This window comes from Flavobacterium succinicans LMG 10402 (assembly GCF_000611675.1).
Classification (GTDB): domain Bacteria; phylum Bacteroidota; class Bacteroidia; order Flavobacteriales; family Flavobacteriaceae; genus Flavobacterium; species Flavobacterium succinicans.
This window is the reverse complement of record NZ_JATV01000002.1, coordinates 115,343-173,013: the sequence shown is the minus strand read 5'-3', so window position 1 is coordinate 173,013 and position 57,671 is coordinate 115,343. Positions and strand designations below refer to the sequence as shown.

At 35.4% G+C, this 57,671-nt stretch carries 58 protein-coding genes, 1 tRNA gene and 1 pseudogene (2 of these 60 running past the window's edge); 23 read left to right on the top strand and 37 right to left on the bottom strand.

Going from position 1 to position 57,671, the window contains the following annotated elements; translation table 11 throughout:
* The 13 genes from AO58_RS0102310 to moaA all read left to right on the top strand — a co-directional run.
* Positions 1 to 1,566: the 3' portion of a molybdopterin oxidoreductase family protein gene (locus AO58_RS0102310; RefSeq protein WP_024980156.1), read on the top strand. It extends 651 nt beyond the left edge of the window; the window shows 1,566 of its 2,217 coding nt (coding positions 652–2,217); its start codon lies beyond the left edge, outside the window; its stop codon occupies positions 1,564 to 1,566.
* A 16-nt stretch (positions 1,567 to 1,582) separates the two neighbouring features.
* Entirely contained in the window at positions 1,583 to 2,152 is a 570-nt protein-coding gene (locus AO58_RS0102305; RefSeq protein WP_024980155.1) for a 4Fe-4S dicluster domain-containing protein, read from the top strand.
* 99 nt (positions 2,153 to 2,251) lie between these two features.
* Complete coding sequence (locus AO58_RS0102300) at positions 2,252 to 2,767, top strand: QcrA and Rieske domain-containing protein (protein WP_024980154.1); 516 nt, start codon at positions 2,252 to 2,254, stop codon at positions 2,765 to 2,767.
* Between the two features lie 15 nt (positions 2,768 to 2,782).
* Positions 2,783 to 3,031 (top strand): DUF6755 family protein, encoded by a 249-nt coding sequence (locus tag AO58_RS0102295; protein WP_024980153.1) that lies wholly within the window; start codon positions 2,783 to 2,785, stop codon positions 3,029 to 3,031.
* 77 nt (positions 3,032 to 3,108) lie between these two features.
* A complete protein-coding gene (locus tag AO58_RS0102290; protein ID WP_024980152.1) occupies positions 3,109 to 4,278 on the top strand; it encodes a molybdopterin molybdotransferase MoeA in 1,170 nt (389 codons plus the stop codon).
* Between the two features lie 114 nt (positions 4,279 to 4,392).
* Complete coding sequence (locus AO58_RS0102285) at positions 4,393 to 4,716, top strand: winged helix-turn-helix domain-containing protein (protein WP_024980151.1); 324 nt, start codon at positions 4,393 to 4,395, stop codon at positions 4,714 to 4,716.
* 1 nt (position 4,717) lies between these two features.
* A complete protein-coding gene (locus AO58_RS0102280) occupies positions 4,718 to 5,467 on the top strand; it encodes a sulfite exporter TauE/SafE family protein (RefSeq protein WP_035717243.1) in 750 nt (249 codons plus the stop codon).
* A gap of 87 nt (positions 5,468 to 5,554) precedes the next feature.
* Entirely contained in the window at positions 5,555 to 6,124 is a 570-nt protein-coding gene (mobA, locus tag AO58_RS0102275) for a molybdenum cofactor guanylyltransferase (protein ID WP_024980149.1), read from the top strand.
* Complete coding sequence (locus AO58_RS0102270; RefSeq protein ID WP_024980148.1) at positions 6,121 to 6,363, top strand: MoaD/ThiS family protein; 243 nt, start codon at positions 6,121 to 6,123, stop codon at positions 6,361 to 6,363. The genes mobA and AO58_RS0102270 overlap by 4 nt, the downstream gene beginning before the upstream one ends.
* A 282-nt stretch (positions 6,364 to 6,645) precedes the next feature.
* Positions 6,646 to 7,725: a HesA/MoeB/ThiF family protein gene (locus AO58_RS0102265; protein ID WP_024980147.1), complete on the top strand. Its 1,080-nt coding sequence runs from the start codon at positions 6,646 to 6,648 to the stop codon at positions 7,723 to 7,725.
* 214 nt (positions 7,726 to 7,939) lie between these two features.
* The gene (locus tag AO58_RS0102260; protein WP_024980146.1) at positions 7,940 to 8,434 is read left to right on the top strand and encodes a molybdenum cofactor biosynthesis protein MoaE; all 495 of its coding nucleotides are present in this window, start codon (positions 7,940 to 7,942) and stop codon (positions 8,432 to 8,434) included.
* 125 nt (positions 8,435 to 8,559) lie between these two features.
* Entirely contained in the window at positions 8,560 to 9,474 is a 915-nt protein-coding gene (moaCB, locus tag AO58_RS0102255) for a bifunctional molybdenum cofactor biosynthesis protein MoaC/MoaB (RefSeq protein WP_024980145.1), read from the top strand.
* Positions 9,464 to 10,471, top strand: coding sequence for a GTP 3',8-cyclase MoaA (moaA, locus tag AO58_RS0102250; RefSeq protein WP_024980144.1), 1,008 nt, complete (start codon positions 9,464 to 9,466; stop codon positions 10,469 to 10,471). The genes moaCB and moaA overlap by 11 nt, the downstream gene beginning before the upstream one ends.
* Positions 10,472 to 10,729: 258 nt before the next feature.
* On the opposite strand, the gene AO58_RS0102245 is transcribed toward moaA, so the two are convergent.
* The 8 genes from AO58_RS0102245 to AO58_RS0102215 form a co-directional block, all read right to left on the bottom strand.
* Complete coding sequence (locus AO58_RS0102245; protein WP_024980143.1) at positions 10,730 to 13,609, bottom strand: type I restriction endonuclease subunit R; 2,880 nt, start codon at positions 13,607 to 13,609, stop codon at positions 10,730 to 10,732.
* Entirely contained in the window at positions 13,606 to 14,301 is a 696-nt protein-coding gene (locus tag AO58_RS0102240; RefSeq protein ID WP_024980142.1) for a transposase, read from the bottom strand. The genes AO58_RS0102245 and AO58_RS0102240 overlap by 4 nt, the downstream gene beginning before the upstream one ends.
* Before the next feature lie 443 nt (positions 14,302 to 14,744).
* Complete coding sequence (locus tag AO58_RS0102235; protein WP_024980141.1) at positions 14,745 to 15,944, bottom strand: restriction endonuclease subunit S; 1,200 nt, start codon at positions 15,942 to 15,944, stop codon at positions 14,745 to 14,747.
* 138 nt (positions 15,945 to 16,082) lie between these two features.
* Positions 16,083 to 17,681, bottom strand: coding sequence for a type I restriction-modification system subunit M (locus tag AO58_RS0102230; protein ID WP_024980140.1), 1,599 nt, complete (start codon positions 17,679 to 17,681; stop codon positions 16,083 to 16,085).
* Between the two features lie 516 nt (positions 17,682 to 18,197).
* On the bottom strand, positions 18,198 to 18,401 hold the full coding sequence (locus AO58_RS17715) for a hypothetical protein (RefSeq protein ID WP_074917582.1): 204 nt from the start codon (positions 18,399 to 18,401) through the stop codon (positions 18,198 to 18,200).
* 92 nt (positions 18,402 to 18,493) lie between these two features.
* Positions 18,494 to 19,450, bottom strand: coding sequence for a HipA domain-containing protein (locus AO58_RS0102225; RefSeq protein WP_024980139.1), 957 nt, complete (start codon positions 19,448 to 19,450; stop codon positions 18,494 to 18,496).
* Complete coding sequence (locus AO58_RS0102220; RefSeq protein WP_024980138.1) at positions 19,443 to 19,775, bottom strand: HipA N-terminal domain-containing protein; 333 nt, start codon at positions 19,773 to 19,775, stop codon at positions 19,443 to 19,445. The genes AO58_RS0102225 and AO58_RS0102220 overlap by 8 nt, the downstream gene beginning before the upstream one ends.
* Entirely contained in the window at positions 19,772 to 19,999 is a 228-nt protein-coding gene (locus AO58_RS0102215) for a type II toxin-antitoxin system Y4mF family antitoxin (RefSeq protein ID WP_024980137.1), read from the bottom strand. The genes AO58_RS0102220 and AO58_RS0102215 overlap by 4 nt, the downstream gene beginning before the upstream one ends.
* 941 nt (positions 20,000 to 20,940) lie before the next feature.
* Between AO58_RS0102215 and AO58_RS0102205 the strand changes: the two genes are divergently transcribed.
* The 4 genes from AO58_RS0102205 (at position 20,941) to AO58_RS18130 (ending at position 22,704) form a co-directional block, all read left to right on the top strand.
* A complete protein-coding gene (locus AO58_RS0102205; protein WP_024980136.1) occupies positions 20,941 to 21,696 on the top strand; it encodes a hypothetical protein in 756 nt (251 codons plus the stop codon).
* A 1-nt stretch (position 21,697) separates the two neighbouring features.
* The gene (locus tag AO58_RS0102200) at positions 21,698 to 22,093 is read left to right on the top strand and encodes a DUF5675 family protein (RefSeq protein ID WP_024980135.1); all 396 of its coding nucleotides are present in this window, start codon (positions 21,698 to 21,700) and stop codon (positions 22,091 to 22,093) included.
* Between the two features lie 166 nt (positions 22,094 to 22,259).
* A complete protein-coding gene (locus AO58_RS0102195; RefSeq protein WP_024980134.1) occupies positions 22,260 to 22,538 on the top strand; it encodes a hypothetical protein in 279 nt (92 codons plus the stop codon).
* Positions 22,528 to 22,704, top strand: coding sequence for a hypothetical protein (locus AO58_RS18130; RefSeq protein WP_169733395.1), 177 nt, complete (start codon positions 22,528 to 22,530; stop codon positions 22,702 to 22,704). The genes AO58_RS0102195 and AO58_RS18130 overlap by 11 nt, the downstream gene beginning before the upstream one ends.
* Positions 22,705 to 22,781: 77 nt before the next feature.
* Here the strand turns inward: AO58_RS18130 and AO58_RS0102180 are convergent, their stop codons facing one another.
* The 6 genes and pseudogenes from AO58_RS0102180 to AO58_RS17910 form a co-directional block, all read right to left on the bottom strand.
* On the bottom strand, positions 22,782 to 24,017 hold the full coding sequence (locus AO58_RS0102180; RefSeq protein ID WP_024980133.1) for a hypothetical protein: 1,236 nt from the start codon (positions 24,015 to 24,017) through the stop codon (positions 22,782 to 22,784).
* A 35-nt stretch (positions 24,018 to 24,052) separates the two neighbouring features.
* On the bottom strand, positions 24,053 to 24,682 hold the full coding sequence (locus AO58_RS0102175; protein ID WP_024980132.1) for a hypothetical protein: 630 nt from the start codon (positions 24,680 to 24,682) through the stop codon (positions 24,053 to 24,055).
* Between the two features lie 167 nt (positions 24,683 to 24,849).
* Positions 24,850 to 25,148 (bottom strand): annotated as a pseudogene (locus AO58_RS18405) (DUF6943 family protein).
* Entirely contained in the window at positions 25,108 to 25,272 is a 165-nt protein-coding gene (locus AO58_RS18400) for a DUF6943 family protein (protein ID WP_370696017.1), read from the bottom strand. The pseudogene AO58_RS18405 and the gene AO58_RS18400 overlap by 41 nt, the downstream one beginning before the upstream one ends.
* A 52-nt stretch (positions 25,273 to 25,324) precedes the next feature.
* Entirely contained in the window at positions 25,325 to 25,540 is a 216-nt protein-coding gene (locus AO58_RS0102150) for a hypothetical protein (RefSeq protein ID WP_024980131.1), read from the bottom strand.
* Between the two features lie 193 nt (positions 25,541 to 25,733).
* On the bottom strand, positions 25,734 to 26,051 hold the full coding sequence (locus AO58_RS17910; RefSeq protein ID WP_139225538.1) for a hypothetical protein: 318 nt from the start codon (positions 26,049 to 26,051) through the stop codon (positions 25,734 to 25,736).
* Between the two features lie 1,258 nt (positions 26,052 to 27,309).
* On the opposite strand from AO58_RS17910, the gene AO58_RS17905 reads away from it, so the two are divergent.
* A complete protein-coding gene (locus tag AO58_RS17905) occupies positions 27,310 to 27,462 on the top strand; it encodes a hypothetical protein (protein WP_155959404.1) in 153 nt (50 codons plus the stop codon).
* An 87-nt stretch (positions 27,463 to 27,549) separates the two neighbouring features.
* Here AO58_RS17905 and AO58_RS0102125 read toward each other — a convergent pair whose 3' ends face one another.
* From AO58_RS0102125 to AO58_RS0102095, 6 genes are all read right to left on the bottom strand, one after another.
* Entirely contained in the window at positions 27,550 to 28,185 is a 636-nt protein-coding gene (locus tag AO58_RS0102125) for an SOS response-associated peptidase (RefSeq protein WP_024980127.1), read from the bottom strand.
* A 618-nt stretch (positions 28,186 to 28,803) separates the two neighbouring features.
* A complete protein-coding gene (locus tag AO58_RS16845; RefSeq protein WP_024980126.1) occupies positions 28,804 to 30,771 on the bottom strand; it encodes a DEAD/DEAH box helicase in 1,968 nt (655 codons plus the stop codon).
* Between the two features lie 215 nt (positions 30,772 to 30,986).
* The gene (locus AO58_RS17510) at positions 30,987 to 31,598 is read right to left on the bottom strand and encodes a hypothetical protein (RefSeq protein ID WP_024980125.1); all 612 of its coding nucleotides are present in this window, start codon (positions 31,596 to 31,598) and stop codon (positions 30,987 to 30,989) included.
* A 151-nt stretch (positions 31,599 to 31,749) separates the two neighbouring features.
* Complete coding sequence (locus tag AO58_RS0102110; protein ID WP_024980124.1) at positions 31,750 to 33,012, bottom strand: Y-family DNA polymerase; 1,263 nt, start codon at positions 33,010 to 33,012, stop codon at positions 31,750 to 31,752.
* Positions 33,013 to 33,161: 149 nt separating this feature from the next.
* Positions 33,162 to 33,611, bottom strand: a complete 450-nt coding sequence (locus AO58_RS0102105; RefSeq protein WP_024980123.1) for a LexA family protein — start codon at positions 33,609 to 33,611, stop codon at positions 33,162 to 33,164.
* A 687-nt stretch (positions 33,612 to 34,298) separates the two neighbouring features.
* Positions 34,299 to 35,261, bottom strand: coding sequence for an endonuclease/exonuclease/phosphatase family protein (locus tag AO58_RS0102095; RefSeq protein WP_024980122.1), 963 nt, complete (start codon positions 35,259 to 35,261; stop codon positions 34,299 to 34,301).
* 254 nt (positions 35,262 to 35,515) lie between these two features.
* On the opposite strand from AO58_RS0102095, the gene AO58_RS0102090 reads away from it, so the two are divergent.
* From AO58_RS0102090 to AO58_RS16835, 4 genes are all read left to right on the top strand, one after another.
* Positions 35,516 to 35,857, top strand: coding sequence for a helix-turn-helix domain-containing protein (locus tag AO58_RS0102090; protein WP_024980121.1), 342 nt, complete (start codon positions 35,516 to 35,518; stop codon positions 35,855 to 35,857).
* Complete coding sequence (locus AO58_RS0102085) at positions 35,844 to 36,587, top strand: ImmA/IrrE family metallo-endopeptidase (protein WP_024980120.1); 744 nt, start codon at positions 35,844 to 35,846, stop codon at positions 36,585 to 36,587. Before AO58_RS0102090 ends, AO58_RS0102085 begins: the two co-directional genes overlap by 14 nt.
* Complete coding sequence (locus AO58_RS0102080) at positions 36,571 to 37,122, top strand: PIN domain-containing protein (RefSeq protein ID WP_074917597.1); 552 nt, start codon at positions 36,571 to 36,573, stop codon at positions 37,120 to 37,122. Before AO58_RS0102085 ends, AO58_RS0102080 begins: the two co-directional genes overlap by 17 nt.
* 123 nt (positions 37,123 to 37,245) lie before the next feature.
* A complete protein-coding gene (locus AO58_RS16835) occupies positions 37,246 to 37,443 on the top strand; it encodes a hypothetical protein (RefSeq protein WP_035717239.1) in 198 nt (65 codons plus the stop codon).
* 241 nt (positions 37,444 to 37,684) lie between these two features.
* On the opposite strand, the gene AO58_RS0102070 is transcribed toward AO58_RS16835, so the two are convergent.
* The 10 genes from AO58_RS0102070 to AO58_RS0102025 form a co-directional block, all read right to left on the bottom strand.
* Positions 37,685 to 38,107 carry a hypothetical protein gene (locus AO58_RS0102070; RefSeq protein ID WP_139225539.1) on the bottom strand — a complete coding sequence of 141 codons (423 nt, stop codon included), beginning with the start codon at positions 38,105 to 38,107 and terminating at the stop codon, positions 37,685 to 37,687.
* Positions 38,108 to 38,235: 128 nt separating this feature from the next.
* The gene (locus AO58_RS0102065; protein WP_024980117.1) at positions 38,236 to 38,712 is read right to left on the bottom strand and encodes a hypothetical protein; all 477 of its coding nucleotides are present in this window, start codon (positions 38,710 to 38,712) and stop codon (positions 38,236 to 38,238) included.
* Entirely contained in the window at positions 38,712 to 39,725 is a 1,014-nt protein-coding gene (locus AO58_RS0102060; protein ID WP_024980116.1) for a hypothetical protein, read from the bottom strand. Before AO58_RS0102060 ends, AO58_RS0102065 begins: the two co-directional genes overlap by 1 nt.
* A gap of 2 nt (positions 39,726 to 39,727) precedes the next feature.
* On the bottom strand, positions 39,728 to 41,461 hold the full coding sequence (locus AO58_RS0102055) for a restriction system-associated AAA family ATPase (RefSeq protein ID WP_024980115.1): 1,734 nt from the start codon (positions 41,459 to 41,461) through the stop codon (positions 39,728 to 39,730).
* Positions 41,461 to 42,843, bottom strand: a complete 1,383-nt coding sequence (locus AO58_RS0102050) for a restriction endonuclease subunit S (protein WP_024980114.1) — start codon at positions 42,841 to 42,843, stop codon at positions 41,461 to 41,463. Before AO58_RS0102050 ends, AO58_RS0102055 begins: the two co-directional genes overlap by 1 nt.
* On the bottom strand, positions 42,843 to 44,393 hold the full coding sequence (locus tag AO58_RS0102045) for a type I restriction-modification system subunit M (protein ID WP_024980113.1): 1,551 nt from the start codon (positions 44,391 to 44,393) through the stop codon (positions 42,843 to 42,845). The genes AO58_RS0102050 and AO58_RS0102045 overlap by 1 nt, the downstream gene beginning before the upstream one ends.
* A 32-nt stretch (positions 44,394 to 44,425) precedes the next feature.
* Entirely contained in the window at positions 44,426 to 47,215 is a 2,790-nt protein-coding gene (locus AO58_RS0102040) for a type I restriction endonuclease subunit R (RefSeq protein WP_024980112.1), read from the bottom strand.
* Between the two features lie 415 nt (positions 47,216 to 47,630).
* On the bottom strand, positions 47,631 to 48,287 hold the full coding sequence (locus AO58_RS0102035; protein ID WP_024980111.1) for an ATP-binding protein: 657 nt from the start codon (positions 48,285 to 48,287) through the stop codon (positions 47,631 to 47,633).
* Positions 48,274 to 49,155 (bottom strand): hypothetical protein, encoded by an 882-nt coding sequence (locus AO58_RS0102030; RefSeq protein WP_024980110.1) that lies wholly within the window; start codon positions 49,153 to 49,155, stop codon positions 48,274 to 48,276. Before AO58_RS0102030 ends, AO58_RS0102035 begins: the two co-directional genes overlap by 14 nt.
* A gap of 109 nt (positions 49,156 to 49,264) precedes the next feature.
* Positions 49,265 to 49,534 (bottom strand): helix-turn-helix domain-containing protein, encoded by a 270-nt coding sequence (locus tag AO58_RS0102025; protein ID WP_024980109.1) that lies wholly within the window; start codon positions 49,532 to 49,534, stop codon positions 49,265 to 49,267.
* 398 nt (positions 49,535 to 49,932) lie between these two features.
* Between AO58_RS0102025 and AO58_RS17900 the strand changes: the two genes are divergently transcribed.
* Positions 49,933 to 50,103 carry a hypothetical protein gene (locus AO58_RS17900; protein ID WP_155959403.1) on the top strand — a complete coding sequence of 57 codons (171 nt, stop codon included), beginning with the start codon at positions 49,933 to 49,935 and terminating at the stop codon, positions 50,101 to 50,103.
* Here AO58_RS17900 and AO58_RS0102015 read toward each other — a convergent pair.
* From AO58_RS0102015 to AO58_RS0101985, 7 genes are all read right to left on the bottom strand, one after another.
* Positions 50,083 to 51,576: a hypothetical protein gene (locus AO58_RS0102015; protein WP_024980108.1), complete on the bottom strand. Its 1,494-nt coding sequence runs from the start codon at positions 51,574 to 51,576 to the stop codon at positions 50,083 to 50,085. The genes AO58_RS17900 and AO58_RS0102015 overlap by 21 nt on opposite strands.
* Positions 51,577 to 51,721: 145 nt before the next feature.
* On the bottom strand, positions 51,722 to 52,969 hold the full coding sequence (locus AO58_RS0102010) for a site-specific integrase (RefSeq protein WP_024980107.1): 1,248 nt from the start codon (positions 52,967 to 52,969) through the stop codon (positions 51,722 to 51,724).
* 285 nt (positions 52,970 to 53,254) lie between these two features.
* Positions 53,255 to 53,339 (bottom strand) — tRNA-Ser (locus AO58_RS0102005).
* A 166-nt stretch (positions 53,340 to 53,505) separates the two neighbouring features.
* Positions 53,506 to 54,639 (bottom strand): 3,4-dihydroxy-2-butanone-4-phosphate synthase, encoded by a 1,134-nt coding sequence (gene ribB / locus AO58_RS0102000; RefSeq protein ID WP_024980106.1) that lies wholly within the window; start codon positions 54,637 to 54,639, stop codon positions 53,506 to 53,508.
* An 8-nt stretch (positions 54,640 to 54,647) separates the two neighbouring features.
* Positions 54,648 to 56,096, bottom strand: coding sequence for an LptF/LptG family permease (locus tag AO58_RS0101995; RefSeq protein ID WP_024980105.1), 1,449 nt, complete (start codon positions 56,094 to 56,096; stop codon positions 54,648 to 54,650).
* 6 nt (positions 56,097 to 56,102) lie between these two features.
* Positions 56,103 to 56,804 (bottom strand): outer membrane lipoprotein periplasmic chaperone LolA1, encoded by a 702-nt coding sequence (lolA1, locus tag AO58_RS0101990; protein WP_024980104.1) that lies wholly within the window; start codon positions 56,802 to 56,804, stop codon positions 56,103 to 56,105.
* 4 nt (positions 56,805 to 56,808) lie between these two features.
* Positions 56,809 to 57,671: the end of a DNA translocase FtsK gene (locus AO58_RS0101985; RefSeq protein WP_024980103.1), read on the bottom strand. The gene runs 1,588 nt beyond the window's last position; 863 of the gene's 2,451 nt are visible here — the last part of the coding sequence; the start codon falls outside the window, past its right edge — the gene reads right to left on this strand; it ends in the stop codon at positions 56,809 to 56,811.

Genomic DNA, 57,671 nt, shown 5'->3' with positions numbered 1-57,671 from the left:
AAAGCACGTGACCGTGGTGCTAAGATTATTGTTGTCGATCCAAGGATGATTCCTTTAGCAAGAACAGCCGATATTCATTTGGATGTTCGTCCAGGAACGGATTCAGCTTTGTATGGTGCTATGTTGAAATATTTAGTAGATCATGATCTTTTGGATCACGATTTTATTGATAATTACACTTCTGGATTTCAAGAAACCATTGATGCGGTTAAAGATTATACTCTAGAATGGGCAGAGGAAGTGACCGGAATTGATCGAAATAAAATAAAGGCTGCAGCGGAATTATGGGGCAAAGCAAAAACTAGTTTTTTATTACACGCACGAGGAATTGAACACCATTCTAAAGGAGTAGATAATGTTGTAGGCTGTATTAATTTAGTATTGGCAACAGGTAGAATCGGGAAACCTTATTGTGGTTACGGAACGATAACAGGGCAAGGGAATGGTCAGGGAGGAAGAGAACACGGTCATAAATGTGATCAATTACCTGGAAATCGCGACATTGAAAACCCTGAACACCGTAAGTATATTTCTGAAGTATGGGGAATCAATGAAAAAGACTTACCCGGAAAAGGTTTGTCTGCTTATGAAATTATCGAAGCCATTCACCGTGGAGAAATTAAGGGATTGATTTCGATTTGTTTCAACCCTCTAGTGTCATTACCAAACAGCAATTACGTACGTGAAGCACTAGAGAAATTAGAATACTACGTTTGTATTGACTTTTTCTTGAATGAAACGGCTCGTCATGCCGATATGATTTTAGCGGGTTCCTTACAAGAAGAAGAGGAAGGCACTACTACTTCGGCAGAAGGTCGCGTCATCCGTATTCGTCAAGCAGTAACGCCTCCAGGTGATGCTAGAACGGATACTTCTATTTTATTAGAGTTGGCGGATCGCTTGGGAGCTAAGGATAAATTTACTTATGAAAATAGTGAGGCAATTTTTAACGAATTACGAGTAGCGTCTAAAGGAGGAACAGCCGATTATAACGGAATTACCTATAAAAGAATAGAAGATAATATGGGTATTTTTTGGCCATGTCCCACCGAGGATCATCCTGGAACTCCAAGACTTTGGGAAGATAAAAAATTTAAAACTCCAGACGGTAAAGCGCATTTTAATCCTGCACCATATAAATTACCGGGCGAAGTAGTTGATGCAGATTATCCAGTGGTTTTGACTACAGGTCGAGTGGTTTCTCAGTATTTAAGTGGAACACAAACTCGACGTATAGGGAAATTAGTAGATCAATTTCCAGAACCGCTGCTAGAAATTCATCCCAAATTGGCTGAGCAATATGGTATTCAACAACGAGAATTAGTAAAAGTGTCTACTCGAAGGGGTGAAGGAATTTTTCCTGCGAATATAGTTGAAACCATCAGAGAAGATACTGTTTTTATCCCTTATCATTGGTCAGGAAAAAAATCAGCGAATCAGTTAACACCAGGAACTTTAGATCCCGTTTCTAAAATACCTGAATTTAAAGTTTGCGCTTGTCATTTGGAACCCCTAAAAGAAATAGCTGGACCTTCTAGAGAATCAACTGCATTTGCTAGTGTTTAATCTATAAAAAAGAAATATGAATTACACCAGTTTCAATACAAACGAGGAATTTTTTGTAGATATGCAAAGATGCATTGGTTGCAAAGCTTGTGAAATGGCTTGTGCCGAATGCGAGACTAATGGACAGGACTCTATGATTCATGTCAATTATGTAGATAGAGCGTCGACAATCCAAACCACAGTTCAGGTTTGTATGCATTGCGATGATCCAGTATGTGCCAATGTTTGCCCAGCCGATGCCATCTCAAAAGACGAGTTCGGTATCGTGCATACCGCCAATACTGAACGTTGTATAGGTTGTTCCAATTGTGTGATGGCTTGTCCGTTTGGCGTGCCCAAAAAAGAGGAATCCTACGATTTGATGATGAAGTGTACCATGTGTTATGACCGAACAAGCATTGGTAAAAAACCCATGTGTGCAACTGTTTGTCCTAGTGGTGCTTTGTTTTATGGAACCCGAGCCGAAATAGAAGAAATGCGTCCCAATAGTAGTCCAATCAATACTTTTATTTTTGGAAAAGAAGTGGTCAATACCAAAGTTAATATTATGATGCCTAAAGGAAGTACGGAATTAATCATTTATTAAAAATTCCCAACTCCAAAGGGGTAACTTCACAGCACATTAAACACCAATAACCGACAACTCACAACTCATAACTAATAACCGAAAACAGATAACTGTCTTATGTCAAAAGAAGATAATTTAAATAAAAATTGGAAAAAAGATTTTCCTATTCTCAAGCAGCAAGCGAGTAATGTTAGCCGACGAGATTTCGCTAAGTTTCTTACGCTAGTTTCTGGCGGATTAATGGTAGGAAGTGGACTAGTAGCCGCAAAAGCTTACATACTTCCAAAAGAGGAAGTAGAAGGCGAGCATTTTGTGTGTAAAAAAGACGAAATTCCTGTAGGTGGCACTCGTGCATTTGTCATTGAAGGCAGTACTATTCCCTACATTTTGATACATTTAGAATCAGGTGAATTCAAAGCTTATGAACAAAAGTGTACTCATTTGTCTTGCTCTGTTTTTTATAAACCGGGTACAAATGTAATTTATTGCCCTTGTCATAACGGCTCCTTTGATGCCAATACAGGAGAAGTGTTAGCAGGGCCTCCACCAAGAGCATTACCAAACTTAGAAGTTTTTTTAAAAGGAAACGATCTCTATGTAAAAGCAGGGCAACAGGAAGCTAAAGTAGTTTAAACTAACAAAAATATTATGAGCACTTTTAGAACCAGTCAGAATCAAGCCAATCCTAACAAACTTAATAATATCCTTTCTACGTTGATATTCATTTTGATATTGAATGTCACCATACAAATTTGGTTGTTGTATGCCGCTTTGAACAATGCATTAGAAAACAATCGAGAGATATTAATTCCTGCTTTTATAGCATCTTTAATTCTTTTTTTAATCGGTTTTGGATGGTTGTACTATTTGCCTTCAGGGAATAAACAACAACAATAAAGACGATTTATGTTACATTCTGACACAGTAAAATCAATTCGGAATTGTATTTTTGAAAGCATCAAAAACTGATTTTTATGATTACCGTTTCAGAAGCCTTCTCAATTTTACAAAGTAATATACCAACTCCTCAAGAAGAAAATTGTTCTTTGCTTGAAGCTAGAAAAAAGATACTTTCACAATCCATCCTTTCACCAATCAATATGCCTCCTTTTCGACAATCGGCTATGGATGGTTATGTGGTTTGCTTACATGAAAGTTTGAGCTATCAAATTATTGGTGAAATCAAAGCGGGTGATGCCGAATCTTTTGTATTGCAACCAGGTCAAGCTGTAAAAATATTCACTGGCGCTCCTGTACCTGATTCGGGACAAGCCATGATTCCGATTGAGAAAGTTTTAGTTGAGCAATCAGTTTTAACCTTGCAAACCATTCCAAAACTCCATGATAACATTCGACCTATAGGAGAGCAAATTAAAAAGGAAGATCTAGCTCTTGAAAAAGGTACGTTACTAGATGCTGCAGCTATAGGTTTTTTGGCTGCTTTGGGGGTAACTAGTGTGCCGGTGTATAAAAAACAAAGTGTAGGTATAGTGGTAACAGGCAACGAATTGCTTGCTCCTGGTTTGCCTTTGACTTACGGGAAAGTGTATGAAAGTAATGGTGTAATGTTGGAAGTCGCCTTATTAGATGCTTTTTATCAAAATGTGACGCTGTATTCAGTAAAAGACGATTTTGAAAGTACTAAAAATACCCTTCAAGAAGCTATAGCTCATCATGAAGTGGTGCTGGTTTCTGGTGGGATTTCGGTAGGGGATTATGATTTTGTAGCGCAAGCACTTCAGGAATTACAAGTAAAAACCTTGTTTCATACAGTGAATCAAAAACCTGGGAAACCTCTTTTTGCAGGAAAAGTAAATGAAAAGATGATTTTTGCATTGCCTGGAAATCCTGCGGCTTGTTTGACCTGTTTTTATGTGTATGTGTTGCCAACATTGCAAATGATTTCTGGTGCATCTGCTCGGTTTGATGCTACAAAACGAATAGGTATCAAAGATAATTTAACGGTAAATGCTACTCGTTCTCAATTTTTAAAAGCTTTTGTTACTGACGAAGGGGTGAAGATTTTATCGCATCAAGCCTCGTCAATGTTGAATTCTTTTTCGCTTGCCAATGCGTTGGTTTATGTACCCGAAGGCAATTATGAATTACAAAAAGGAGATATGGTACAGGTCTATTTGCTCTAGTCTGAATTTCAGTATTTCACATCAGCATTTGATAGATAAGAATACTTTATGATGTTAAGTAGGGTGGAATACAATACATTTCGTTATATTTGATAAAAGATAACGAAACGACAATTGAAAATTAAAAGTAAAATTTGGATTGAATCCGAGGATGGAATTTTGATAAGCGAAGGTCGCGTAAAGCTGCTAAAGCTTATAGACGAGACAGGCTCGTTGAACAAAGCCGCAAAAGCCATGAATTTGTCGTATCAAAAAGCGTGGAAGTTGGTGGACGAATCTAACCGATCAGCACCTAGCCCTTTGATAACAACTCAAGTTGGAGGAAAAAGTGGAGGAGGCTCGGTTTTGACTCCTTACGGTAAATCTTTAATCGCTTCATTTGAAGCCATCAATCGCTCTTGTTGGACATTTTTAGACGAACAATTAAAACAATTATAGTATGACGGTTGCTTTGCTTTTTGATTCACCACTCTTGTTACTACTTTTGCCCATTGTGGCTTTTTTGTACGCTAGTGTGGGGCATGGTGGAGCAAGTGGCTATTTGGCTTTGATGAGTCTTTTTGCCTTGCCCATGACGTTTATGAAACCAACCGCTTTGGTGTTGAATATTTTAGTTTCGGCGGTATCTTTTTATTTTTATTATAAAGAAAAAAAAATGAATTGGTTGTTGTTTTATCCTTTTGCAATTACCTCGATTCCGTTTTCTTTTTTAGGTGGTTTTTTGACGATTAATGCGTTTTATTATAAAATCATGTTAGCCACTGTTTTGGTTTTTGCAGTGCTAAGATTACTGGGATTTTTTGGAAAAGAAATAACGGAATTACGAGCGGTAAATCTTCCTTTGGCCTTGGGTATTGGTGCTGTAATTGGTTTTTTGTCGGGGTTATTAGGAATCGGAGGGGGAATTGTATTGAGTCCCGTACTCTTGCTTTTGGGCTGGGCGAATATGAAACAAACTGCCGCGGTTTCGGCATTATTTATTTTGGTGAATTCAATTTCTGGATTAATTGGTTTTGTTTCCAAAGGGGGTATTGTACCAGAAGCCTCATTACCATTGATAGGAATTGTTTTTGTAGGAGGATTATTGGGAGCCTTTTTTGGTAGTAAAAAAATGAATACCCATCAGTTGCGTTACGTTTTAGCTTTGGTATTAGGTATTGCTATTTTAAAATTGTATACAACCGCATAAGAAGATAATAGACGAAAGATAAAAGACTTAAAAAAGAAATCGATTTAATACGTCATTGAATATTTTTCAATTAATTAGAATAGAGCTATGGAAAACGTTATAACTGCTTATATTTTGGCTGGAGGGAAAAGTCAGCGCATGGGTACAGACAAAGGTTTTTTGGAATGGAAAGGACAATCTTTTATGGCCAATATTATCGCTGCGGTAACGCCTGTAGTGGGGGGGAATATCGTAATTGTCTCTTCGGATGAACGATATGATGCTTTGGGTGTAACCCGTATTTCGGATATTGTTTCCAACAAAGGACCCTTGGGAGGAATCTATAGCGCTTTGAAACATACCGCTACCAAACGGAATCTGATTTTGAGTGTCGATGTTCCAATGATTTCCTCCGAATTGCTACAGTGGTTGGTCGATGCTCACTCAAATGCATATCAAATGACGCAAGTACAAGTCGATGAAAAATCCTGTCCTTTGGTGGCAGTGTATGATCGGTCGGTACGGATTCTTTTGCCAGAATTTTTATCAGCAAACCAATTAAAAGTAAGGAAATTTGTCGAAGAGCTTAGCCATCAAACCCTAAGTGTTCCTGAACAATGGAGTGCCCAATTACAAAATATCAATACACCTGAAGAGTATAAAAATTTAAATCAATGAGAGTTACGCTAAAATATTTTGGTTTGCTGGCAGAAATCACCCATTGCCCTGAAGAATCATTAGAATTGAAGGCCGATGTGACTACACTTTTGGGATTGAAAAGTGCAATCGAAAATCGTTTTCCCGCTTTTCAAAAAACAGTTTATAGCATTGCTTTGAATCGATCCTTATGCAATGACGAAGTTGCTTTAAAAGAAGCTGACGTTATCGCTTTTTTACCTCCATTTGCTGGAGGATGATAAAGAACTTTTTTTGCTATTCACAAATTATTAAAAAAATGAAACATTTAAGTCAATTAAGTTTTTAAATAGTAGCAATTTCATTTATAAAATGAGTGGTAAAAGTTCATAGGAGCGGATTGAAAATAGTATTTAAAGCAAAATGCATCAGATTGTTTTTATTATTGAATCGAATTCAAGGATTTACTTTTATGGACTTCATTTTTTCTTTAAAACCTAGTCAATCAAAAGGATGCTTACATGACTTAAATGTTTAAACAGAATTAATTACAATACTTTAAAATGCAAAACAACACTCGCTATTCCCGACAAATCATCCTTTCTGAAGTGGGTGACCACGGCCAGCAAAAACTACAAAACGCTCGTGTTTTGGTGATTGGTGCTGGTGGATTGGGTTGTCCCGTTTTGCAGAACTTAGTAATAGCTGGTGTCGGACATATCGGAATTGCAGATGGCGATGTGGTCGACGAATCCAACTTGCATCGGCAACCATTGTATACGATTTCGGAGGTTGGGAAGCCCAAAGTCATGGTGGCAAAACAAGCCTTAACAGCGCTCAATCCTGAAGTGGAAATTGAAGTTTTTCCTGAATTTTTCGAGCCTAATAATGCAGGAACTATTGTAGCAAAGTACCAAATCATAGTCGATTGTACTGATACCATTAGCGTTCGGTATTTGATTAACGATGTGGCGGTGGCCAAAAGAATTCCAGTCGTGTACGCTTCTATTCACAAATTTCAAGGGCAAGTTTCGGTGTTTAACTATCAAAATGGACCTTCTTATCGCTGTTTGTTTCCTGAAAATGAAGAGGGAATAACCATTCCGAGTTGTGCGATGTCGGGTGTTCTGGGAGTGGTTCCACAAGTCTTAGGAAGCTTTCAAGCTACGGAAGTGCTGAAAATTATTTTAGGAATCGGAGATGTCTTGTCAGGGAAAGTCTTGCTGTATGATGCTTTGAATGGTCAAACCCAAATCATAAATTTCGCCAAAAATCAAAAAGCGATTGAAAAGGGAGTAGTTAACGGAAATAAGATATTGAATAGTAAGAAACCGCACAATGTTCTGAGCCCAGCCATTTTTTTAGAAAAATGCAATCATCCTGAAGTAGTTGTAATTGACGTTCGGGAATTGGATGAAAGTCCTGAACATAAAGGAACGAATATTCTTCTGGTTCCTTTGAGTGAATTAGCGGATTACAGTGAAAAATTGAATAAAAATCAGGAAATAATACTGTTTTGCCAAACAGGTCAGCGGAGTCTTGCAGCGATGCAGTACCTGCAAAAATCAGGATTTACTAGTGTTTCCCATTTGGAAAAAGGCATCGCATCTTTGAAAAACCAAAATAAAAGTATAACCACATAGAATCATAGTGTATGTATAAAGAGTTAAAGACCTAATAGGAATAGCACTATTTCACACATAGATAAGCTATGTGAATAGTGAAACGTCTATTTTTTCTTAATTAAAACAACTACAAATTCTATGATTCTATGTGGTAAATACCTTTACCAATCCAACATAATTAAAATAATAGTTGGTAAAACTATGTGTCAATTGTTACCAAAAAAATAATAATATGAGCAAAAAAGAAAATACAGTTCCTAATGCTGCTCCCTCCCTTTCGGGGAGGGCTGGGGTGGGGCACAAAAGCTCCTTTATCCAAGGACAAATCACCGCCGAGTTCATAGGGAATTCCATAGCCAAGCACCAAAGCAAAACCAGCATTGGAGCTCATAACATATTTCTCGGACAAGTGCGTGCCGACGAAATTAACGGAAAAAAAGTAACAGCCATCGAGTATTTGGCTTATGAAGAAATGGCAGAAGCTTCATTCCATAGCATACGCGAATCGGCTTTTGAAAAATACGATTTAACCTGTATGCATATTTACCATAGTTTAGGGAAGGTGAATGCGGGAGAAATTTGCCTTTTTGTCTTTGTTTCCGCTCCGAGACGCAAAGTAGTTTTCGAAGCCTTGGAATATTTGGTGGAAGAAATCAAAGAAAAAGTCCCCGTTTTCGGAAAAGAAATTTTTGAAGACGAAACCTATGTTTGGAAAGAGAATAAGTGATAGGTTTTTAGTAATTAGCTGTCAGTCCTTAGCTTTTAGATAAAGACTTAAATAACTAACATTAAATTTTAAACCTTAAACCTTAAACTTTTAAACCCTAAACTATTAACCCACAAACCCTAAAAATGGTAGACATCACCCATAAAATAATCACCCAACGTACTGCAACGGCTCAAGCGATAGTAAAAGTTGGGACACCTGCCACGATGCAAGCGATTGTCAACAAAACCGTACCCAAAGGAGACGTTCTAGAAGTAGCCCGAACTGCTGGTTTGTTCGCGGTAAAAAACACCTCCAATGCCATTCCGGATTGTCATCCTATACCGATTGAATACACCGGAATTGAATACGAATTATTAGAGGATTCTATACTAATAAAGGTGACCGTAAAAGCCATTTACCGAACCGGCGTTGAGGTTGAAGCCATGCACGGTGCTTCTATTGTGGCCTTGACCATGTATGATATGCTCAAACCTATCGACAAACAAGTCGAAATTTCGACCATCAAACTCCTACACAAAAAAGGCGGTAAATCCGATTTTGGCGCCAAAGAGAGACGGGATTTGTCTGTAGCGGTCATCGTGTGTTCCGATAGTGTGTCGGCTGGCAAAAAAGAAGATCGTGCGGGTAAAGTCATCACCGAGAAAATAACGAATTTAGGGTTGAAGATATCTCATTATGCCATTATTCCAGATGAAATCAAAAACATTCAAACCACTATCAACCAACTCTGTGAAGACCAAAAAGAGTTAATTGTTCTAACCGGCGGCACAGGTTTGTCCAATCGAGACGTTACACCAGAGGCGATTATTCCATTATTAGATCGCCGAATTCCTGGTATCGAAGAAGCGATACGTTCCTACGGACAACAGCGCACGCCTTATGCTATGTTATCTAGAAGTGTGGTGGGTTTCAAAGGTAATACGTTAATTATGGCTTTGCCAGGATCTACGGCAGGAGCTAGCGAATCTATCGATGCTGTTTTTCCATCGGTTTTGCATTTGTTCCAACTTTTAAATGGCTTTAATCATGGTCAATAATTCCTTTTTGTTGCAGGATACGCACCAGCGTAATCATTCTTATTTGCGTATTTCGATTACCGAAAAATGCAATTTGAGATGTACCTATTGCATGCCTGCCGAAGGAATTGCATTAACGCCAAGACCTCATTTAATGACCGAAGACGAGATTGTTGCCATTGCGCAAACCTTTGTGGATTTGGGCGTGACCAAAATTCGACTTACGGGCGGTGAACCTTTAGTGCGTAAGGAAGCTCACAGTATTATCGAGCGATTGGGACAATTGGGGGTTCAGCTTACTCTGACGACCAACGGATTGTTGGTTCACGATTTTATTCCCACGTTTAAAAAAGCAGGAATAAATGCGCTGAATGTAAGCATTGACAGCTTGCAAAAAGAAAAATACAAAGCCATAACGCGTAGGGATTCTTTGGATCTGTTATGGAAAAACATAGAATTGTTGTTGCAAAATGATTTTCAAGTTAAGTTAAATGTGGTGGTAATCAAAGGCTTTAATGACAATGAAATTTTAGATTTTATTGCATTGACCAAAGCACAAAATCTTCAAATCCGTTTTATCGAGTTCATGCCTTTTGATGGCAATCAATGGAACAAAGAAAAATTGGTTTCCTATGCCGAAATCATCGAACAAGTACATTCGGTCTATTCGGAAACCCAATTGCTCCGAATGCAAGACCAGCCCAACGATACCGCTAAAAATTATAAAATCGAAGGGTTTAAAGGTAGTTTCTCCATCATTAGTTCTGTTACCAATCCGTTTTGCAGTACCTGCAACCGCATTCGCCTCACCGCAGATGGGAAATTAAAAAACTGCTTATTTTCCAATTCAGAAACGGCTTTGTTGCCCAGTTTGAGAGCAGGAGAAGCCATAGCCCCCCTCATTTATAAAAATATCCAATCCAAACACGCCATGCGCGGCGGTATGGATGACGATGCCAAGTTCCAGAATCCCGATTTTTTCTCTCAGAATAGAAGCATGATTAAGATTGGGGGATGATAGAGTTAAAACTTGGAATATCGTAACTATTTAGTTTTTTGGGACATTAATTGCCTCCAACTTTAGTTGGAGGGGTGAAATTTTAAATATTTAAAGGCTTTAGCCAAAATCAGCTGCTTTTATTTGGCTAAAGCCAACACAATCCATCCCAATAACTCCAGCTAAAGCTGGAGCCAATTGAAAGCACGACAACCTGAATAGTTACAAAAGTTTTAACATCTTGATTTTTAATATGGATATTGCTTTTATAATTTTTTTCTAAGCCATCATTCCCTTCACAAAGATCTCTACAAATTCCTTCATTTTGGCAATGATGCGGTCGCCGATAGTTCTGGCTTGTAGGATGCTGGGTCGGTTGTCAAGGCATTGGAATACTTCATCTTTTATGGGTTCTCTACCGCTGTAGATGTAGGCATCTATTAGGGCTTTGAATTGGGCTTTGTCCAGGTGTTCTTCTTCGCACAATTTGCCTAACGCCAAAACTTTTTGGTCTAGCCAGTATTTTTCAAATTCGTCTTCGATGTTGTCGCCGTCTTTGATGTTGGGGAGGTTTTCGTCAATGAATTTCTGAATCAACTCGCGTTTGCTTCGCAACTGAATATCGCCTCCCAATAAATCAATGATAGCTTTCTTTTGTGCAGCTGCTGCCGATGGTGTTTTTTCTCCTTTCAATTGCGCTAACAATTTCAGGATATAGGCCACATTAATTTGATCACGATGAATTAATTCCAATTCAAAATCAATATCATCCAAAATAGATGTTTTTTGCTTTTGCGTATCTTGTTTTACTTTTTCGTAAATGTCTAGGTATTTGCTTTTGTAATCTTCAAATTCTTGTTCCTCAATTGGTAAATCTTCCCAATCAAAATCTGCGTAGGATTGCAAGACATTCATGGCACGCATTAACTTTCTGAAGGCTTGTACAAACTTTGCTTCGTCTTCTTCGCTCTTCAAGTCATTTACGCTTTGGTGCGTTGGGGTGATTTCTCGCAACAACTTTAGGGCTTCGTCAAATTTCTCGGCTATTTTTTCATAGTCTGGCATAGTGACTACTTCGATGGCCTCTTTATTCGAAAACAACGTAATGGCATCGTCGGTGGCTTTTTTGAGGTTCCTAAAGGCTAGAATGTTTCCTTGTGATTTCTGTTCCCCAAGGATTCGATTGGTTCTAGAATAGGCTTGTATTAAACCGTGTTGTTTCAGGTTTTTATCAACGTAAAGGGTGTTTACTTTTTTGGCATCAAAACCCGTAAGCATCATATTTACGACTATGACAATATCCAATCTATCTTTCTCGTGATTGAAGTTTTCTTTTTCACGGTCTTTTAAGCGTTGGCTGATGTTTTTGAAATAATTTTCAAACTGTTGGCTGTCTTTGGTGGAAAAACTGGTGCCATACATTTTGTTGTAATCTCCAATGTAAGTTTCCAATTTGTCTCTGGTACGCTTGGATTCATAAGGAGTTGGCGCTTCTGCTAATACATCAAAATCGACTTCATCACTGGGTAGATAATCCTTTGCTTCTTCTGAATCTTCATTGGTGCCGTAGGTATAAATAGTTGCTATTCGCAAATCGTGTGCTCCAGCTTCTTTCTTTTGTTGGAATAAATCGTAATACTTGATTAGATTGTCAATACTACTTACTGCCAATAATGCAGAATAGTCTCTATTGAAGGTCTTTTGATTGTGATAGGCGATAATATAATCGACTATTTTGTTGATTCGTTTTTCGGAATCCAATACTTCTTGTTTGTCAATGTCTTCGACTTCGATGTCGATAAACGTATTGCTTTTGTTTTTGTATTTACCAATGTACTCAATCCCAAAACGCAGTACGTTTTGGTCTTTTATAGCATCCGTAATTACGTATTTGTGTAAGCAATTACCAAATAAGTCTTTAGTAGTACGTTTTCCATATTCATTCTTGGAGGCATTTTCGGCAAAAATGGGTGTTCCTGTAAAGCCTATCAATTGGCTTTTTTCAAAGAATTTGGTGATGCGGTCGTGCGTATCGCCAAATTGCGAACGGTGGCACTCGTCAAATATAAAAACGATTTTCTGATGGCGTAAGGCTTCTATTTTGCCCGAAAAACGTTCTGAAATGGCATTGTTTAGTTTTTGAATCGTGGTTAAAACCAACTTTGTATTGTCTGTTAATTGTCTGACTAACGATTGGGTGTTGTTGGTCACATCTACGCTGTCTTTTTTGAACGCGTTGAACTCATTCATCGTTTGGTAATCCAAATCTTTTCTGTCCACCACAAAAACCACTTTGTAGACTTCGGGCAAATCCATCAAAATTTGGCTCGCTTTGAATGAAGTCAGGGTTTTTCCTGAACCCGTGGTGTGCCAAATATAAGCGTTGTCATTGGAGTTTTTAACTTGATGGATAATGGCTTCCGTGGCGAAATATTGGTACGGACGCAGCACCATCATTACTTTGTGGGTTTCGTTGATCACGATATAATGCGCAATCATTTTACCCAAATGTTCTGGGGTTAAGAAGGTAGCGGTAAACTCGGGTAAGTCGGTGATGTTTTTATTATTAGCATCCGCCCAAAAGAAGGTTTGTTTGACCGATTGCAGTTTGTTATTGGCTAGGTATTTAGTATTGACCCCATTGCTGATGACAAACAATTGCACGTATTGAAACAAACCGTGGTTGCTCCAAAAGGAATGCATTTGGTAGCGATTGATTTGGTTGAAGGCTTCTTTGATTTCGATACCAGAACGTTTCAATTCTATTTGGACCAATGGCAAACCATTAACCAAAAGCGTAACATCATAGCGATTGAGATAGCTTCCTTCTAACGATATTTGATTGCTAACCTGATATAAATTTTGGCTTGTATCTTCGGTATTGAAAAAGCGTACATAAAACGAAGTTCCATCTTCTTTAGTCAATTGATACCGATCCCGAAGCGTTTTGGCTTTTTCGAACACATTGCCTTTGGCCAAATGATTCAAAATGGCATCAAACTCTTTAACTGTAAAGGTGGTTTCGTTAAAAAGTTCTAACTGATTTTTGAGATTGGAAACTAACGCATCTCCATCCTGAATTTTTACAAGGGAATAATGCAAACCAATCAATTGCTTGATTAAGTTGTTTTCTAGTGTGGCTTCGGATTGGTGGCTCATTTTTTCTTGTGAAATTTATCTTTGTTCCATTTTGAAGGATTATCTTCTATATAATTTTGAATAGTATCGAATGCTCTTGAATCACGGATAATATGATCGTAAAATCGGGATTGCCAATTAAAATCGGCATGAATTTTACGCATTTCAAAACTACACCTGCCTTTATACCAACGAATGATTCGGGATATATTTTCATGAAACATCGGATTATTATTTCCGGAAAAACCACCTTTTTTATCATCATCATCATCATCATGTACAGGCGCGATTAATCGCGTCTCTACGTGTGCATTTGCATTGGCATTTTCCACATTTTCATTTTTAGACGCGATTAATCGCGTTTGTACGTATTTATTTATAATTAATATGCCATGCATATGATTGGGCATAATGACAAAATTACCCAATTCTACAAAAGGAAATTTATTCGGAATATCTTCCCAAATATCATGGGCAATTTTTCCCAATTCATTCAATTGCATGGCGCATTTTTCATCAATCGTATCCCGTAGAGACGCGATTAATAGCGTCTCTACGTTTGCATTGGAAACATCCGCATTGGAAACAACATCCCCAAACAAACATTTCATTTTATCGGTGCATATTGTGATAAAATAGGCACCATTGGCGCCATAATCCCAATTTTGCAATCGGGCAGATGGAATACGATATTTATTTTGAAATTTTTTCATATTTCATTACTATTAAATATCATCATTTTTTTATCAAATGATTCATTTTGCTATATGCTATCCGCAGTACAGACGCGATTTATCGCGTCTCTATTATTTTTCACAATCCGATTTCACAAATATAGACGCGATAAATCGTATTTCTATCATCCTTCGCAATTCGATTTTATAAATATAGACGCGATAAATCGCGTTTCTACCATCCTTCGCAATTCGATTTTATAAATACAGACGCGATAAATCGCATCTCTACAACATTCGAAATCGCAATTACGGCATGCATTATCTGCAATTCTATCCGTACAGACGCGATTTATCGCGTCTCTTTCATTCCTCCCAATTCGATTTCGCAAATATAGACGCGATAAATCGCGTCTCTACCATTCCCAACAATTTTATAACGCACAAATATAACGCACAAATAGACGCGATAAATCGCGTCTCTACGCAAACATTTTTTGCAACAATCCTTTTTTAAATCCTTGTGTTTTTTCTAATTCGCTATTCGTGTTTTCTATTTTGGTATCGATGCTGGATAAAAAATTGGCGATTTTTTGTTGTTCTGGCAGGGATGGAATTGAAATATGAAATTTTGAAAAATCTGTTTTATTTATTATCGGTAATGTTGTATTTGCTTGCGTTGTTTTGATATATGGAGTTAAATAAAACAGCCAATAATAAACATATTCGAAACTATTAAATTCATTTACGATTAAAGAGTTTATCTGTTGATTTGTAATAGATGGATATTTTGAAATACACATTTTGCCAATTGAAGCAATGCAAGTATAAATTATACTATTAATTGGTAAGGTTTTAATTTTATCACTGCTCTTTACATAACGAGCAGTGTTTTCCTGATATTTAATGTCATCTTTTATATCTGTTGGAGTTATAAATTGTATTTCTCCATCCCACAAATTAGAATCATTTGTACTTGGAGTTTTTCCTGTTACAATTTTTCCAACATCCCCCAACTTTTTCATCTCCCAATCTGGGTAGTCCTTTCCATTCTCGTCTTTGAAGCGCAATTTGCCTGAGAACAATTGTTGCATGACGCCTTTTTTGTATTGCTCTAATAATTCCTTTTTGCGGGACAATTGCTGTATTTTTTCATCGACCGCACTTAAAAAAGAAGCTATTTTTTGTTGCTCTGGGAGGGTGGGAAGAGGAAAGATAGTTTCTCTTAAAGTTTTTAATGATAAATTTTTAATTGTTGAACCAGTTAATTCAGAAATAAAAAAATTTTGAATTTTATCAGTATGAAATACATGAAAATAAAAGTCTGTGTTTTCTTTGAAATTGAAATAACCAACACTTTTTCCCAGCATTACTTTTTCATGATTATATTTTGCAATATTGCCAATTGTTCCATTTAAAGAAATTAATATAGTGTTTTCATTTAGGCTTTTATCATTTTTTGTAAAAATTGTATAATCGACTTTTTTTGTCTTTTCTGTAATTTCAATTTTACCATTTGTTAAATTATTACCATTGATAAAATGAATATCAGAATCGTCAGAATACTTAGGTGTACCATGAAGACCATCCCCAATTTTATGAGCTAATTTTCCTAATTTTATTTCTTCCCATTCCCCATCAAACCCAGGAAATCGCAATTGTGGTACGTTTCCTCTATTCATGGCAGGTGTTTTTTTGCGTTAGGGATAGGAGTGAAAATCCTTTTTTGCCTTTTGTTAGGCAAAAAAGATTGTAACGGATAGCCCGACCCGATAGGGGAACGCCCCAATACTCTTGTATGTACAAATTGGTATTCATGATTAAAATGGGGTTTCGATTCCTAATTCGGTACAAAAATCGGCAATGGTAGCATCGGTTGTTTTGCTTTGGGTGGCTAAGGTGCGCAATTCCTCTGTTATGGCTTGTAGGTCTATGGCATCTTCTTCTTCGAAGGTGTCTACGTAGCGAGGGATATTTAAATTATAATCATTTTCGGCGATGCTTGAAGAGACGCCATGCATGGCGTCTGTACGATTGCCGGAAATGGCGGCGATATGCGAATATTTCTTTTCCTCGGTGCGGTTTTTATAGGTTTCGATTATTTTGTCAATGTCTTCGGTACGCAATACATTTTGGGTTTTTACCTTTTCAAAGTGTTGGCTGGCGTCGATAAACAAAATGTTTTCGGGATTGGTTCGCTTTTTCTTCAACACCAAAATACAAGTCGGGATGCTGGTGCCATAAAAAATATTGGCGGGTAGCCCAATTACGGCATCGAGGTAATTTTTTTCTTTGATTAAATATTCGCGTATGTGTCCTTCGGCACCGCCACGAAACAGCACGCCGTGTGGGAGCACTATGGCCATGGTCCCGTTTTCGTCTAGTTGGTGTACCATGTGTTGTACAAAGGCAAAATCGGCTTTGGAACTTGGCGCTAGTTTTCCGTAGGCGGAGAAACGGTCGTCGTTCATGAACAAAGGACTCGCTGACCAATTGGCCGAAAACGGTGGATTGGCTACAATGGCTTCAAAACGCAAATCGTAATGTTGTGGGCGCTCTAGGGTATCTTCATTCTTGATATCAAAGCGTTTGTAATGCACATCGTGCATAATCATGTTCATACGACAAAGGTTGTAGGTCGTAGGATTCATTTCTTGTCCGTAAAAAGCGCTGACGTCTTTTACTTCTTTGGCTACACGCAACAATAAGGAACCCGAACCACAAGTAGGGTCGTAAACGCTTTTGAGTTGGTCTTTGCCAACGGTCACAAGCTGAGCCAAAATGCTACTGACTTGTTGGGGCGTGTAGAATTCGCCAGCTTTTTTTCCAGCGCCACTAGCAAATTGCCCAATCAAATATTCGTAGGCATCGCCCAGCACATCGCTATCGGTATTTTCTAAATCAAAGTCGATTTCGTCGAGATGCACGAGGACTTTTACAATGAGTTCGTTTTTGTCGGCTTCGGATTTTCCAAGTTTGTGCGAAGTCAAATCGAGGTCGGAAAAGAGGTTTCCAAAATCTTCTTCACTTTCGGAGCCCATAGTGCTTTGCTCAATATGTGTCAATACTTTGGACAAATCGCCCAAGATAAAATTGTTTTTTCCACCTGCGTTGCCTCTGCGTGCCAATTCTGAAAACAATTCCGATGGTAATAAAAAGTAACCTAATTTATCTAAAGCAAGTTGTTTGATTTCTTCTAAAATTGCGGCTTCTTTTGCATGTCCTTCAATGTCCTGAAAGGTTAATCCATCGGGTTGTAGAATGGTGTTGGCATACAAGTCCATCTTTGTACTTAAGTACTTGTAAAAAATAAACCCTAATATGTAATCTCTGAAATCATCGGCATCCATTTTCCCGCGAAGGGTGTTGGCAATATTCCATAGTTGTTGTTCTAACTTTTGTTTTTGTTCGGCTGCCATGAAGCAAGTACTGTTTTGTATTAAAATGAATATAAAATAGCGCTAAAAGTACCGAAATTTTATGGAAGAGAAAGGCGGGAAACCTTAAAATATATGAAAAGAGCGTAGAAATTGATAAGAGATTAGAATTAACTCAGGGTTGTTTCTTTTGTCTTTTACTCTTTTGAATGAGATAGTAGTGTAGTTTTTATTCTTGGGTTAACTAGATATTGGGACTCCAAGTTTCTGGTGTTGATCCTATACAATAGCGCGAAAGTATTAAAATGAAAAAAGCACCTCGTTGAGGTGCTTTTCGCGGAGGAAGAGGGATTTGTTTAAAAACCCTAAACCGCATATATACTACGATTTGTGCTAACTGATTTACTCAACTACCCCGAATTGTACCCCTTTAAATTTAGTGGCATTTACTTCTTGTTGATAAAACAATTTCACGAACAATTAATCAAATTTTATTTGAATAATGTCATAAAACTATAGGGCATAGTTAACTATTTAATGAACAAGTTACTCTTGTCTTTACCCTAAAATTAAAGGTTGAACCTGTTCAACTTTTAGGCAGGTGTATTGGCAAAACTCTTCGATGGAGAAGAACTCATTTTCTTGCTTGTTAAGCTTCGTTCTGATTTTTTGTAATAAACGAATGCTTTGACGATAACTTTTGCCGGTGATACGTTTTATGTCTTTTGGGTAGATACACAGCCTCTTGTTTTCTGTTTTCATACTCTATCTATAGCTTTGATCGGGCTTTTACTTACTTATAACTGCTCTTAACTTTTTATCAAGAAGTATAAAATTATAAAAAAAGCATTTGGTTATTCCTCATGAAACAAGATGCGATACCTTTCCTCTAACACTGTTTTGTATTTTTCTTTGTACTCTTGAGACAGAAAGGAATGATCAATCCATCTGATGGCTATGGGTTTGTTTTTTTGGAAGCGTTTGGCTATGCCTTTCAATTGCTTTTGGTTTAGTCCTAGGCCAATTCCTAATCTTTCGAAATGTTCCCATTTGAGTTTTTTCTTTTTTCCTTCTAATGTTAGGGCTAACTCTTCGGTGTCGTCTGGGTTGACAATGGCTACATTTAATAAATCGTAGGCAGGAGATAGTGTCCAGGTATCGTTGGAATAGATCATGGAAAAGTTCTTCAAATGCATGTCGTTGTTTCCGGTCAGGAAACTAAAAATACCCAATTCTAGAAAGTACAATTTGTCGAGCAGGGTGTTATCGGAATACTCGTGCAATGCTTTACCAATTTTTTCCATCGAGCTTTTGTATTTATCGAATGCTTCGGTGATTTGGAACATATCGAGCATGTGGATCTTCTCTCCTGTATCCGTTCTGTCGATACGTTTAGTGATATAGGAGAGTTCGCCTGATTGCAATCGGATCAAGCTTGATTTTACCGTGTTGATGCCAAAAGCTTCGGCGATGCGCATGGTAACATGTTCGTTTTCGGGCATTTCGGAAAAGTGGTCTGAGGGCGGTTTAAAAATGTAATTTCCTCCCAAAGCACCTACTACGGTTAGTCGGCCTTTATTGCCATCATTTATGGTGTCGCTTACAATGGATAAGGATAATTTGGGTTGCACTCCCGGAACGGCCACGCTCCTCTCCACCACATTTTTGGCCAGCTCCGCCATTTGTTTTAGCGAGTGTTCAAAGATCGGTTGTTGCTCGGTACCAAAAAAAACGACACTGCACTGCTCGTGAAAATCGCCAACGTTAGTATCGTTCAATGACTGATAACAATGTAAACATTTCTTACTCATTATCGTTTGGTATTGGTTGTACACTGACCGCTCCGATACAATTTTGGCAACAAGCCAGCAGTAGTCCCATTCGGTCGTTTGGATTGATTTTCCAGCTTTTGGAAGCAATGTCCAATAGCCAGCCTTCGGGAATTAGTCCTTCAAAAAATGGGAATAATCGTTTTTCACTATACATTTTGACGCTGACAGGCATCGTTAGCGAGAGGCATTCTTTTGGATGATCTTGTACGTACGTTTCCTCATATTGAAAAGTGTATTCCCCTTCATTGGTTTCAGTGAGTATTCCAGCTAGGTATTCTTTGTAATATATGGCCGCTTTTCTCATGCTCCTTGTGCTTCATTTTTTGATAATTCTCTTGCGTTAACTGGTGCTAAGGTATGTCCAAACATTTTGAGTACTTGATTCACTTTTTCCAAATTCAGGTTCTCTTTACCCTGTTCTATTTTTCGAATCACGGTCAGTGCCACTCCAGCGCGCTCTGCAAAGGCTTCCTGCGTTAGTTTTACCTCGTTTCTTTTCTCTTTTACAAAATTAGCCAGTGTGTTCATGATTATATGCTTTTGCATTGATTATAAACAAATATACTAAATTATATGTTAAAGCATATAGTTTGTGTAAATATTATTTTTTTATATGTAAAAGCATATAGTTTGTGAATGTACAAAGATATTGATAGATGCTATTTATGTCCAGGCATTTTGAATTTATAAAATGAAGTACTCCTTTAAAATGTGAAATTTTGAATGATTAGTAAAGGGTACTAATTAAAAAACCCTTTAAATCATAGGATTTAAAGGGTTTTAATTCAATTTGCTTTTCAGCTGGCGGAGGAAGAGGGATTTGTTAAATCCTTTTCAGCCCATGTTTTATAGGGGTTTAGCAGAATCTATTTTCTAGGGTCTCGATTATCAACCTTAAAAAAGACGCTCTTTTTTGACAAATCTTATGATACAAATATAAGAAATTAAGTTGGTTATACATGTTCAAATAATAGTTAAGTATGACAAAATTATCCAAAAATTAGCGGTGTAACCTGTTCATGTTTTATACCTGTATAGTGGCAAAATTCATCAATGGTGAGTAGCTCGTTATCGAGTTTGTTGAGGTCTTCTTTAATGCGGTTTAGGAAACGGATACTTTGACGGTAACTCTTGCCAGTGATAATCTGGATGTCCTTAGGGTAAATTACGATTCTCTTAATGGGTGATTTCATACTCTATCTATACTTTAAACTGGGCTTTGTTATGGCTTAATCATTAGTAATTTATGTTGCCGTTATAAAATTAAAAGTACTAAAATTTTTCTTCTTTTTTACGGGTTGATTTAGTGTCAATTTGGTACAAAAATGACATTTGGACCAATGTTGTTCGTTTGGAAAGTGGAACATCAATTTTCATTACAATTTTGTATTGGATTTGAAAATGAAATGTTGCAACACGATTTTTTTCCAGAGTAACGAATGAATCAATTATTTAAAAATTAAAGTATTATGGCAAGACAGAAAGGCATAATTAAATTAAAAGGTACTATCGGGGATATTACTTTTTACAAAACGAAAGACGGGCATTTGGCGAGAGAAAAAGGCGGTATTGACGCTAGTAGAATCGCTAATGACCCTGCTTTTCAAAGAACGCGTGAGAATGGTTCAGAGTTTGGAAGGGCTGGCAAGGCTGGCAAGGTGCTTAGAACCGCGTTGCGTCAGGTGTTAATCAATTCGGCAGACGGGCGAATGGTAAGCCGTTTGACCCAAGCCATGACCAAAGTCATTCAGGCGGATGCGACGAATCCTAGAGGGTTGCGTAACGTGATTGATGGCGAGGCTGAATTGTTGGCGGGGTTTGAATTCAACATTGGTGGGAAGTTGGGAACGACTTTGTTTGCTCCATTTGTTGGAACAATTGACCGTGTATCTGGAACGATAGGCTTGAGTATGGCACCTTTTGTACCCACTACTATGATTGCAGCTCCTTCTGGGACTACGCATTTCAAAATTATCTCTGCGGGTGCAGCGATCGATTTTGAAGCTGAAACTTTTGAAGTGGTGAATTCTGAAACGGCAATCTTACCTTGGAATATCAATCCAACTTTGGCCATTGACCAGGACAACTCTGTGAGTGCTAACAGCACGAATCCATTGTTTTTGGCTTTAGGCGTGGAGTTTTACCAAGAGGTGAATGGGCAAATGTATCCGTTGAAAAATGGAGCGTACAACCCGCTTTCTTTGGTGCAAGTAGTCGGATTGTAGGATGGTTTTAGTCTTAAAAAGACAGTATTTCCCCGAAGGAACCAACGGACAACTCAAATGTGAGGGTAAATTGATTTGTACTACTATTGAATTGCCTTGGAAGAATAATGAAAAGAGGGTTTCCTGCATTCCAGAGGGGGAATATTGTATTAGAAAGCGCTACAGTCCAAAATTTCAGTGGCATTTGGAGGTGATGGATGTCCAAAACAGAAGTTTGATTTTGTTTCATCCTGCCAATAATGCTTTGCGAGAATTGCACGGTTGTATTGCACCGGTAACGAAGATATCTGGTCCCGGATTGGGATTGCTATCTCGAAAAGCATTTACCAAGCTAAAAACGTTAGTTTTTAAAGCTTTGGATCAAAACGAAAGTGTGTTGTTGATTGTTGAATCTTAATCCTTAGAATCCGCTAGCATTGACGTTATTCTTTATGAAGGGTTTCGTCCTTCGACTCTGCTCAGGATGACTGCTCAACCTGACAAAGCAAATGTCATTTTATATTGCTTTATTAAGTATAGAAATTAGACTTCAGGACAACAAGGAATAAAAAAATATAGAAAGTATGAATGTAATTAAAAGAGCAAAAGCTCCCACCCCAAAATTTTTCAGAGTGTTGCGCACCATAGGTTTGGCCTTGGCGGCTGTTGGAGGGACACTTTTAGCAGCTCCGGTAGCATTGCCCGTAGCGATTACTACTGCAGCAGGCTATTTGGCCGTAGCAGGTGGGGTAATTTCTGCGGTAAGTCAATTGACTACAGAGAGTCCTGTAACCCTAATCCCCGAAGTGGGAACTGAATTAGACTCTGAAAAAGGGCAAAAAAATATTCGAGATGGAGACTAGTGTGACCACCAAAATGGGCACTGCCTCAGGAACTTTGTTGAGTATTGCTCCGAACATTTTTTCGGAAGATATTCTCAAAACGATAATTTTGGCTGTAATAGGAGCGATTGTGAGTTTTTTAGTTTCGCTCCTTTTAAAGGGATTGACAAAATCAAAAAAGAAATAATTCGGGTTTGGCGTGGTAACCTTTTCCCGAATTTATAGGAAAGCCTGGTCCAATTGGATCAGGCTTTTTTTGTTTCATTAAATGTTTAATAACAGTTCCGATGCAGCTTTTCTTGTTGTCTCTTTTGTATTTTTACTGTCAATAATAAATTGTAACGATTCAGGAATTAATCCATTTTTATAAATTGATTTTGAAGATGAAAGTCTTGATTTTTTTGAACTTTCTGAAAACTTTTGAAATTGAGGATATTTTTCAGAAATCTCATGAATAGTAACTTTTGGATTGATAAGAATACTTGGGCAAAGAATTTCTGTAAACACCTGCATCCCGATACTTTTTAGCCATCTAAGCAAATTATTTTCTAATTCTTCTTCAATTTCATTTGGGATTTCATTACTAGCTGGCGTATTTATAATTTCAGTTTTTTCTTTTTTCTTCTTTAGATGATTATTTCTTGGAATCGGTTTTTCAAACCATTCTATACTTTCTAATTTAGAATCAGTGGGTTGAAAAGTATGAGCGAGCGTTATGTTTTCAAATTCTTGGTATTCTTTTGGGAATTCCTTTTCTAAGTAGCTCTTTACGTATTTTATTAGCTCTAACTCTTCCCCAATATTTTTACCTTTATAAATTAAATGGTCTTTTTTTGGAACCAAAAATGAATTTAATGGATGTACTAATCTAACAAAATGAGCTTTTAACAGGCTCTTTTGAGTTTCATTAAGATTATCTTTAGCATGTCTTATTTTTGAATCTGTATCCCATTCTTTTCTATCTGGATTCGGAAAAAATTCTCTTAAATTCCTTTTACATAAATCCGAGTAACCATATCCTGTTGGTTTTATGTGAGCCAAATAATATCCCTTAGAATTTAGAGATACTCTTACTGCTTTGTTATTTGTATAGAAACTTAGTTCTTTTTCATTACTGGTTAAACCAAAAGAACAAATTAATTTTTCCTGATTAAAATAGTCAATTAGTTCGTCCTCTTCTATTGTTTGTCCTGATAGTTTAAGGCCAGTAAATAGCATGGAAAAAGTGTTGTCGCAAAAAACCATTTTAGTTCTATCCGGAAATCTTGTTAAAAATCCTCTACGTAATAAATCGTAATTGTCTTTTGAAAAAGAACCATATAATCTCAGAAATAAGGTTGCTTCAGGATGTTCTATATAATTTAATAAAGTTTCATGTGTATTTTTAATTTCATTTACATGTTCAAACTGGGGTTTAATTAATTGATTAAAAAAATCTTCAATGTTTTCAGCCTTACCTGAATTCAAACTATTGAATTTATGTTTTCTAAGTTTTTCCATTTATATTTTTGGTTGTTAATCTTACTAGTTTACTACTAAAGATTTTTTAATAGGTTTTCGTAATTATAGTTAATTGGAGTACTCAAGACATAATTTGTATCCTTTGTTTCTAAATTGTTTTTTTTGGGCATCGTAATTATACAATCTTTACAATCGTAACCAAATTTCTGAAATAATTTATATTCCGTCAATAATGCATTATACATGCTTTCTTTTAATCCCTTAATTTCACTGTTCAAATCATGAAGCAGTAATTTATCTTCGTAAATGACTTGACCTTCCAGTGTTGTAAATGTTTTGGTATTGGATTGGACCAAGTAAACACTTAATCCTTTGTCAAAATCTATTTCAATGTCAAATTTATCATAAAAAGAGTTCAATTTAGTTCTAATTTCGATAAAGTTAACATGATTTTTTTTGATAAAATTAGTTAGTGTTATTCTTGCTTGATCATGACTTTTGTAGTTTTCCCCTTTGCTTTGTAAAAGTACGTCAATAGTATTTTGATATACTTCAAAAACCCGTTTCCGGGCTTCAATTAGGTCATTGTTTTTAAATTCCTGATTAATTTCGATCAAATCCTCAGGATTGTTTTGAGAACGGTATAAGGTTCCTTTCAAGAGATAATAAAAACAATGATTTGAGTAACTAGATGTATTGTTCATAATTTAATTTTTTATGTTTGTCTATATATCCTTAAATTTTTCAGATTATAAACGTTTTCAAGTATTTAACTTTTTTTTAACAAAAAAAATACTGGTGCGTATGCTTTATTTTGATTTACTAAAAAAGTTCCTATTTTCATGGTATCTCGGACAATAAGACCCATTTTTTATCTCTTATCATACCGATTCAAATTAACTCTCCTCATTTCGTGTATAAGAACACTATTTTGATGTAATTGGGTTTCTTTTTGTTCCAATAACCTCAATGCCAGAGCCTGTTTTTTGTGTAGCTCATGTTCCTGCAGCATTTCATTGATTTTAGACGAAAAGTTCTTTTTGAAATCTGAACTCGTAAAAAGTGAATTACTGACCTGCAAAGCGATTGGAGCCAGAATTTTGCTTTCCAAAGACTGTACGCCAACCAATTAACTGTTGTTGCATCTAATTGAATTGAATATTGAATCATAAAGCTGTTTTTGAAAGGCTCTTTTTTGTGGTTTTCCACTGTTAAAACCTTTGTTGAGTATGAATATCTGATTTTCTTTATAAAGTGTTTCTCTTTGGTGGGTTTTAATGATAAATTGTGTCATGGCGTATACTATTTTAAATGGCTTATTTTTTTTTAAACAAATTTTGATGAGATCAATTCAAATACTCTATGCTCATTAGGCGTAAAAAGAGGCCAAAATCACGGGTTTCGTTTAAATTGTCTAGAAGTCGTAAGGCCTCATCTTTTGGCATTTGGAAACGATATTGCATCATATCTCCGCCTTTTATCAATCTATCTTTTTGGATGCTATATACATAGTCCCCTATATAATCCCCGCCTTCAATGATGTAATAAATTGGTGTTTTCATATGTTGATATTTATTGATTTTTATCGGTCATATGTAATTCGCGAATCATTATTGGTTTTTCGACCAATTTTGATAGGCTCATTTCATAGTGTAAACGTTTTTGAACAACTGACTTTTTAAAAAATATTTTTTTTCGGAAATCGAGATTTTAAAATCTATAATGAATAATGAAAAAGAAAGCCTCCTCGTAAAATCAGATTTCAAATAAGAAAGAAAAAAATGGAAAATACTCTCTAGAAAAGAAAGCTTTCGGTTTTTCACCGAAGGCTATTCTTTTCAGAGGAAGATTTTTCATTTTTAGGCCTGCCGGTTCTTTTGTTTTGAAATTTGATTTTGACCTTTGCTTTTCTTTTTTTTTATTTCCTCGAAATCCACGTGATTCCACTAAAATTAGAGGTATTGAATTATAGTCGGATTTTGATTTTTTGCATTGGCCGCTTGACGAAATTCCAATAAATTTTAATCGGAGAAAAGACTTGAATTGGAGCAGCTGCAGCTCTGGTAATTCCACTAAAGTTGTTTTTGCGGAATGGAGGGGCGGGAAGTGGAAGAAGCAGGTGCGAAAAATACCGACCCAGCAGTGCTTAGGCTCACAAGGTAACAATGCTAAAAAGAAATTTTGTGATGGTTCCGATACAATGCGAATAGTTATGTGAATTCCAATATACTTTCACCTAAAAGCTACGACCATCACAAACACTAAACACTGATTTTTGCCTTGTGAGCCTTAGCAATGGTAGGACTCGGATTTATCAGCTGGTTCTTCCACTTGCCGCCCCGGAATGGAGCGGGTTGTTGTTATGGACCTGCAGTCCACCAGCTGCTGGGCGGAAGCAGCACTACTAAGTCCGGCGCATTTTCGCGCCGAGCTAAAAAGGCTGGAGCCCAGCAGCTGGCACTAAATATTTACGCCAGCCGCAACCCCGCAGCGCTTAGGCTGGCAGCTGATAAGTTATGCGGAAGCTTTATTACCAATACAAATGATGCGGACTACTTTTCTCTGCCAGCCTTAGCGATGCGTGGGATTGCGGCGTTCCTATTTTTTAGTGCCCTTTTTTTACCTGCTGGTCCTATAACAAAAGGACGTGTCTCTTGTTTGCAGGGAGTTCCTTGTTTGGGAATATTTGATTTTTGAGGTATTTCAAACAGAAACGGGGATTTGAAATGTACTGGAAACCTGTTGGAACATTCGTCAAAAAGCAAAGACTGAACTTTCCTAGTGTGCTGGCAGTAGCGTGAGCAAGGGTATGGATTTTTATGTTACGATAAGAAACTAAACGCCTTCATGAAAATTCATACTCTTGCTGGCTTTTTTGATTTTGTGGGTGCTTGAATAGTGAGAAGTGAAAAGTGAGAAGCAGAATGTTTTTTGAAATGAAAAAGCACCTACAAAAGCAAAATGCAGGGACTTCCTAGTGCGTTGGCAGTAGCGTGTGCAAGGGTATCGATTTTTTATTTGTGTACTACGATGTTTGTGATTGCTTTTTTGTGGCTCGATGCCTGTAGGTCTCAAAAGAAAGAATATTTAATGTGAGAAAAGCGTTCTTATGGAAACGCTGAACATTGAGCCACAGAAAAGCAATGTACTACTCTATTTCTGACAAATAAAAAATGATACTCTTGCTGGCTTTTTTTGATTTTGTGGGTGCTAGAATAGTGAGAAGTGAAAAGTGAGAAGTAGAATGTTTTTTAAAACGGAAAAGCACCTACAAAAGCAAAATGCAGGGACTTCCTATTTTTAAAAGCCCCAATGCCTACAAAATGTTTATATGTTGCTCAATAGCCCCGATAGTAGTGGAAATCCTTTTTGGGCTGGTGTTCAGCACAAAAAGATTGCAGCGGATAGCGGGACGATGTTGCCTGATAAAGCGCTATTATTGCTGCTTCTAGAAAAAAAAGTGATGATGATTGTGATAGTTTAATTGCTAGTATTTTAAAAGGTTGTGTGCGCGGATTACTACGTCAGTTCACCTTGATAGTTTCCAAAACTACTAATGGGGTTATAATGCTTAAAAAAGAGAACCGAAGTTTAGATTTTTGGCTACTAATTTCACTTCATAGGGATATGCGAATTTTTGGATAGGATCGTGTTGCAACCATTTTTGTTCATCTTCTGGACGAAGTATAATTGGCATTCTTTTTTTGATGTTATGAATTTCTGCCATTAATGGATTGGCTTCTATGGTCACAATTGTGTAAGTGTTTTTTTCTTCACCTGTTGCTGGATTTTGCCATTTTGAATATAAACCTGCAAAAGCGAACAATTTTTCGTTTTCCAAACCAATTTCAAACTTTGATTTATTCTTTCCTTTGGTATCGTGCCATTGCCATTCATAAAAGCCATTGGCTATGACCAAACAACGTTGATTTACTACGTTCCTAAAAAAAGGTTTTTCCGTAACTGTTTCAATTCTAGCGTTGAGGGTTAACTTTTTTATTTCCTCGTCTTTGGACCAAGAGGGAATTAAGCCCCAGTTATAATGTGTAATGATTTCGGGTTGTTCATCAATAATAATGGGATTCAATGCAAAATCAAATCCATTAATATTTTCTTTAGGTTGAAAAAGCGCTATTTTATCGATTTTGGCTTTGAATCGATTCTCTACTTCAGTTGCTGCTTTGGATTGTTTGGAATGGAAGCACATGTTCGGTTATCGTTGGTGAGTTGAAAATTATCCTGAGTTTGTTGTACTACGTGTATGAACAAAAAATCTTCCATAAAGGTACTTTTTTTGAGAATAGGGTTTATCGGTATTACAATGTTTTATGAATTCCTATGTTATATAGTATTCCTCAAAGTTTGCAATTTTGCGAAGCCATCCTCTTTTTAAAGCTACAATATCTACAAAATGGTAATATGCTACACTTTAGCCCCGATAGGAGTGGAAATCCTTTTTGGGCTGGTGTTCAGCGCAAAAAGATTACTTCGTCAGTTCGCTATCGCTCGGGTGCAGCGGATAGCGGGACGATATTGCCCTATCAAGCGCTATGATTGCTGCTCCTAGAAAAGAAAGTGATAGATGAATTTAAAGCTATTATTTCTAGTGTTTTGATAACGCTGTGGGCACGGATTGCAAATCGATATCGAGTTAAATTTCAGTTGTTATATCACTGAGGGTTTGGATTGCAAACCTGCCTATCAGGTTTTGGGGGCTAAATTAAGATTTATTTTTTGTTTAACACTAAACTGCCAAACTCAAAACCTATATACCAGTAAGGCTATTACTTAAATTTGTTGTAGCTCTTGGTAGCTGGCAATGTATTTAGAACTTAATTACTAGAATAAATAATGTAATAAAGATTACAAATACAGTAATTAAGCTTATTTTTTTCCAATTAGAAATTTCTTTTTTATCTTGTTTCGCTTTGCTCTCTAATTTAAATATATATTCGATAGAGGTTTCTAATCTGATTTTGTTTTCTAAATAATGCTTAATTTCTAAATTATGTTTTTCTAAAATGCTCATATTTTCGCTCTTCAATTTTCTGTTTTCATTCTTTAATTTCGATATTAGAGTTGTATTACTATTTATCGTGTTTTTGTTTAATTCATTTTCATCAATTAAGTTTTCATTCTTTTCTGTTAGATTAGTAATGCTATTCTCAAATGATTTAATTTTATTTTTTAAATCAAAGATGTTATTTGTTAGTGAATTAACTTGTTTTTCTAGATTTTGAACTTTTTCACTCTTATTTTTAATATTATTTAATTTGAATGTAAGTAATCTTTTAAAGACTGGTTTTAAAGTGTCATTTCTAAATTGTAATGCTTTATTTAAATTATCATATGAATTACCATAATTACTATTATTAAAGTCAATAATGCATTCTTTATAATAATAATTTGCTTGACTATTTGTTAGTTCATCTGTAATAATTTGCTCATTATTTGAGTTTTGAGATAAATTAATTACTTCTTCTCGAACAATTATATCACTTGGTTTTATTAGTGTTTTTAATTTTATTCCTTCAAAAGTTTTACATCTACTTAAAGCAACATATGTATGACCAGCAGAAAATGCACCATCACCCATATCTATAATAACGTTGTCAAATGTTAATCCTTGACTTTTATGAATTGTTATTGCCCAAGCAAGTTTAACAGGAAATTGAGTAAATGTTCCAATTACTTTATCTATTATTTTTCCATTTTCTGGATTTATCTCGTACTTAATATTTTCCCAAGTAACTTTCTCAATTTGGTATGTATCAGATATCTCTTTATTGTTAATTGTAACAAATATTTTATCATCTTCTAAACTTTGTATTCTACCAATTGTACCATTGACCCATCTTCTATCCCTGTCATTTTTGACAAACATTACTTGTGCATCAATTTTAAGTTCTAAAATTTTATTTGTAGGTAATAAATCCTCATTATTACTGTTTTCTCTACCAAAAACACCATTGATTAGACCTTCAAATAGGATTTTATCTCCTTTTAAAGTGTTTATTTTTGTTAAATTTGTTGCATCAACAATATCCCTTTTAGTTGCTAATGTAATATAATCTTCATTTTGATTAGGTATGAAATTTGGGGAGTAACTTTTATTTAGTTCTTGTATGTCTTCTAATTGTGCACTTTTGGTTCTTACTTTATTTAGTAAAGAGATAAATTTTTCATCGGTTTGACGATATACTTTTTTTAATTCAATATTTAAAAAATCTACTTCTTGAAAAGTTTTAGCCGCAAAAAAATACTTTGAATTATAATGTTCTCGCAAAATATTCCATTCATCATATTTTGCAATAGGTTCTAATTGAAATGTATCACCCACAAATAAAATTTGTTTACCACCAAATGGTAAATTCCTTTTACCTCCAAAATTTCTTAATCTAAAATCTATAGCATCAATTGTATCCGCTCTCACCATTGAAATTTCATCAATTATAATTAATTCGGCTTTTGCTATAATATCTTGTTTTTCTCTACTAAAATTATAGAAACTTTGTTTTTGAGTATCATTAAATTTTTCCCAGACGAATGGTGTAAATGGAAGCTGAAAAAAGGAGTTAATAGTTGTGCCTCCTGCATTAATTGCTGCAATTCCAGTTGGTGCAACTATTATGTAATTTTTAGTAGTATTTTGAGCGATATATCTTAAAAATGTTGATTTACCAGTACCTGCTTTACCTGTTAAATATATTGAGCGATTTGAAAATAAAATTAACTGTTCTGCAAATTTAAATTCACGATTGTCAATGTCAAAATTTTCAGGAATATCATTCATATGCTTTTTTTTTATCGCCAACGGTTGGCAACTTGGCGGTGTGACGGATTGATAAAGCCTAAACTTTCGATTAAATACAGACTTTTCAAATACAAAGCGAACTTTAAATTAAGTCCAAAACCCGTCATATTGCCAACGGCGGCTGGCAGTAGTTTATTTTATCAGATTATTTTTGAGTGACACAAATTCTTCATCAGAAATCAATCCTTTTTCTTTCATTGAAATAATTTTTCGAGTTTTTCAATATTATCATTTTCATTATTTATAATGGGCTTGATATTTGAAGAGTGGGTTATTTGAAATTTACTTTTATAATTTTTTAAGATGAAAAAATCCACTTCTTTTCTGTGTTTGTTCTTACACGAGAAAAGTAGTATTTTCTCAATTTTATTTTCTAAATAACTTATACTTAATATGTTTTCCGCCATATTTGTAGCAACTTGCTTTTGTCCAATTCCAGTCATTCCACCAACAATTGCTCCAACAGGCCCTAAAATTAATCCTCCTACAATTGCTCTTCCAATTACTGATTTATTTTTCTGTTCAGATAGCTGACTTTGCCCATCCAAGTTTACACTTAAAATGTTCGATTCTAAAATACCTACAGAATAATAACTTATTCCTTTCATAATTTCTATCTGTAAACCTTTAGGTCTAAATCTCAGGTTAATTAGCGCTACAACTTCTGTAAATAATTTGCCATTGAGCAGTTCGTCAAATGGAGTAATTCCTGAAATATAGTCTAATTTATTTACTAATCTTTTAGGTGTCCAAATACTTTCTTTGTCAAGATATGTATTCAGTTCATTTTTGCCTAATAACTTCATATGATAATGTTCTGTTTACTTCGATTTTCGTGTTAAATTTCTCCCAACTAGCGTATAGCCGCTACAAACCATCGCATATACTCCTAAAACAGTGTTGTTTTATAAAAGTTTGTAAGCTTTTACTTTCCAAATATATGCTATTTTTATTGCATTATTCAGCTTTAATAGTAATTATTTCTTTTATTTTGGTGGTGAAACAAGGAGAAAGTTTTTCTTGTTTCATTTTCCATTGGCGGCCAAGGGATTGTGTGGCGAATTTGATTTTATTGGTGCCGTAAGATTGGTTGAGTTTGTCGATGACGCTCATTAAAGGTTGGTGCTTTGGGTTGCTGGTGTTGAATAAGGAAAGTTGGGTTTCGCTGTTTGGGGTAAGTCCCATTACGATTACACTAGCTTTTTTGTAGTGGTAGCCTTCTTTGAAAATGGCTTTTAATCCTATTTGAGCGTAATGGTTTAACTCAATAGTGGAGTTAGTTGGGAAATCGGTTTTGATAACAATGTTTCGGGAATATTGGGGTTGGTCTTGGCGGAAATAGTTTGTATGAACAAAGACCATAATCATATTGCAATGGCTGTTTTGTTTGCGTAATTTTTGTGCGCAAGATGCGGTAAAGGTAGCTACCCGTTCTGCCATATCTTCCAATTTGGTCATTGGCTTTTCGAACGAACGTGTCGTGGCGATCATCTTTTTGCTTTTGGGTATTTCCAGATTTAAAGTAGGTTTGCCTTCCAATTCGTGTTTTAACCTCAACCCTACTACCGCCATTTCTTTACGTACCCAATCATCAGGGAGTTGAGTAAATTGATATGCAGTGAAAATCTTCTTGGCTTGTAATCGTTTGGTGTGTTTTCTACCAATCCCCCAAACGTCCTCAATTTTTGTCCATTTCAAGGCTTTGATTCTTTTTTCTTCAGTATCTATGACATAGACGCTTTTGGTGCGTTCTGGGAACTTCTTAGCAATCTTATTGGCTACTTTGGCCAAGGCTTTAGTTGGGGCGAATCCCACACTGATGGGAATGCCTGTGTTCTTGGTTACGGTGCGTTGGATTTGAATACCATACTCTTCTAAATTGTAAAGGTCGAAGCCTTTGAATTTTAAAAAGGCTTCATCGATACTGTATATCTCGATCTCTGGTGTATACGTAGACAAAATATTCATTACCCTACTGCTCATATCTCCATACAACGCATAGTTAGAGGAATAGATAAATACTTTTTGTTCCTCAAAGAGCTTTTTGTATTCGAATGCAGGTGCTCCCATCGGTATGCCTAATGCTTTAGCTTCATTTGAACGCGCGATAACACACCCATCGTTATTGGACAGTATTACTACTGGTTTACCAATTAAGTGGGGTTCAAAAACGCGTTGGCAAGATGCGTAGAAATTATTGCAGTCGACTAGGGCGTACATTTTTTTGGGTATTGGGTATTGGGTATTGGGTGTTGGGTTTGAGTTGATGTTTAAAAGGTTTAATGTTGTTTAATCGTAACTACTTTTATGTTGGCGATGCTATGTTATGAAAAACCACCCCACCCTTCGGGCACCCCTCGAGAGGGGAATTAAAAAGATTTGATGCTGTGAATGACGATGCCCCAGATCATGAGTTCGTTCTCGGGGGTGACTTTGATAGGTTCATAGTCTTCGTTTTCGGCAATAAGCCAAACAATGTCTTTTTCTATTTTGATGCGCTTTACGGTGAATTCTCCATCAATTTGGCAAATGGCAATTTTGCCGTCTTGGGGTGCCAAACTTTTGTCTATAACTAGCAAATCACCATCGAAGATACCTGCATTCTTCATAGAATGCCCTTTGACTTTTGCAAAAAAGGTACTGTCTTTGTGCTTGATTAGATGTTTATTGAGGTCTATACTGAGTTCTAAGAAATCATCTGCTGGGGATGGAAACCCAGCACTGATGCCTGTGTCCATAAATGGAATTTCTAACTCTGTGGTTAAATCTGCGGTGTAGAATTCGAGTGTGGTGGTATTTTGCAGTTTACGAAGTTTCATTTCCCTATAGTTTTTCAATTTTGAAATACCCTATGACGGTATTTCATTTTGCAAAATTAGAGAAGATAGTTATTGCTTGTGTGGAAATGAGGGGAAATAGTTATTAACGGAGGCAGTTATCGGTTATCGGTTTTCTGTTGAGTGATGGGGAAGCGACATAACTGTAGATTGAGTTGGGTTAATGCCTTTGTCCAAAAAAAACAATATTGCTTCACTATAGCACGATAGCAGTAGACAACTCGCGAGTTGTCCGTACAGCCCTAATTATATGCTATTTGTTAATCAAATTTAGGAGATTTTTTAGGATTTAATTTCAGTTGTTATATCACTGAGGGCACGGATTGCAAATCCGCGTTATCGGGGCAATGACCCGAGTGGCTGTAATGGTTTAGTTTGTTCATTTCAGTCTTAATCCAATAGGTATTGGTGTACCTTTTTTCCAGCGTTTTTTTTATACTATTGGTTACTTCTAGTATTGAAAAAATAGTTTTATCGTTGCTTATTTCGGGCATACTTATTTTGTGTTTATCTCCCTAGACTGGTTTTGTTTCCTTTATTTCAAAGATACAGTACTTTTTTTATTGTTGAAGCATTTATTCAATAGGAGAGATGAGGAATGGGATTCGGGATGGGGAATGGGGATTCGGAATGATGAATTGGGACAGGTCGCGACCTGTCCGTACGGGATTATAGTTTGAATTCTGCCCAGAGGGGGTAGTGGTCGGATAGCATGAAGGAAAGGGCTTGTTTGGTGAGGCCACGGTTGGATAGGGCGGTTTTGAGGAAGTCGTAATTGCCGCCTGTTATGAATTCTAATGATAGGTTGTTTTTCTTGTTGCTGTTTTGGAACCAAGCGATTTGGTCATAGTATTTGGTTTCATCGAAGATGGAACGGGTTACTTTGTCGTTTTGTAAAGCAGGTGGGATATACAATCCCTCGGATATAAAGGTTTGGTTTAGTAAGTCTCCGCGTTTGTCAATGTTGAAATCTCCTAAGGCGATTAGGTTTTGGTGGTAGACGTTGATGTCGTCTGCCCAACTGGCCAACCATTTTGCGATGCCTTTAAGCTCGGTGATGCGGTCGCTCGAGGTATTACCGAAAAGGATGTGTAAGGTTACTAGAATAAAGGTTTGGTTTTGTGCTCTAAAGCTCACCGCATAAGGGGAACGCACAAATTGTTTGTCGAGCATTCCTTTGTTGATGGTTTTTGTCCATTCGTCTGGAACTACTAGTTCGCAGGCTAGACCGGAAAGGTTTACGCGACGGGTATCAAAGAGATAAGCCATACGTTCGCCATTGCCGACATCGCCTTGATTTACGTCTGTTAGGATTAAAGACCAATCTGAACCTAGGACTTTCAGCACATCGCGTAGACCTTTGAGATTGGCTTTTACTTCCTGGACTGCTATCACATCAAATCGTTTGATGATCTCGGCTATGCACACCAAGGAATGTAAATCTCTTTTGGGACTGTCGGTAGGAGCGGATGTCCATTTGCGGGTGATGTCACCAAATGCTCTAATGTTCCAAGTGGCAATGAGTAGGTTTTTTTCTAGTTTTTTGGGTGGTATTTTTAGGTCTAAATCTTCTTTTAGTTCTTTGAGATTGGCTGCTACATCCACTGGTAATTTATCTTCAATCGTATCCATTGTTTTGTGCTTTGGGTTTGAATTTAAAGATAGGAATTTTATTTAATAGGTTGAATGCTTGAGTGTTAAATAAGTGTTGTGGTTTGGAATGGGGATAGCTTGCGAGCTGTCCTTACGGGATGGGATAACTACTTAATTGGCGAATTAATTTATTTCTATTTTGTACAATTTTGTTTAATTAGAATGAAATGTGTATTTTTGTAACAAATAATTGATCCTTAATAGAAAACAGTTAAATCAAAACTCACAAAAATATGGAAGCCACTACAGGATTGGTAATAAAAGGATTGCGTGAAAGATATGGATATACACAAGAAAAACTAGCTAGTTTTCTTGATGTGAAAAGGGAAATGATAAGTTTTTATGAAAATGATGAAAGAGAGGTACCGTTAGCAATTTTAGAAAAATTATCGGATTTGTTTGGTGTAGAATTAGCTATTTTTTTTAGTGAAACCGTTGAGGAAGCTATGGCTGAAGTTGTATTTGCCTTTCGAAAAGATTCTGTCACAGCAAGTGATATGGAAAAGCTTTCGGATTTTGGAAAAATTGTAAAGAATTATATTAAGATAAACCGATTGTATCATGGCATTAAATGAGAAAGTTTTAGAAGCTCGAGCCAATAAATTCCGAAGAGAATTAGGATTGGGAACTGATTCCTCAATTGATTTGGAAAAGCTATTATTGACTTTAGGTGTTTTGACCGTTTACAAGCCTTTGGAGAGTGCGTTTTCTGGTATGGCACTTAAAACCAATGACAGTTTATTTATGTTGATTAATTCGGCGTTGCCAGTAGGAAGGCAAAATTTCACCATAGGACATGAGTTGTATCACTTGTTTATTCAAGATCATTTTAATTTTCAAATGTGTAATGCTGGTCAATTTGATAAAAGGGATAGAGAAGAGTATAATGCAGATATTTTTAGTTCCTATTTTTTAATGCCTGAGGCTGCATTGATTAAACAGATTCCAGAAAAGGAATTGGGGTGGGGAGAAACACTTTCATTGGCTACTCTTATAAAAATGGAGCAGTATTTTGGTGTTTCAAGAGCTGCTCTTTTGGTTCGATTAAGTAAAGGCAAATACATTCATTATGAAGATTACAAACCTTACTTAAAAGGCGTCATTAAAAGCGCTGTTGAGCACGGTTACTCAAACGCACTTTATGTAAGAAGTGATGAAGAGAAAGTAGTAGGTGATTATGGAATAAAGGTTAGAGCATTATTTGATTCAGAAACAATTTCTGAAAGTCATTATCATTCTTTGATGTTGGATATAGGATTCGATATTGATGATCCAAAATTTAATGATGATGGGGAAGAAAACTAATATAGGACCTAGGATATTATTGGATTGTGATGTAATCATTCATTTTACTAAAGCGGGGCATCAGTTGCTTTTGCCTAAAATTTTTCCCAATCGATTTGTTATTTTGGATAAAGTAAAAGACGAATTGAACAAACGGAAAAAAAGTATCGTAGCGTTGGATAATTTTATAGAGTGGTCAATGATTGAAGTACTTCCTTTTCCAGTCGATAAAGCTATACTAATTGAGTATGCTCGTTTAAAAGCTACGATGGGAGATGGAGAGGCAGCTTGTATGGCTGTAGCTAAACACACAAAAGATTATATAGCCAGTAGTAATTTAAAGGATATTAAGAGCTATTGTGATTATTTTGGTATTGTTTATTTGACTACTATGGACATTCTACTAGAAGCCTATTATAAAGGTGTCTTGAGTGAAAAAGAATGCGATGCTTTTATACAAGAAGTGAAAGCAAAAGACAGTAAGTTAATAGCTGGCATTGATACTATCAAACAGTATGAGGAAAGTATAAAAAATAACCGAAGCAAACAGGAATAGCGCTTCGGTCGGTTGAAATTAAAACTTTGGACGGTATTTATTTCAGCTGCAAAAGTAATAGAATTCTATTTATTACCTAATTATTCCTTGGGTATTTGATCAAACACCTCAGTATTAAATGGTTTGATTGCAGTAAATCTGAAAGCTATGGCCAAAAATGGTACACCGGGAGACGGACATCGCAATGGTGCAGTGAAAGAAAGAAGTCAGACTTATAATCCAACAACCGAGCAATGGGTTAAGCGTGATGCTAACACTGGTCGTTTTATGGATGTTAAGCAAGATGGTACTCCTTTTAAAGGCGTTCGCAAAGAAAAATAATTTCTTTGTTGTAATTCAAAAGAAGTGTAGCGCTTATTCTAAGTGCTACACTTTTTTATTATAAGGTTGTTTCTAGATCATTCAAGTAGGAGCGAAAAAAAACATTTTTGAGAAATATGCTTCATATTAATTAGTACAGTTCGCGAACTGTCTGTACAGGGCAATATAACATTCAAATTTGTTAAGCTAGTTTGAATCGAATATTGCTTTTTTTACATTGGGAGCAGGGATTACAAATCCACTATCTGGAAATACTTGCTAAAAATTTAGTGTTTACTTTTAGTCTTTTCTTCAATTTGATATTTAAATTTTCAACACCTAAGTCGTGTCTAATTAGTTCTGCTATAGATTCTATTTTATCCAAAAAATTATCAAAATAGTCATTGATTTCTTCTTTTGAGCCTTTGACAAAATTAGTTTCTTCGAAAAACATTTCATAAAAAGCTTCAATTTCATCAATTATATTTTGAGGAAGAAATAAGCTATTCTCAATAACTGATTTTCTAAACTCATCAAATTGAAAATCTATTTTGTTATCAATAATTTTGTTTGCTTCTTCATCGAACGAGTTACTTGCTTTTAAGTTAAAAGATTCATCTATAATATCTTGGAAGTGACTAATCAAACTCATTGAAGCAACTAATAGTTTCTGAGCGGATTCCATTTTGTATTTATAAAAATGGTTTTCATTTTCTAACGTTTTAAAAAACAAATAGTTTTTATAAGTAAATAATGTTGCAATGATTACGCAAATTGCTGAAATGCTATTGAAGAAAGTATTATGATCGAAATTCATATAAGGTTATTAATTATTAGGGACCAATCATTTTTTCTTGATTTATCATCTTCGTTGAAGTCTGAAAAGTTGAACCATCTAAATTTTACATCTTTTTTGGGTTCTTTTGTTCTGGAGTGAGGTTTTTCGATATAACTAATATAAACTTCATTTACACGATTTACAAAATCATCGTATTGATATATATAAAACTCATTTGGCGCATTTACTTTTAGGTTGACTAATGCTAAAAACAAATTAGGATTGTTTTTTCTTGTAGTAATGCCCGTGCTTAACTTCCAACCTTGTTCGTTTTTCAAACCCATTGTTTTAACTTGTATCGCAACGTGTTTTGAACCATCATGATTAGTAGCAATAATATCAAACAAAGGATTGTTTTTGGGTGTTAATAGAGGCAATATATTGAGTTTGCTTAACTCTGAACAAACAAAATATTCTCCTGCGTTTCCTGTTAAGTTATAAGTGTTATTCATTAGTCTTTATTATAAACAGCCATCCATTCCGGTCTATTTTTAATTTCTTTAAGAAAGGCAGCTTTTAAAAATTTTGATTCTTTATATTTATCTGCTTCATAGTTCTCTATTTCAAAGTCCAAAATAGCATCATATGGGTTTCCATTATTTATATCTTTATTGAGATAAATTCTATTTTTTATGGCACGTAGTTCTGTGAAAGAAAAGTCTCTCACTTCCTTATTGTATCTTTCAATAATCCCAAACAAATAATTCCAAGTAGAGTTTTTATTAGCATCTTCTGTAAATGAGAAGCTTATATCTTTTGTGTTTAATTTGAGATAATCTAAATCGTCACTGTCATTTATTTTTACAGAAACTTTAATATCATCACGTTTTGCGAAACCATAGTAGGCTAGACCATTATGTTCTTGCGGTGTTTTTGTGCCTTTTCTTTTTTTATTACACTTTTCGCAAACAGGAAATAAATTATTGAAATTAATTGCAGCGAAAGGATATTTAGAGATAGGGAAAAAGTGGTCATTATCCTCTCTAAAAGCTGATTCTTCAGGTTCAATTTTTACTATACCACAACATGGGCAGTATATATATTTATCATTTACAAGACGATTATAATATTCTAATTTATTTCCTGGCACTTTGGCTAAATCTAAAAGCCTTGAATAGAATTTTCTTAGTAATGGTAACATTGAATTTTCAACAACTTTTGGTAATGTTCCTAATTCAATTGCTTCAAGTCCGTCGCATAATTCCTCAATTCTATTATTTACATAAAACGCTTCTCTAATATCTCCTCTTTCATCATCCAATAAGGGCTTACATTCTTCATAAATTTTATCAACATCTTCTTTTAACCAATCATATTCTAAGTAAATTACTTCAAATTCACTATTAATAAGTTGTTGGCAAGTATTTTCATCTGAAGCATTGCACCATACTTCACACACCAAATGCTGTAGCATTTTATGTAACTCAAAAATAGGGTCTTGTATAAATTTATAAGTTCTTAGCATTGTTATTTTGAGTTGTTTATTGATATTCGATTTAACCTTGCTAAAACCATATCCTTTTCTATCGATTCTCCTAAAATTCTAAGTTTTGCTTTTTGTTCTTGTACTTTTTTATCCGAATCTAAATTACTAAAATCGATTTCATCTAAAACTGAATGAGACAAGTCGCCTATAGATTGTCTGTAATCGAATAACTTGTCTAAAATTAACTCAACAGAAGTTCCGTATGTATTAAAAGCATTGTCGAGTTCTGATACTTTTTTTGCAGTAGTAATGCCTTTCTCATCTTTTTCGAAAAGAATAACATTATCAGGCATACAATCTGAAATAATAAACGGAGAATGAGAGGTTAACAAAACATCTTTTAACAAATGAACATTGAAATCCTTTCCTTTATTTCCAGATGTAATACTGTCATTTAAAATTTTCACAAACTTTGCTCTCCAACTTGGATTGAAATGCGTTTCGGGTTCATCTAATAATAGTAAGGTTCTACGGTCTTTTAACAAAAGACATATCCCCATAGTATGTATAAATTGATGTTCACCATCGGAAAAACTTCGTAATAACAAATCTTTTATTTCTCCTGTTTTCTTTAATTCTTTGGTGATATAAAAGTCTAAAAAATGAAATACATCTTTGGATGGGCTTGGAGTAGGCAATTTCCCGTCAGTATAAACTCCTTTGGAGCGATAAACATCCGTCTTGATGTCATCTTCAACTAGATAATTGTTAAGTTCATATAATAAACGAAATAGTTGAAAGCATTCAAATCCATTGTTAAAATGCTCTCTAAAAACCGCTTTAGTTGCATCATTTACAAAAAAATCTAACCAAAGTGTATCTGTTTTATAATCTAAAAACCAAGCAGTAGCGCAATCTTTTAATATGTAAATTTGATTGTGATCAATTAACTTTATAATTGGAATTTTATATTCTTTTTTATCTTTTTCATTAATAAAGGTAAAATCTTGGAGATGTATATTTATTCTAAAACTTCGAAGTCCTAATATGCCAGTATTATCAACGCTTCGCAGCGGTTCTAATGTTTCATCGTCTTCAAAAAGTAAACAAGCTAATAAAACGGCTTGACTCATATAATTATCAATATAAATTAAACTGTTTTCTGGCTCTTCAAAATTACTGTAATTGTCGCGAGTAGCTTGTTTATATTCGTCCAAATGAATTAAACGACTTTTTACAAAAGGTAAACTTAAAATTTCATTTTCTCCAGATGAGTAACCTACAATATGTGCTGGCAAGTATTCTTTACCTTCTGCTGCGGAATCTCTTAATTTAGGAGGTACTAATGATACTTCTTCAACTTCTGTTGAAGAGTCAAAGGGAAAAGGATGTAAAAACATTTTTGGTTCTTTACCCTCTTCCTTTTTAATTATTACTTTGTCGAAAAACGCTACTGAATAAAATTTTCTATTGTGTTGACCAATTAGATATTCTAATGTAAAAGCATCAGGAGTACATTCATTTCTTCTGAAATTATCTGGGTTTTTTATGCTATCAGGAATGTATTTAGCTACACAAACTTCAAGATGATAGAAAATATTAGCGATTGCTTCCAAAACATTAGATTTACCGCTACCATTCAAACCTGCAAAGCAAAACGGACGAAAATCCCCCATCTTATCTATGTCACTTAATGAGTGGAAATTTATTTCAAAACCTTGTTGTAAGCTTCTAAAACCGTCTTCGTTTTCTATTTTGAGTTTTAGTAATTTCATTACAAAGTGAGTTTTATGCTATTTGTTTTTTTATCAAAGACTTGTTTTATTTTTTCTTCTTTTAATAGTTCAAAAACAAAACTTTTAGCTTTGTCATACAAGTGTTCTTCATAAAATTTATTTTCGTTTACTTCATTTTTATCCAATCTATCCAGTAACAATTGTATTGCTTTTTTATCGGCATTATCTTTAAAATATTCATAATCATTTTCTAATAAAACTTCTAAATCAACCGCAGTATTAAATTCTAATTCTCCATTAAAAGCACTTTGAGATAAACCGTTTAATAAGTTTTCTAATTGGGTTTTGGATTGATTTAGTTTTTCTATACTAGCTTCTATTTTTGAATATATTTTATGGAATTTGTTTTGTAAACTAATTTGTGGATATGGAAAGGTAATACTATCTAATATTCCAGTATTCATATGACTAAAAGCATCTTCGCCTCCTTTTTTTAATCTAATTATACCACCTTTACTAAACTTCATTAAATAAATAAAATATTTAGGCAATAACAAATCACTATTTAATCTCAAACGAATTAAGTTGGTACTTAAAATTGAATTTTGAAATTCAGTTTTAACGACACACATTTTTCCAACAGTTCCTGCTCTTGAAATTATAATATCATCATTAACAACATTATATCTTTGTAATTCGTTAAATTTTTCATTTGGGATAAATAAATTTGGTTTTGGATTGAATTCCATATTTTTAGAAATATTATCCATATTCCAAACAGGTGTTCCATCTTCTGTATAATCTTCAATTTTTAAAGCACTTCCGAAAGGACCACATTTTGTTCCGTTTTTAGGGTCAATATAGAATTCTGTTAAATTTCTTAATTCAAAACCTTTTTCATTTTTTACAGGATCTCCAAACATATCCAAAAAAGTAGCTCTCAATAGCTCATGAAACTTTTGAATTGTTTGTTCTCTTTTATCAATTAAACTTTTGGCTTTATCTAATATAGCTACAATCTTATCTTGAGTTTCTAGGTCTGGAAGTGGAATGTCTAAATTTTGAATATAAGGTTTAGAAATGTGTTTCAATCCAGCACCTTTAAAACCTTGCTCTAAAATTCTAATATTAGTAAAAATATAATAGTAAACAAATTTAACATTGAATGATTTGTTAGGTTTTGCAATTGAAACTAAACAATCTGTAGAGGTAGCAAAAGGTTCATTAACATAATGAATACTAGGTAGTCCACCAGTTCCAAAAATTAAGGCTTCATCAAAATATTGCTCTGTATTAATCCATTTTGAAAGTGTCGGGCTTGATGTGTAGAATGGAAATCGTCCAATCTTTAGGCCGTCACCAGCCTTGACTTTTGATTTGGGTCCAAACAGAAATAATTCTTTAAACTTTTCAGTATCCATTATCCTATTAAGTTTTTAAGTTCTTCCATTTCAATTTTAATCTCGTCTTCTAAAACAAATAATGCTTTTAAAATATCTTGTGGTGGCTCATAAGTTTGCTCTTCATATTCAAATTGTCTGTAATTGTTATAACTTAAATCAAAACCATTTTTTATAATCTCGTCAATTGGTACAAAGAAATGATTTTTACGTTCTATTGGTGTGCTTGTCGCTCTGTTTTGGTATGCATCAACCGCAATTGGCAATGGGTTTTCAGCCAATTTTCTTCTATTATCATCTAAACTGTAACCATCGTTTGCTAATTCATAAAACCACACTTTTTCTGTATGCCAAGTTGAGCTATCTTCTTCTACTTTAGTAAATACTAATATTGCTGTTTTTACCCCTGTGTATGGTTTAAAAGCTCCACTTGGTAAAGAGATAACAGCTTCAAGTTGGTTGTCTTTTAATAATATTTCTCTGGTTTGTTTTTGTGCTTTACTACTTCCAAACAAAACGCCTTCAGGAATAATAACTGCTGCTTTACCACCGGAACGTAACATTTTAGAAATACGAACTAAAAATAACAATTCACTTTGAGTAGCGTTAATTTTTAGTTTATCGCTCATTCCACCTTTGTCAATTCTACCCGTAAATGGAGGATTTGCCATAATTACCGAATATTCACCATCGGCATAACGTTGGTCATATATTTTAGACAAAGTATCCGTATTCTCAATTTGTGGTATCTTAATGCCGTGCAGCATCAAGTTCATTAACCCAATACGCACCATAGTTTGGTCAACGTCATAGCCATAAAAAGCTTTTTCATGTAAAGTGTCCCAAACTTCTTTTCGTGATATGGCATCACCACCATATTTTTTGAAACGTTTTAATCCGTTTTCATCTTCTGTGATTTCATCTGAACTACTATGTTTTGTTAATATGTGTTGGTATGCTCCCACTAAAAAACCACCAGTGCCACAGGCTGGGTCACAAATTTTGTCTGTCCAATCTGGGTCAATTATTTCACACATAAACTGAATTAAGTGTCTTGGAGTTCTAAATTGACCGTTCTTTCCTGCTGAACCAATTTCATTAATTAAATACTCATATACATCACCTTGTGTATCTTGAAACTGTTGCCCAGCGTCTTGTTGGATTTTTATATCTTCATAAATTTCATCAATCGCTTTTACTGCTTCATCTAATAAAGCAGAATTATTTATAATGAAAATTGCATCTTTCATATATCTGGTATAGGGTTGCGATGGGTCGTTGATGGTTTTTATAAACGGAAATGCCTTGTCGGAAACCAATTGTAGCATTGTGTCAGGGTCGAGTTTAGAGAAATGTGACCAACGACAATCTTGATAACCTTCAAAAATTGAACTATAATCTTGTTCTGAGAATATTGCTTTAGCTTTCTCTAGAGCATCAGCATCATCTAATCTTTTCATAAAAAGCAAATACGAAATTTGCTCAATGGCAGTAATTGGATTTGAAATTCCTCTACTCCAGAATTTATCCCAAAGTTTATTGATTTTTGATTTTAAGTCGTTTGATAACATTTTTTGTTTATTATAAATTATGATAATTGGTTTTAAGCGGCAACTTTTTGAATAATAGTAATGATTTCTTCAATTTCTTTAGGAGAGAAAACACCCATTATACCTTGCGGATGCAATTGCGTAAATGGTGGATTTATTAAATCCTTTTTTTCTATTTTGCCTTTGTCAATCAGAAATTTTTTGAGCACTTTCATAAATTCAATTTGATTGTTTGAAAGGTAGTTGTGTTCTTTAATAAAGACATCAAATGCCAAAGTAACAGTTTCTTCAAAAGAATGTATTACTTCAACTTGTAGTATGTGTTTTATGAATTGTAAAAACTTGGCGTGTTGGTTGCCATAAACTCTTTGTAGTAGTTTTTCGGTTACAAATGGGTCTTTTTCATTCATCATTTGTGCTAATGTTTCTAACTCTTCGGATGAAATATTCTGCCCTTGTTTTATCTTTTGTAAAATTGGATTTTGGTCTGCGAGCTCTTGCACCATAACTTCGACCATTTCTTTGTATCGACTTACACTTACTAACTCATTTTCGGGTCCAAATTCTACCATTTCTTTTTTGTAAGTCACATCCTTAAGGTTTAGACTTTCTTGTTCGTCTCCACCATCAAATCGTTGACGAAAACGCATTAACGGAGCAATTTTATCAATGACTACTTGTAAATCATCTTCAGTAGTATTTATCCAAAAACTATTCTTTAATGCCTTGTTTATAGTTGTTTTCTCTTTAGCAACTATTCCAATATTTAAAGGTAATTCGGTTATTTGAGAAACAATTAGTTCTTTTAAATTATCAATGTCTTGCAGTTCGTTTTTGAGTTGCGCTAATGAAAATTCTACGATGTCTTTTTCGAAACGCATTGCTTTAAAATCAACTGAGGATAAAGCTCTCATAATAGGAGCAATGGTTTGGTCAAGAAATTCTAATTTATCTTCGCTTAAGTCATTCCAAAAATTAGGTATTAAAACTTTTTCTAAATCGGTTAAATTATCTTGAACTACGACATTATTTTTAGGTAAAGCGTTTAGTAGTTTTTCTAACTCTAATTTTTCGGTTTCTGCGACTTCTGAATGTTTTTCAATAGCCAAAACTAGTTTTTCTAAACGCATTTTAAACAGACGCACTGGCAAAGCTATTTGAGATTTGTTTTCCTTTCCTTTTGGATTGAGTTTAAAATATTCAAAATTATCCCAACAATCAATGACAAGAAATTTATCTTTTTCGTGACACCAACTTCTACGTTGATTAGCATTTAAAACTCTTGTTCCTCTACCAATCATTTGCCAAAATTTGGTATAAGAGAAAACAGGTTTTGCAAATACTAAATTGACTAATTCTGGAATATCAATTCCTGTATCTAGCATATCTACGCTTATAGCAACTCTAGGGAAGTCATTATTTCTAAATTGGTCTAGCAATCCGCCTTTTCCATAAACTCTTGGGTCGTCAGAAACTATAACTTTGGCAATTTCGCCAGCACCTTGAGGATAGAACTGGTCGAATACTTCTTTTATTCTACGAGCGTGTTTCATTGTCATACAAAAGAAAATAGTTTTGCCAGGCAAAACACCATTTGGGTCTTTTATACATTCTTCCCAAAACTCTCTTACAATTAATGCATTCGTTCCTTTGTTGGTAACAGCTTTTTCAATATCTGTACCTTCAAAGTTTATTTCTATTGGATCTTTACCTTCCGCAATTAATTTCTTTTGGTCGTCTTCGCTTATCGAACTTAAATGTATTCCTTCTTGTTGAAATTTGGTAGTCAATTTCATTACTTCGAAATTGGACAAATAAGGCGGAATATTATTTACTGCTTCTTCAAAAGTATAGGCAAATGTAGGCAAGCCGTCTTCACAATCAAATAATTCAAAAGTATTGTGGTCTATTACATCTGTTGGTGTAGCTGTTAATCCTAAGATAATGGTATTGAAATAATTTAATACATTTTGATAGACGTTATAAATAGAACGGTGGCTTTCGTCAATCACAATTAAATCGAAAAAGTGCGGAGATAAACCTTCTTTTTCATTTTCGATTATGTTTAGCATTGTTGGATAGGTTGAAACATAAACTCTTCTATCTGTAGCTAATTTTGTTTCACCAGTTTGAGGCCAAACCGAATATTGAGGAGCATTCTCTTTGAAAGCTTCTATGGCTTGATCTCTTAATGCAATTCTATCTACTAAAAACAATACTCTCGAAATCCAACCAGCACGCATTAAGCCATCAACCATTGCAATACAAGTTCTGGTTTTTCCAGTTCCAGTAGCCATAATCAAAAGAAACTTTCGCTTTCTCTCTTCCATAGCTTCAAAAACGGCACGAATAGCTTGGATTTGGTAAGGACGACCTGCAATATTGGTATTTATTAATTCATCCGCTAATGACTTTTGATTTTTGCGAATAAATGCCATACGTTCCAAATCAGAACGAGTAGGGAAAGCAAATATTTTTCTTGGTGCATAGTTGTTAATATCCCAAAAGTAAATATCATTTCCATTGGTGTACATACAAAAAGGTAATTCACAATTGAATTGTTTTTGAATGTTAATCGCATATTGTTTGGCTTGTTCTTCGCCAATTCTAGCATCAACAGAAGTTTTTTTGGCTTCAACTACGGCTAATGCTTTACCGTCTTTACCTAATAACACATAATCACTAAACTCTGTGCCATAAGGCGTTGGCGGTTCATTGACAATATCATTTTCTTTTGTAATGAAAAACTCTTCAATTACTTGAGTTCTGTCATTGATGTTCCAACCTGCTTGTTTTAAGCGGTTGTCAATGATTTCTTTCCGTGTTTGTTTTTCGTTTTTCAAGAATCGTTATATTTTACTCTATAAATTTAGTATGTTTTATAATTTTTTTTCAATAAAACGTTCTAAATCAACTATAATTTATTTTTTTAAAACAGTTGCAAGCAAATCACTGAATACAGCTGGGTAAGTTAGTATAAATAATTATCCACTAGAAAAATATATATATTGTTTTTGAATAATCTCAATACCTGCAAACCTACAAAAAAGCAATTGAAAGAATGCTGTGGGAAACCGTAAAATGTATGAAAATATCATAGTATTTGCTGCGTTTTGGATGATTTTGATATGTTACGATTGATTTTGATGGGGTTAGAGTTTGTTTTTGGTTTAAGGGTTTACAAGTTTAAGGTTTAAGGTTGTTGTTGAGTGGACAGGTTGCGGAATTGGGACAGGTCGCGACCTGTCCGTACGGGGATTATCTTTTGTCTTTAGATTGAACATCAAAAGCTATGAGGTTGAACATTTGTCGCATTCTTGAACGGACGCGATCCCCATAATAGGCCTCTAGTTCTGAGGCCGAGAGGTTGGTGGTTACATGGGTAAGGGATTTTTCATGTATGAACGAATCGTATCGGCTAAGAATGATTTCGGCCATCACGTTACACTCATTGCCGAAGTGCTTGATTTGCTTTTCGGTGCCCAAATCATCAAAGCAATAGGTGGTGAGTTTGATTTGTTGGTGTTCTTTTTTGGTATATGGCAGTAAGGAATCATATCCTTTTTTGGCAAATTCAAAAGCTACTTCTCTGCAGGGTTTTATTTTGTAACTGAAGTTTGTAGCACAGAAATAGTTGAGCAAAAACATCATGGATGTTTTGCCACAGCCTACAGGGCCCGACAAAATAATGCCTTTGTTTGGGTTTAAATTTAATTTTGTGATGGTTGCATAATCGCGAATGGCAAAAGTGATCAATTTATGAATGACTGGAATGTCTTCATCATAAATCATGAATTGATTGCCAAAATGGTATTGTCCAATGTGCTGTACAGCTGCCAAACATTTGTCAAAGTTGTACATTTTGACCCCATTTTTCACCACAAATGTTTTTTGAATTTCGTTATAAGGGTTCATCGTATTGCTTTTGATTTGACGTTTTTAAATTACCTGGTACTGGATTTGAAAAAGCGATTTGTACTGGCTTAAACGATTGCAAGTTTAATATCCAATTGTTGGCAGCTGCTTGCCAATTGTACATTTTGGATTTGCCTCCCACGAGCCAGCCGTTGCTTTGAAAATGATTAAAAAAGCGTTCGCCTTCCACTTCTTCTGTATTTTGCGAACTGAAATACTTTTTCACTTCCTCAAGCTTTGGCGGAATGGATTGTGGGCTTTCTTTTTTTTCGCGCAACTTTTTTTTCTTTTTTTCTTCAATGAGTAAGCTTTCGTTTTTTTCAAAATCATTTTCCTTTTTCATTTTTTTTTCGTGTGTGCTCTCGTTTACAAGGTTTGAAATGTTTGAAATGTTTGTATTGTTTATATAAGATACCAGCGCTTGTCTAGGAGTTGGTAAGGTACTTGTCTTTTGCTTGTTCGTTACTTGTTCGATAGGATGTTCAGCAACATGTTCATTAGGTTGTTCATTAGGTTGTTCATTAGGTTGTTCATTTTTTGGTTTTCTTAGTTTTTTCTTACTAGGCTGTATAAGCTCAGTTTCTAGAGGGTTGACATGGATTAAACTGCCTTTGAAAGGATTGTGAGAGGGTTCGTAAATTATGTATTCTTTAGCATGCAAATCGTTGATGCATTTGTGATACGTTGCTTTGGAATATATTTTACTAATGCGCATCATTTCATTCCTAGTAATGCTTATTGGATTCTGAAAACGGTTGACATTCCAAGTTTGAAATAGGGCCATGTAAAGACTCACATGGGTTGGGTTGAGGTCGGTATCATAGATGATTTTTTGAAAGAAACCCGAAAGGTGTTTGATGTAGTTCATTTTTGAGGGGTTAGGGTTGTGGGTTGTGGGCGATGGGGTTTGGGTACTAGTACTCGTACTACGCACTTGGTGGGACGTAAATCGGGGAACGAACTTATTACTTCGTACTTCAGCTACTCCTTTTGTTTTGTTCGAGGAGGGTGGTGATGGTGTCGCGAGCGTAATAAATAGTACCGCCGATTTTAGTAAAGGCAAGTGTTCCATTGATACGGAGGTTTTGTAAAGTACCTGGAGATATGTTGAGCATTTCTAGGACTTCTTTGGATTTAAGCCATTTCTGTTGGATGGGGGAATGAGCATGTACCAATTGGGCCATTTCAGAAAGGAGTTCGTTTTTGAATTGTTGTAAGTCTTCTTTGGTGAGTACTTCGATTGCCATAATAATACGTTTTAAGGTTTGATGGAGGCAAATAGAAAAATTTAAGTGATACCAAAACAGTTACACAGGGGGTTGCAACCCCAAAAAAAAAATGAAAAAAACAATGATTTTTTGTGTTTTTTAATAAATGTTGGTGTGAAATACTACGAAATTGGGGGATTTGATTACATTTGTGGGAATAGAAAATAATTGAGTTACGACTCAATACATATAGCGAAAGTTACAGAGCCACAGAAAACCGCCAAAAAATCTCAACAGCTCACGTAATAACTGTTCGCCTACGCAATGCGTGGGCTCTGTTATCGTGTGCTGTGGGTGCTTGGCGGTACCTCTGTGGCTGGTGATGGATGTCCCACGCAGCTTGTTTTAATCACTTTGACTTGCACAAAATATAAATTATGTACACACCGGTACAATACATCCCAAGTGAGGAGTTGTTGCTTTTTTTGAAATTGAACCAATTGGAGACTTTGGCTGAATTGCTCACCATCAGTGATGCCAATCTGCTCAAGATGCGCGGTTTTGGGTATCGAATTTTAAAAGAGATATTATTGCTTCGAAAGCTCTAAATGTTTTTCGATGCGCTTTTGTACGGCTTCTGAAGCGCTATTTTCAATGTTGTAATACTTGGCACGCAAACTGTCATAAGAAATGTTTTCGGCTTTTTCTGTTTTGCATATTTTAGAGAAAATCCGAATAACCTCTTTGGTGGAGGTGTTTCTTATGGTTCCTGCTTCGATCATGATTCTGATCATAAAAGCCAACTGTGGCACTGAAATACCTAATTGTAATTTTTCATTATCGTCTTCGACCTCTTTTGGAACTACAATTTCCTTTGTAATGCTTTTTTTTCGATTGAGATAAATGATTTCTTCTTCAATCCAACCGATTACTTGGTTTTCTATAGACGGTAGCTTTTGATTGTACGGAAGTGTTGTTTTGCTTTTGGATTGGTTGAATTCTTTCAGGTGGAAAAACATTAAATCCAATGCTTCGACTAGGGTAGCGCAATTGTTGCATTCCGTTTTCAAAATGCCTGAAAAGAAATCCAAGAACTCAAACGAATTATAATTCATTTCTTTCAGCCAATGACACCAATCTATAGTGGAAATTTCCCTAGGATTCGCTTTGATGAATTTGAATATTTTGTTGAGGTAGTTTTTGGAATATTTGTACTGCTGGTGGCTGATTTTTTCTTGGACTTGCAATTCCGATAGTACTAACAAAGGTTTGTAAATGATTTGCAGGAGCTCTTTATCAATCACCATAGCCAAAATCGAATTTTTGACGCAATCTAGTTTGGCTGCTATGGCTACTTCATCAGAAAGTACCGTTCTATAGGGTACCATGGATTTGTCGTTTAAAAAGGCGGCATATTCTCGCTCTAAGAAAATCAATAATTTTTCTAAGTGATAAAATTGGCATTTGAGGCAATCGATTTTATCATAAGCTGTGGAATATTGGTATAATTCCGTTTTGCTTTTCGGGTCGATATGCTTTAATACGACATGCAAATGGGCTTCTAAGGCCGATTGCATTTTGTGAATGAAATGTTTGATTTTGACATTTGATTTGGAATTGAACACTTGTTGTTTGATGGCGCGTATGATGGCTACATTTTCATGCTGCAGTATCAAGTTGGTGTATATTAATTCCTGTTCGTTTAATGGGATTTCAGTAATGCTGCATTTCTCATACACAAAGAATTTATTATGGCAATATTTGTTCTTGGCAATGAAAATTGGTTCCCCGGTTAAATCGATGATTGATTTTAACTCGGGGATATATTCTAAATATTCGTTGTAATAAATAATGGATTTTAATTCTCCAACTTCTACTTGTGGCAGCAAGGAATGTGTCTTTTTGCAGACGCTTAAATTGTTTCCCTTCTTAATGGGATGTATCTCTATTTCAAAAATTCGATAGGATTTTTGTTCGTTGCTCGTCAGCTCTTCGGCAATGGTTTTGTTGCTAAAAATGGTGGGAGAAATGGTTTGTTGAAATATAACATCATAACGGTCAAGTATATAGGATACTTTCATATACATTAATTAAAAACTTACTTATTTAAATTTGCTCTTTCGGATAAATTTGTTTTCATGAATTAATAAATAATGTGGTATTTTTAATTAATCTAGTCGCAATATATGTTAATTATTTGTAAAAATACTACAAAATTAACATAAATTAATTGGCTGATTTTAAGTTGTTGTTGATTGCTATTTTGGAAAACTTGTCTCTTAAAATGTTCATATCCTCGGCCACTTTTTTGTCTAATACTTTGGCATAATGTTGGGTTGTTCGTAAGTTTTTGTGTCCCAGCATTTTGCTTACGGATTCGATGGGTACGCCATTGGTTAGGGTTACGGTAGTGGCAAAAGTATGACGAGCAATGTGAAAGGTTAGTTCTTTTTTGATTTTACAAAGCGTAGCGATTTCTTTCAGGTAGGCATTCATTTTTTGATTGGATAGGATAGGGAGTAGTTTGTTTTCGTTTACGGATTGTGGATGACTTTCGTATTTGTCAATGATCATTTGGGTTACCGGAAGGATTGGGATTTTTGAAGCGGATTCTGTTTTTTGTCTGTGTGTGAAAATCCATTTTTCGCCGTCAATACCAATACTTATGTGTGATTTGTTAAGGTTTTTCACGTCAATATACGCTAGCCCCGTAAAGCAGCTGAATAGGAAGATATCGCGCACCAAGGAAAGTCGGTCAGTACCCATGTCTTTGTTGATGATTTCTTGGATTTCTTCTTCGGAAAGAAAAACTCTTTCTACTTCCTTCATTTTGGATTTGTAATTCGCAAACGGATTGCGTTCTATCCAATGATTAGCCAAGCATATTTTGATAATCTTGTTGAAGTTTTTGATGTATTTTACCGCTGTGTTATTAGCACAGTTACGCACGGTACGAAGGTAGAATTCATAGTCGGTGATGAAAGCATGGTCGATTTTTTCAATATCAATATCTGTGATGTTGTATTTCCATTGTAAAAAGTCTTTGGTATGCTTCAAAGAGGTCTCGTAGCGCTCTAGGGTGCCAGGAGCGTATTCTTTTCCAAGTAGGGCTTTGATTTTGTCGTTGTGGTCTTTGAAGATGGGGATGAGCGTACGGGTTCTTTCGGTAGTGCCAAGTAATCGCAATTTGAATTCCTCGATGGTAACCGGAATGTCGTCTTTTAAGAGTTCAAATTGAATGACATTGATTTTGTTTCTAATCATATCAAGAATATCATTAATTGAACGTGCTTCTTCTGAATTGCCCTTCATTCTGCTAGCACTTGATGACCATTTGGCTGGATCCACAAATTTTTTGGTGCTATACTCCAATCGTTTTCCGTTTACTGTTAATCGCACATAAACAGGGAATAGTCCGCTAGAATTGCTCTTAGTTGCTTTTGCATAAAAATGCAAAGTGGTTTTAACTTTCATTTTTAGAACCTTTAAATTATACAAATAAGTTATAATAAGGTTTGTCTAAATGCAAGATGTTCATTAAATGGTATGGGTTACAAAAGGGTTGCAACCCCTAGTAAAATCAATGCTTTTCGATTGTTACCTCTCCATTTAGCGAGACCCTATTTTTTGAAAATCTAGGATCTCGATTTAGCACCTTGAAATTTGATAAAGATTGTCTTTTTTTGAAAGTTGATAAAAGCAAAAACCCCGTAAATCATAAGATTTACGGGGTTTTGAGGACTTTTGAAAGTCATTCTGCGGAGGAAGAGGGATTCGAACCCCCGGACCTGTTACAGTCAACAGTTTTCAAGACTGCCGCATTCGACCGCTCTGCCATTCCTCCAATATGTTGCTATCAGTTCGTGATTGCGAGTGCAAATATAAGACTCTTTTTTGGTTGTGCAAGCGTATTTTTAAAAAAATTACGGTTGCTTTTTGAAGTTTTTTTTAAGTGTTTCATACTGTTTGATTTACAAGTGTGAAAAAAATAAAAAAAAAGAGTCCTTAGTTTAATAACTTACATATTCGGTAATTTCAAGACCGTAACCAATCATTCCTACACGCTTTCCTTGGGCGGTATTGGTTACCAAACGAATTTTTGAAATGTCTAAGTCGTGAAGAATTTGTGCGCCAATACCAAAATCTTTACTGTCAATTTTAATTTTTGGTGCTTTTAGCTCTCCGCTGGCTTGTAGTTCTTTTAGTTCGGCAATTCGGCTTAAAAGGTTGATAGCTTGCATGTCTTGATTGACAAAAATCACTGCGCCTTTGCCTTCTTTATTGATGATGGTAAACATGTCGTCTAGCTGTTTATCGGCATTATTGGTCAAGGTGCCTAATAAATCGTTATTAACTTGTGAAGAATTGATTCTAGTCAAAATAGATTCGCCTGTATTCCAAGTGCCTTTGGTTAAGGCAATATGAACTTGTTTATTGGTGGTTTGTTGGTAGGCACGTAATCTAAAAGTACCGAAACGAGTCTGAATGTCAAAATCCTCTTTTTTGACAATCAAACTATCGTGTTGCATTCTGTAAGCGACCAAAGCTTCGATAGAAACTAATTTTAAGTCAAACTTTTTGGCGACTTTGACTAATTGTGGTAAACGTGCCATGCTGCCGTCTTCGTTCATGATTTCGACAATGACTCCAGCAGATTTAAAGCCTGCTAAACGGGCAAAATCAATAGCAGCTTCCGTGTGTCCAGTTCTTCTCAAAACACCGCCTTGTTTGGCGATAAGCGGGAAAATGTGTCCCGGTCTGGCTAGGTCGTGTGGTTTGGTGTTTGAATCTACGAACGAAAGGATTGTTTTGGCTCTGTCTGATGCCGAAATTCCAGTGGTTACACCATTCCCTCTCAAATCTACCGAAACAGTAAATGCGGTTTCCATTGGGTCGGTGTTGTTGCTAACCATAACATGAAGGCCTAATTCTTTACAACGACTTTCTGTTAAGGGCGCGCAAATCAATCCACGACCGTGAGTGGCCATAAAATTGATCATTTCAGGAGTTACTTTTTCGGCGGCGGCCAAAAAATCGCCTTCATTTTCACGATCTTCGTCATCTACTACGATGATCACTTTGCCTTGACGAATGTCTTCGATGGCTTCTTCAATTGTATTGAGTTGTATTTTGTCTGCTACCATGTGTAGTGTTAGTTTTTAGAGGGAAATATTTTTTTGAACAATTTTTGAAAAGGTTCTGTTATACGATCCAAATTGATGATTCCGATATCGTTTATAGCTCTGTAGGTTAGTAAAATGGCTAGGGGAGTTAGTATAAACGAGGACATCCAAGCGCCAACAAAAGGTGTGAGTCCATCTTCTTGTGAGACTCTTTTACCAAAAGTGTTGATGAAGTGAAAGGTTATAAAAATTAATACTGCAAAAACTATCGGAAGTCCAATGCCTCCTTTGCGAATAATGGCTCCTAAGGGTGCTCCGATGAAAAACATTAAAAAGCAAGCAAAGGCGATTACGAATTTTTCATAAATGACAAATTCATGTGCATTGATGTTTTTTTGCTTCATTTTTAGATCCGAAAGGGTTCCTTCTATCGATAATACAGTACTTTGAGTATTGGCTAATGCATTTTTATAAATAGAAGCTTTTTCGTCGATTGTAAACATAGCTAAAGGATCCTTACTGTTGATGATTTTTCTTTTTTCTAAAGTATCATTTGCAGTAATTGGAGTTGATATCAGTGATGTTGCTGTTTTTTGACTGATGTTTTCAGTGAACGATTTTAGCTCTGTCGCCTTGTTTTTGGTTAAGGAATCAATAGTATATCTCAACTCGGTCACATCAAGCATTCCTTTTGTATTGGTTTCTTTGGTTTCCTCTACTGTAGGTGTGTTCAATTTTGACAAGTCGATATTGATAATGTCTTTTTTGAAGGCGCTTTTTACAAAAGGCATTTTGTCTCGGTCTTCGTATTTTTTAGGGATAACATCTTCGTAGTAATAACCGTCTTTCAAAACTAATTGAAGTAGGTTAGAGGCTTCGTTGCTAATTAATTCACCTGTTTTGGCTTTGATAACTGTTTTGTTACCGTCGCCCATAATCGATTTTTTGTGAATAGTGACATCAGAGAGTAGGTTGCCTTTTTCACCTGATTTTTTGTTCACTTTTATGTTGTAAATGCCTACGGTGTTAAATTGTCCTTCGGCAATGGCTAACGCAGGTTTTACTTGGGCAATATTTCTTCTGAAGCTTATGAATTTGTATTCAGCATAAGGAATGACACTGTTGGCAAACATGAAAGCCACGATACTTAACAGTGTTATAAAAACAATTAGGGTTCTAAAGCATCGTTGTAGCGAAATTCCTGAGGACTTGATGGCGGCCAATTCATAATTTTCTGAAAAACTACCAAAAGTCATAATGGAAGCCAATAATACGGATAAAGGCAAAACTAAAGGAATGATTCTTGGCATTGAAAAAAGTAAGAATTTAACAACCATGATTAAATCCAAGTCTTTTCCTGCTAATTCAGTAATGAATAGCCAAACGGTTTGAAGAATAAAAATAAAAAAAAGGATAACAAAAACCGTTGTAAATGTAACCAAAAATGATTTTAATAAATATTTGTCAAGTATCTTCACCTAAGTTTAATCTAATTTGTTAATGTAGTAATTGGGGTATTTACTCGGAACAAAGGTAAATTGATTTTTTGATAATGGTTGATTTGTTTTGAAAGAATTCACCGTTAAGGTGGTTTTGGTGCCTTTTTTGCCAATTTCAATCAAATTGTAAATGTGTTTGGTTTGAATGTCAATCCCTAATAATATTTCTTTACGTTGGTCTTTGGTATTGTTCGGGATTAATTTGATGTACTGAATTTTACGTCCTCTTACATTTTGAACAATATCCATAGAGTACTTGTAACCTGAATTGAAAAAAGTCAACATTTTTGAAGGCGTAATCGCGTTATCGTCATTTTCATTCAGTTTTGAAACGGTAATTTCTTCATCTTCAGGAACGATGGTGTATGTTTTTTTACCATCGAACAATTTGGTTACACCCATGAAATTCAACACATACATGTTGCCATTTAGGGTAACATTTCCTTTACTGTCTTGATTGATGTTTTCTTTTGCGTTTTGTAAACTGTATTTGAAATCAATAGTAATGTTTTTGTAGCTTTTGACTTTGGCAGTAACCTGATCTAGTAAATCTTTGGCTTTTTTATCTTGCGCTTGAAATGTAAACGAATTAAAAAGCAAGAAGCAGGCTAACGTACTGTAGTTTAAAAGGGTTTTAAAATTGGATTTCAGTGTGTTGTGTGTGTTTTTTTTAAGACTAAGTAACATTGTTTTAATTGTTTAGTTCGTTGTTGAAAAAATGATCAAGAGAACTCATATCCGATATATTTACATTTCGTGCTTTGCTGCCTTCAAATGAGCCCACAATTCCTGCGGCTTCTAATTGGTCTATTAATCTTCCTGCTCTATTGTAGCCAAGTTTGAGTTTGCGTTGTAATAAAGAAGCAGAACCTTGTTGGGCATTTACAATGATTTCTGCGGCTTCTCTAAATAAGGGATCTCTTTCGGAAACATCTACATCAAGATTAATGCCACTTTCTTCTCCTACGAACTCAGGTAGTAAATAAGCAGTAGCATACGCCTTCTGTGATCCGATGAATTCGGTGATTTTTTCTACTTCCGGAGTATCAATAAAGGCGCATTGTACACGAACGACATCATTTCCGTTGGTGTATAATAAATCGCCTCGACCTATTAATTGATCGGCGCCTTGGGTGTCTAAAATGGTTCTAGAGTCGATTTTTGAAGTCACTCGAAACGCAATACGAGCGGGAAAATTCGCTTTAATTAAACCTGTAATTACGTTTACCGATGGTCTTTGGGTGGCAATGATCAAATGGATTCCGATGGCACGTGCCAATTGAGCCAAACGAGCAATAGGTACTTCTACTTCCTTGCCAGCGGTCATAATCAAATCGGCAAACTCGTCGACCACCAATACGATATAAGGCAGAAAGCGGTGACCTAATTCGGGATTTAATTTTCTAGATTTGAATTTTTCGTTATATTCTTTAATGTTACGCACCATGGCATCTTTCAACAACGAATAACGATTGTCCATCTCTACGCAAAGCGAATTTAAAGTCGCAACAACTTTAGCATTATCGGTAATAATGGCGTCTTCGGTATCGGGTA

Excerpts from the sequence above, each read along its gene's own strand:
- AO58_RS18400 (WP_370696017.1), bottom strand. The coding sequence starts at position 25,272 with ATGACACAATTTATCATTAAAACCCACCAAAGAGAAACACTTTATAAA.
- AO58_RS0102265 (WP_024980147.1), top strand. The coding sequence starts at position 6,646 with ATGCAAAACAACACTCGCTATTCCCGACAAATCATCCTTTCTGAAGTG.
- AO58_RS0102045 (WP_024980113.1), bottom strand. The coding sequence starts at position 44,393 with ATGTTATCAAACGACTTAAAATCAAAAATCAATAAACTTTGGGATAAA.
- AO58_RS0102010 (WP_024980107.1), bottom strand. The coding sequence starts at position 52,969 with ATGAAAGTTAAAACCACTTTGCATTTTTATGCAAAAGCAACTAAGAGC.
- AO58_RS17900 (WP_155959403.1), top strand. The coding sequence starts at position 49,933 with ATGTACACACCGGTACAATACATCCCAAGTGAGGAGTTGTTGCTTTTT.
- AO58_RS0102205 (WP_024980136.1), top strand. The coding sequence starts at position 20,941 with ATGGCAAGACAGAAAGGCATAATTAAATTAAAAGGTACTATCGGGGAT.
- AO58_RS0102085 (WP_024980120.1), top strand. The coding sequence starts at position 35,844 with ATGGCATTAAATGAGAAAGTTTTAGAAGCTCGAGCCAATAAATTCCGA.
- AO58_RS0102220 (WP_024980138.1), bottom strand. The coding sequence starts at position 19,775 with ATGAGAAAAGCGGCCATATATTACAAAGAATACCTAGCTGGAATACTC.
- AO58_RS0102125 (WP_024980127.1), bottom strand. The coding sequence starts at position 28,185 with ATGTGCTTCCATTCCAAACAATCCAAAGCAGCAACTGAAGTAGAGAAT.
- AO58_RS0102095 (WP_024980122.1), bottom strand. The coding sequence starts at position 35,261 with ATGGATACGATTGAAGATAAATTACCAGTGGATGTAGCAGCCAATCTC.
- AO58_RS0102015 (WP_024980108.1), bottom strand. The coding sequence starts at position 51,576 with ATGAAAGTATCCTATATACTTGACCGTTATGATGTTATATTTCAACAA.
- mobA (WP_024980149.1), top strand. The coding sequence starts at position 5,555 with ATGGAAAACGTTATAACTGCTTATATTTTGGCTGGAGGGAAAAGTCAG.
- AO58_RS0102030 (WP_024980110.1), bottom strand. The coding sequence starts at position 49,155 with ATGAACTACATCAAACACCTTTCGGGTTTCTTTCAAAAAATCATCTAT.
- AO58_RS0102035 (WP_024980111.1), bottom strand. The coding sequence starts at position 48,287 with ATGAACCCTTATAACGAAATTCAAAAAACATTTGTGGTGAAAAATGGG.
- AO58_RS0102025 (WP_024980109.1), bottom strand. The coding sequence starts at position 49,534 with ATGGCAATCGAAGTACTCACCAAAGAAGACTTACAACAATTCAAAAAC.
- AO58_RS0102180 (WP_024980133.1), bottom strand. The coding sequence starts at position 24,017 with ATGGAAAAACTTAGAAAACATAAATTCAATAGTTTGAATTCAGGTAAG.
- AO58_RS0102065 (WP_024980117.1), bottom strand. The coding sequence starts at position 38,712 with ATGAATAACACTTATAACTTAACAGGAAACGCAGGAGAATATTTTGTT.
- AO58_RS17510 (WP_024980125.1), bottom strand. The coding sequence starts at position 31,598 with ATGAAGTTATTAGGCAAAAATGAACTGAATACATATCTTGACAAAGAA.
- AO58_RS0102245 (WP_024980143.1), bottom strand. The coding sequence starts at position 13,609 with ATGAGCCACCAATCCGAAGCCACACTAGAAAACAACTTAATCAAGCAA.
- AO58_RS0102055 (WP_024980115.1), bottom strand. The coding sequence starts at position 41,461 with ATGAAATTACTAAAACTCAAAATAGAAAACGAAGACGGTTTTAGAAGC.
- AO58_RS0102305 (WP_024980155.1), top strand. The coding sequence starts at position 1,583 with ATGAATTACACCAGTTTCAATACAAACGAGGAATTTTTTGTAGATATG.
- AO58_RS0102230 (WP_024980140.1), bottom strand. The coding sequence starts at position 17,681 with ATGGCAGCCGAACAAAAACAAAAGTTAGAACAACAACTATGGAATATT.
- AO58_RS0102070 (WP_139225539.1), bottom strand. The coding sequence starts at position 38,107 with ATGGAATCCGCTCAGAAACTATTAGTTGCTTCAATGAGTTTGATTAGT.
- AO58_RS17905 (WP_155959404.1), top strand. The coding sequence starts at position 27,310 with ATGTTGCTCAATAGCCCCGATAGTAGTGGAAATCCTTTTTGGGCTGGT.
- AO58_RS0102280 (WP_035717243.1), top strand. The coding sequence starts at position 4,718 with ATGACGGTTGCTTTGCTTTTTGATTCACCACTCTTGTTACTACTTTTG.
- AO58_RS17715 (WP_074917582.1), bottom strand. The coding sequence starts at position 18,401 with ATGAAAACAGAAAACAAGAGGCTGTGTATCTACCCAAAAGACATAAAA.
- AO58_RS0102215 (WP_024980137.1), bottom strand. The coding sequence starts at position 19,999 with ATGAACACACTGGCTAATTTTGTAAAAGAGAAAAGAAACGAGGTAAAA.
- AO58_RS0102195 (WP_024980134.1), top strand. The coding sequence starts at position 22,260 with ATGAATGTAATTAAAAGAGCAAAAGCTCCCACCCCAAAATTTTTCAGA.
- AO58_RS0102110 (WP_024980124.1), bottom strand. The coding sequence starts at position 33,012 with ATGTACGCCCTAGTCGACTGCAATAATTTCTACGCATCTTGCCAACGC.
- AO58_RS0102270 (WP_024980148.1), top strand. The coding sequence starts at position 6,121 with ATGAGAGTTACGCTAAAATATTTTGGTTTGCTGGCAGAAATCACCCAT.
- AO58_RS0102105 (WP_024980123.1), bottom strand. The coding sequence starts at position 33,611 with ATGAAACTTCGTAAACTGCAAAATACCACCACACTCGAATTCTACACC.
- AO58_RS0102080 (WP_074917597.1), top strand. The coding sequence starts at position 36,571 with ATGGGGAAGAAAACTAATATAGGACCTAGGATATTATTGGATTGTGAT.
- AO58_RS0102290 (WP_024980152.1), top strand. The coding sequence starts at position 3,109 with ATGATTACCGTTTCAGAAGCCTTCTCAATTTTACAAAGTAATATACCA.
- ribB (WP_024980106.1), bottom strand. The coding sequence starts at position 54,639 with ATGGTAGCAGACAAAATACAACTCAATACAATTGAAGAAGCCATCGAA.
- AO58_RS0102235 (WP_024980141.1), bottom strand. The coding sequence starts at position 15,944 with ATGAATAGAGGAAACGTACCACAATTGCGATTTCCTGGGTTTGATGGG.
- moaA (WP_024980144.1), top strand. The coding sequence starts at position 9,464 with ATGGTCAATAATTCCTTTTTGTTGCAGGATACGCACCAGCGTAATCAT.
- AO58_RS0102300 (WP_024980154.1), top strand. The coding sequence starts at position 2,252 with ATGTCAAAAGAAGATAATTTAAATAAAAATTGGAAAAAAGATTTTCCT.
- AO58_RS0102200 (WP_024980135.1), top strand. The coding sequence starts at position 21,698 with ATGGTTTTAGTCTTAAAAAGACAGTATTTCCCCGAAGGAACCAACGGA.
- AO58_RS0102050 (WP_024980114.1), bottom strand. The coding sequence starts at position 42,843 with ATGGATACTGAAAAGTTTAAAGAATTATTTCTGTTTGGACCCAAATCA.
- AO58_RS0102260 (WP_024980146.1), top strand. The coding sequence starts at position 7,940 with ATGAGCAAAAAAGAAAATACAGTTCCTAATGCTGCTCCCTCCCTTTCG.
- AO58_RS18130 (WP_169733395.1), top strand. The coding sequence starts at position 22,528 with ATGGAGACTAGTGTGACCACCAAAATGGGCACTGCCTCAGGAACTTTG.
- AO58_RS0102295 (WP_024980153.1), top strand. The coding sequence starts at position 2,783 with ATGAGCACTTTTAGAACCAGTCAGAATCAAGCCAATCCTAACAAACTT.
- lolA1 (WP_024980104.1), bottom strand. The coding sequence starts at position 56,804 with ATGTTACTTAGTCTTAAAAAAAACACACACAACACACTGAAATCCAAT.
- AO58_RS0102240 (WP_024980142.1), bottom strand. The coding sequence starts at position 14,301 with ATGAAAAAATTTCAAAATAAATATCGTATTCCATCTGCCCGATTGCAA.
- AO58_RS0102150 (WP_024980131.1), bottom strand. The coding sequence starts at position 25,540 with ATGAAAACACCAATTTATTACATCATTGAAGGCGGGGATTATATAGGG.
- AO58_RS0102060 (WP_024980116.1), bottom strand. The coding sequence starts at position 39,725 with ATGCTAAGAACTTATAAATTTATACAAGACCCTATTTTTGAGTTACAT.
- AO58_RS0102225 (WP_024980139.1), bottom strand. The coding sequence starts at position 19,450 with ATGAGTAAGAAATGTTTACATTGTTATCAGTCATTGAACGATACTAAC.
- AO58_RS0102175 (WP_024980132.1), bottom strand. The coding sequence starts at position 24,682 with ATGAACAATACATCTAGTTACTCAAATCATTGTTTTTATTATCTCTTG.
- AO58_RS0102090 (WP_024980121.1), top strand. The coding sequence starts at position 35,516 with ATGGAAGCCACTACAGGATTGGTAATAAAAGGATTGCGTGAAAGATAT.
- AO58_RS16845 (WP_024980126.1), bottom strand. The coding sequence starts at position 30,771 with ATGAATGATATTCCTGAAAATTTTGACATTGACAATCGTGAATTTAAA.
- moaCB (WP_024980145.1), top strand. The coding sequence starts at position 8,560 with ATGGTAGACATCACCCATAAAATAATCACCCAACGTACTGCAACGGCT.